Genomic DNA, 56791 nt, shown 5'->3' with positions numbered 1-56791 from the left:
CCCAGCGTGGTGCCGGGCACGGCCACCGGGTAGTAGCCGGCCACGACGCCGAGGTCGGTGCCGCAGATCCCGGTGTAGGCGATGTCGACCACGACGTCGTCGGGCCCGGTGGCGTGCAGGTCCGGCACGTCCTCGATCGCGACGTCCCACGGCCCGCGGTACTTGAGAGCCTTCATGTCATTCGCCTTCCTCGAACTGCGGCCGGGTCGACTCGAACTCGGCCAGGGCCGACGCGAGTCCGTCGATGATGTCGAGCACCTCGTCTTCCGAAACGATGAGCGGGGGGCGGACCTTGACCGCCGTGCCGAAGCCGTAGCGGCTGCCGCGCAGCAGCAGCCCGTGCTGCCGGGCCAGGGGAATGAAACGGGCCACGTCCGCGCTGGTGGGCAGATCGAAGGCCAGCATCAGGCCCACGCCCCGGTCGTTGGTCACGGAGGGGAACCGTTCCGCCAGTTCGCGCAGGCCGTGCCGCAGGATCCGGGACGTGACGGCGACCCGTTCCAGGACGCGGTGGTCCCGGATGTACTTCACCGTCTCCTCCATGGCCACCAGCGCCAGGGGGTTGGCGCCGGAGGTGGAGGAGTGCTCCCAGGGCTCCAGGACGTCGAGTTCCTTGCGCATCACCACACCCGCGGCGGGGATGCCGACGCCGCCCGCGCCCTTGGCGAAGGTGATGATGTCCGGCCGCAGATCGCGGGCGATCCCGGTGGAGGCGAAGAACGAACCGGTGCGGCCGAATCCGGTCTGCACCTCGTCGGCGATGATCAGAATGCCGTGTCTGTCGCAGACTTCTCGGATGACCCCGTAATACTCCGGAGGCGGCACTATGTTCCCGCCGTTGCCGAGCACGGGCTCGATGAGCAGGGCGGCCACCTGCCCGCTGGAGGCGAATTCCACGAAATCGTCCAGCCGGCGGGCGCAGAGCATGTCACATGAATCGGGGGACTGCAGGTAGAAGCAGTTTTTGCAGTCCGGTGCCGGAATCTTCACCGAACCCGCGAAGGGGAGCGAGAAATTCCGCTGGCGGAACGCGTTTCCGGACACCCCGGTGGCCACCGCGCTCTGCCCGTGATGCGACAGGAACAGCGATACCACATCGGATTTCCCGGTCGCCTTCTGCGCGATACGGATGGCGCATTCGTTGGCGGTCGATCCCGTGATGTCGCGGAACCAGAAGGCGTCGATGTGTTCGGGCAGGAACTCCCGCATCAGCGCGAAGACTTCGGCCGACTTGGCGCGGGTCAGATCGGAGGAGAGATGGGCGGACTTCTCCAACTGCACGTGCAATGCGTCGATGACCTGGCGATTTGAGTAACCGAGGGACAGATTGAACGTACCCGACGCGCAGTCGATGTAGCGCTCGCCCTGAATATAGAGATGAACTCCCTCTCCCACGGGCTCCATTAAGTCCATGGGAACGGATTGATCAATGGTTCGCAAGCCGACTTCCCCCCAAGGGAATGTGTGCCGCAGGTGCCGCGAGCCACAGTAAGTCATACCCAGAGGTAAACCGGTATACCCTCCAGGTTTGTGTGGATCGTCACAGGGGCTTGTGAGCCGCCGGGTCTTGTGCTGGCCGCCCCTGGGCGTTACCCCCGCATTGGGGGCCACCGACGCGGTCGTAAAGGACGGGCGATTCGGCCCTAGAGTGCAGGCGTGACGAAAGAACGCATCGGCGTGATGTTCGACAGGGACCAGCGGCCCGAGGACCTCCCCGCCTTCGCCGCGGCGGTGGAGCGGGCCGGCGCGGACGACCTGTGGCTCGTGGAGGATCTCGCGTGGGCGGGCGCCATATCCTCGGCCGCCCTCGCCCTCACCGCGACCGAACGGCTGCGCGTCGGCATCGGCATCATGCCCGCCCCGCTGCGCAATCCGGCGCTTCTCGCCATGGAACTGGCCACCCTCGCCCGCGTCTTCCCCGGCCGGGTGATCGCCGGCATCGGCCACGGCGTGGCCGAGTGGATGGCCTCGGTCGGCGCCGCGGCCCCCGCGAAGCTGCCGCTGCTCGGCGAGACCATCACCGCCGTGCGGCAACTGCTGTCCGGCGAGACGGCCCAACTCGACGGCCGCGCCGTCCACATCGACGGCGTCCGCCTGGTCCACCCGCCCGCCGCCCCGCCGCCGGTGGTCGCCGGCGTGATCCGCCCCCGTTCGCTCGCGCTGTCCGGCCGCGTCGCCGACGGCACGGTCCTCTCCGAGGGCCACGGCCCCGCCGCGGTGACCGCCGCGCTGGCGCGCATAGCCCCCGGCCGCCCGCATGAACTCGTCGTCTTCACCTACCTGTCGCTGACCGACCCGCTGACGCGGATCGCCGCCGAGACCGCCGACTGGCTCGGCGTCGCGCCCGCCGACGTCTTCCTGGCCACCGGCGACGCGGCGACCGCCGCCGACCGGGTCCGCGACCTGTGGGCGGCCGGCACCACCACGGTGGTCCTGCGCGCCGTCGGCGACGACCCGCTGCCCCAGATCGGGGCCACCCTCGCGGCGCTCGGCCGGGAGCCCGAGGAGTAGGCCGCGGCCGGACCCGCGCCCATGCTTCCCAAGCTCCGTGCTCTGCCCCAGTATTGAGGCCCTGAGGACGCCGGGGGGCGCCTGCCGGGGAGGGGTCCCGGCGAGCGCGCGTTAGCCTCCCCCGGCGATGCCGACGTCGTTCCAACGACACGTCAGCGGGGGGACAATGATGTCCAGAGAGCTTGAATGGGGCGAGTTCTTCGAGGCGTTGCGGCACGCGGTCGCGCCGCGCCGCGGGCCGGGGGGCGGGGAGGGCGCACCGGACCGGAAGGCGAAGGCGCGCACCGTACTGCCGCCGTTCCAGCTCCGCACCGACGACCGGGAGCCGATGATCGGCAAGCTGGCCGCCTTCCTCCACGCCGAAAGCGACCGGCGCGTGCCGCATGTCCGGATCGCGGTGGCGGCGAACGCGCCCGGGCCGGACGTCCGGATCCGCCCGCTGTGCGCCGACCTCGCCCCCGACGACCCGCGGCGCGGCGTCCCCCGGCTCACGGGACGGCTGCGCCTGCCCAACTACGCGCTGCTGCATACCACCGTCGAGTGGGCGTCGGACCCCGCGGCCACGGCCACGCTGCGCGACTTCTGCTACGAGCGCCACCGCGGTCCCGTGCGGAGCGCGCTGTGGACCCTGGGCGGCGGCGACGCGCCCACCGATGGCGCCGGCCTCGCGACCGCCTGGTACTGGCTGAGCCGCCCGGTGTGCCAGTACCTGCCCCGCTGGCTGTGGGCCCGCCGACACACCCGCCGCCTGCTGCGGTCGAAGAAGCACGGCTGGTACGCGAGGCTGGTCGCGGGCCGATCGCCGCTCTTCGGCGAGGAGTTCTTCCACCACGTGGGCGACCGGGTGGCCGCGCTTCTGGACCCCGACAGCCCCCGGCCGGGCGCCGAGCGGGAGCCGGAACTTGAACGCCTGCTCCTGCACGCGCTCATGGCGGACTTGAACCGCTGGGCGCGCCCCGGGCGGCTGTCGCCGTGGCGGCGTCGGCGCGTCACCCGTTTCGTGGTGCTGCTGCCCGTGCCGGACGCGGACGAGGCGCGGGCCCGTTGTCAGCGGTTCCTGTGCGAATTCGGCGCCGCCGCACGGGCGACGGGGTGCGGCGCGGCCCTGCTGCTGGCCGTCGGCCCGTCGGGGCCCGACCCCGCTGCGGGCGTCGAGACCGGCCCGGTCGAGGCGGCGCGGACGCTGCGGCGCGGGCCGGAGGCCAACGACGACGTCGCGCCCCGGCTGCTGGCGCTGCCGCCCGGTCTGGCGGGCCTGCCCGAACCGCACCCGGTCGAGGTCCCGGTCCGGTCGGGGCACGACCCGGCCGTCGAGGCCGTCTTCTACGGGCTGACCGTCGCGATGGCGGCGGCGACCGTGCCGTTCCTGCCCCTGTGGGACGACGAGCCGACCACGTGCCTGGGGAACGCGCCGACCGGGGAGATCACTTCGTCGCCACCGGCGGCCCGGGCGGACGATCTGCCGGCCCTGGCCGATCAGGCGAGCGAGCTGATCGAGCGGGAGAACGAGCGGGTGGAGCGGGCCCGCGCGGACGGCGCGACGGTCCGGACGGTCGCCTATGTGGCCCGGCCGGTGAGCGAAGGCCCGGCCGAGGAGCTGCAGCCGTCGGACGGGGCCGTGCCGGAGCTGCGCGGACTGGCCCTGGCGCAGGCGGATTTGAACGCGGAGGCGCGGGGCGACGACGTGAAGATCCTGCTGCGGGTGGAGATGTTCGACGCGGGCCCCCGTTACGCGGAGGCGGTCGATGTCGCGAACAGGATCGTCCGCCTGGCGGAGGAGGACCCCGACGAGCTGATCGGCGTGGTGGGCATCGCCCAGAGCTGGGACGTGACGCAGGAGGCCGTGCGGATCCTGAACGCGGCCGAGATCCCCACGATCTCCACCAACGCCACCGCGGACGAAATGCAACCCGGCACGTTCTACCACCAGATGGGCCCGCCCAGCAGCCGGGAGGCGGACATCGCCGCCGAGTTCACGCGCGAGGCCAGCATCGTGCAGGACGAGAACGGCCAGTGCGCCCCCGCCGAGGCCGCGATCGTCATTCAGGACCCGGCGGACCTCTACAGCACCTCGCTGGGCAACAGCTTCATGACGGAATTCGAGGCGCGCGGCGGGAGTTGGCACACGCTCTGGTACACCCCGCCGGATCTGGCGACCGGCACCCCGACCCAGCCGGCGGACCCGCGCATCAGGCGGGAGAACAATATGCACGCTGTGGCCGAGTCGGTGTGCGCCCGGATCCTCCAGGAGCCCGACACGGAAACGGTCGTGTACTGGGCGGCGCGTTCCCGCGAGTTCGGGGCGTTTCTCAACGACTTCGAGGACTCCACCGACTGTGCGGGCGACCGGCTGACCGCGGTCGGCGGAAACGGGCTCACCAACGCCGCCCTGTCCGGGCTGTTCGGCGACCGTTCCTGGCTCCGGCTCTACCACGCGGCCCACGTGCTTCCGGTGGGCCGGTCGGCGAGTCATATCGCGGAGGGGTTCAACGCGCACTACGCGGCGACGTTCGGCGCGGACGACCCCTGGCGCAACGACGGGCACGCCGCCCTGGTCTACGACGCGATGCAGGTACTGGCCGAGGCGGCCAACGAGACATACGCCGCCTCGGGCGGCCGGAGCGTCGGCCGCGAGGGTGTGCAGGCCACGCTGTACGGCGGCATCGTCAAGGCGGGGGCCAGCGGCGCCATCGACTTCCCGCCGGGCGAGCCGGTGTCCCGGAACAAGCCGGTGGTCATCCTGCACCACACCGCCGCCGGCTCCGAACCGGTGCTGGCCTGCGGCGCCTTCGCGCACAACGCCGAGCCGGTCGACACCTGGGGCCCGGACGGCGCGTTCGACTGCCCGCAGGACGACTGAGCGGGCCGGGCGGTGATCGGCAGGTGCTCGCCCGGTGGTCAGCCGGTAACGAATCGGCGACTACCCGTTGCCTCGCCGAGCCCCGCACGTGAGTCTGGACGCCGTGTCAACTCTCGCTTCCACAAACCCCCTTGGTCACCCCTGGCCCGCCACGCGGACGCCCTGGCCGACGCGCAGCGCGCCACTGTACGGGCCGGACTTCGCGCGGGACCCGTTCTCCTACTACGACAGCCTCCGGCGCACCTTCGGTCCGGTTGCCCCGGTGACACTGGAGGAGACCGGCGCCTTCCGCGGCTACCTGGTGCTGGACCACGGCCACCAACTGGACGTCCTCCAGAACCGCCGGCAGGTGTGGACGCGTGACTCCCGCTGGTACCGCGACCTGGCCGAGGGCGCGCTCCCGCCGGACCACCCGATCATTCCGCAGTTCGCCTACCGGCGCAGCCGCCTCTACGCCGAGGGCACCGAGCACGAGCGGCTGTCCACACCGGGCATCCGGGCGCTGGCCGAGCTCGACCTGCTGCGCACCCGGGACCTGATCGAGGACCTCGCCGAGCAGCTCATCTCCGCGCTCTTCACCGACGAGGAGCCGGGCGAGGTGAACGAGGCGGACATCCTGCACCAGTACGCCCTGCAACTGCCGCTGCTGGTCCTGATGCGGCTCATGGGCATGGACGAGAGCAGCGCGCTGGCCACCGGCAACGCGATCCACGAGATGCTCAGCGGCGGCCCCGGCGCGGCGCAGGCCGCCGCCGACCTGGACGCGACGATGCGCGCGCTGGTGACGGAGAGGCAGACCAACCCCGGCCCGGACCTGGTCTCCTGGATGCACCACCACAACCAGGAGTCGGGGCTCGACCTGGCCGAGCTGAGCGAGGACGTCTGGCTCCAGATCGTCGCCGGGCGCGGCGCCAGCACCACCTGGATCTGCAACACGGTGCTGGAACTGCTGACCAACCCGGACTTGAACGCGGACGTTGTGGCCGCCCGCTGCTCGATGAGCGAGGCCATGAACCACGTGATGTGGATCAACGCTCCGATTCAGAACCTCATCGGCCGCTGGGCCACCCAGCCCACCACGCTCGGCGGCTACGACGTGAACGTCGGCGATCTGGCCATCCTCAGCCTGGGTGCCATCAGCGCGGACCCGGCGATGCGGGGCGTCGACCAGTACATCTCCCGGACCAACAAGGCGCATCTGGCCTGGGGCGCGGGCACCCACGGCTGCCCGGCGCGGGACCTGGGCGGCCTGATCGTGCGCACCGGACTCGAAGTCCTGTGGGAGCGGCTCCCCGGCATGCGGCTGGCCGTCCCGAAGGAGGCGCTGACCTGGGACCTGCCGTATGTCGCGCGGTCCCCCAGCTCGCTCCCGGTGATATTCCCCCGCCCGCCGGCCGCCCCGAAGGACGGACAGCCATGGACCACCCAGCCCAAGTTCATCTCGAGCCCGCCCCGGCCGATTTCCACCGAGCCGAAGGAGCGGCCCTCCGAGCGGCAGGGCCGGTTGCCACGGTGGCGCTCCCTGGTGGCGTGGTGGCCAAGGCGGTAACCACCCGGGAGGCCGGGTACCAGGTGCTGAGCGATCCGCGGTTCGCCAAGGACATCCGGCACTGGGAGGACTACCGGCAGGGCCGGATACCCCCGGACTGGCCGCTGCTGTTCATCGTGGCGGGCAAGGGCCTGCTCACCACCGACGGGGACACCCACCGGCGGCTGCGCCAGCCGATCCAGCGGGCCATATCCCCGCGCCGGGTCAAGGAGTTGCTGCCGGACGTCGAGGCGGTGGCGCGCCGCCTGCTGGCCGGACTGGCCACCGTTCCGGCCGGGGAGGAGACCGACCTCCAGGCCCGTTTCGCCCTCCCGCTGCCGCTGGAGGTCATCTGCTCCCTGCTCGGCGTGCCCGAGGAGGGCGGGCTGCGCGAGGAGTTGCACGAGCTGTCGGCGGCGGCCATGAACTCGGAGCTCGGCGCCGACGCGATCCTGCACACCGTGGGGCAGCGCTTCCCGGCGACCCTGCTGTCCCTGATCGAGCGGAAACGTTCCCGCGGCGACCGGGACGACCTCACGATGGAGCTGGTCGACGCCCTGGACGCGGGCCGGCTCACCGAGGAGGAGGTCATCGGGAACCTGGTGGTCACGGTCATCGGCGGCCACGAGACCACGGTCAACCTGATCTGCCACGCCGTCCGCGGCCTGCTCACCCACCCCGAGACGCTCGCCGAGGTCCGGGCCCGGCAGGCGGCGGGCGACGACCCCTGGCCGGAGGTGGTGGAGGAGGCGCTGCGCTGGGAGTCCCCCTCCCGCAACGTGATGTTCCGCTACGCCACGGAGGACATCACGGTGGAGGGCGGCGCCGTCATCCACAAGGGCGAGGCGGTGCTCGTCCCGCTCCCGGCCATCCAGCGCTGCCCGCACGCGTTCCCCGACCCCGACCGCTTCGACCCGGGCCGCGCGGAGAACGCCCAACACCTCGCGTTCGGCGCGGGCGCCCACCGCTGCCCCGGCGCGTCACTGGCCCGGGCCGAGGCGGCGATCGCACTGCGGCTGCTGTTCGAGACGTTCCCCGAGCTGGCCCTGGCGCCCCGCCCGGCGGAACGGGTGCCCTCCCTGGGCATCAACGGCTACCGCGCACTGCCGGTCTTCCTGCGCCCGGCGCCCTGAGGCCCCCGCACCGGGAAGCCGACGAACACCCGCCCCCGACCGGCGCCGCACGAGACCACCGCGAGCGCCGGCCGGGCCGCGGCCCCTTGTGAACCCCCCACCGGGAACAGTTCCTCAGTCGGCCGCCAGCAGCGTCCGCGCCACCTCCCGTGCCTGGTGGGCCGGTTCGGGGGTGCCCAGGATGCCCGCCGTCGCCATCGCCCCGTTGGCCAGGACCGCCAACTGGTCGGCGCGTTCCGGTGGCAGGCCGGCGGCGGACGCCAGGGTGGCCAGGTAGTCGCGGAACGCCCGCTTGTGCACCCGTGCGAGGTCGGTCACCTGCGGTGACACCGTGCCCAGCCGCGCCACTCGCGCGGGGGCCGGTCCGGGGTGAAGCGGAGGAACGGGAGTTACTGGTAGGAGATGTCCGACTCGTCGTACCGGCAGTGCGTGCCGTCCGGACCGGAGCCCGACTCCTCCGGCTCGTCACCGTCGTCGTTGCCGATGTAGCGCTGGCACACGGTCATCTCGGAGTCGCCGACGACGGTGATGTTGCTGAACGTCGCCGTGTCGCCGTAGTTCTCGTTGATGCCGGCGATGATGTTGCCCGGGGCGACCGCCGTGACGCCGTCCAGGACGATCGTCCGCTGGGACATGGACGAGCAGTTGCCGCAGGAACGGACCAGGGTGCCGAAGTCCTCGGCCTCGAAGTTCCGGATGTTCAGCGTGCCGCCGCCGTTGAACTGCAGCACCTTGTCATCGGCCCCGACGGCGCCGCCGCCGACGACGTTGTACGTCGAGCCGTTCCGGAAGGTGGCGGCGTCCTCGCCGACGTTCTCCCAGTAGACGTTCTCCAGCGTGCAGTCGCCCTCGCAGTGGATGCCGTCCGCACCCGGAGAGCCGATGATGACGTTGCTGAGCGTGGCGCCGTCGCTGACCTCGAAGACCGGGAGCTGGTCCTCGTCCTGGTCGCCGCCGCCGAGCCCGTCACCGGGTATGTAGCGGGTGCCGCCGCCGTCGAAGTCCTCGGTGATCGGAATGGTCTCCTCGACCACCTCGTCCGCGGTGGCCATGGGGATCTCGACGACGGAGCCGGGGGATCCCTGGGCCGGCTCGGCCGCCGGCGCGGGGTTGCCGGCGCTGGCCGACTGGGCCAGGGCGGTCAGCCCGGTGGTGGCCAGGGCGCCGGCGAGGAGGACGGCAGCCAGCCGTCGGCCTCGCCTGGGGGTTCGGTTGCGATGCACAGTTCGCACTGTGTACTCCTCGAACGTGTGGGGGGACTGTTCATGATGATGGTTGCCGCCGAGCCGCCGGGAGGTTGCCGGACGCCATGATCCGGTTCATTCGCGGTGGGGAACGTCACGAACGCCGGGCGGCGGCGCGTCGGGAGTATTCCGTGGCGGCGAGCACCAGGGCCAGGGTCTCGGGGCCCAGGAGGAGGCCCGCGCAGAGCAGGCTGTACCAGAAGGCGGCGGTCAGCGGGCCCTCCGCGAGGCCCTCGGACGCCCAGCCCAGTACCTCCACGACGACCGGGAGCAGCAGCAGGCAGCACCACGCGGCCACGCCGAGGAACCCGGCCAGCCAGACCCAGCGGAACCAGCGTCCGGCGCGCAGGTCGGCCTCGGCCGCGGCCGCCAGTTCCTCGGCCTCCGCCGCCGTCAGCCTGCCGAAAGCCCGCCGCAGCAGCAGCGACTTCACCCGCCACAGGTCCCGGCAGCCCAGCGCGTTGACCAGCACCGCGTAGAGGTCGGTCCGCAGGAAGACCATGCACTGCCACAGCATCTGGACCACCTTGACGAACACCCACGCGGCCAGCAGCGAGTCCACCCCGGGCGGAGGTGACAGCAGCCGGGCGCACAGGAGCAGGGCGAGCATGACGGAGTCGATCGCCAGGCCCGCCAGGAGCGGTCCGTACCGGGCCCGGCGGGGCACGGTCCACAACTGGGTGAGGTCGGTCTCGAACACGAGCATGACCATGCGGCGATCGACGCCGAAGCGCGTCTGAATGCCGAGGGCGCGCGCGGCGAGCCAGTGCCCGCACTCGTGGCTGGCCACCGAGAACCACATGAAGGGCACCAGGGCCAGCGCACTCAGCCCGGTGTCGTCGAACGCAAGGGCGTCGTCGGCCGGGTGGGGAAGGAGGCCGGGCCGCAGCGCGAAGACGCCGACCGTGAAGAGCAGGCATGCCGCGTAACAGGCCCAGGCCACCGGGCCGAAGAACGGGCGGACCGTCTCCTGGCGCACGCCGGACATCCACCGCCGGGCCTGGATGGGCGCGGTGCGGACCGGCTCGGGCGCGGCGGGGTTCTCGGTTTCGTCCGCCAGGAAGCCCAGTTCCCCGAGGGTGGCCACGAACGCCGGCACGTTCACCGGCTGGCCGGCGAACTCCTCGGCCTCGGCCGCGGCTTCCTCCAGCGTGGCGCCCCGCTGGAGCGCGGCGATCACCACCCCGCCGACCGCCGGGATCGAGACGAACGTCCCGGCGGCGGGATCGCCCACCAGCACTTCGTCGCCCTCCGGCACGACGCTGAGCGGCCGGAGCCGGACGGGCGGGCTCACCGCTCGCGTCGCCGTGGCGGCGCCAGGGGGCACACCAGGCACTCCGGGTCGCGGGTGATGGGCCGCCACTCGGGCACCAGGCCGTTGCGCAGGTCCAGGATGACCCGTGCCCCGGCCGCCCGGGGCGGTTCGAAACCCGTCAGGTAACGCTGCGCCTCGACAGCGACCAGCGAACCGATCTGCATGGCCATCGGGCCCGTGAGCGGGTTGAGCCGCGGCCCGCTCTCCGCGAGCCGCACCGCGGCCTCCGCCGACGTGCCCGGGGCGGGCCGGTCCGCGTGGTCGCAGGCGAGGCAGGGCGTCCGGCCCGGGTCCACGGACACGTACATCAACTGGGTGCGGATCCCGCCGCCGTTGACGTACGGGATCCCGGCCCGGACCGCCGTCTCGTTCACCCACAGGTTGGCGTGCGGGTGGCCGTCGAGGCCGCCCGCGATCAGGTCGACGCCCTGGACCAAATCCGCGAGATCCTCCGGGGCGGAGATCCACCGGTCCACGGCGCGCACCTTGATGTCCGGGTCGAAGTCGCGCACCCACTCGGCCGCGCGGTCGGTCTTCGGCCGCCCGATGTCCCGGTGCCGGTAGAGGAACTGCCGTGCGAAGTTGCGGGATTCGACCCGGTCGTGATCGACCAGCGTCAGCTCGCCGACCCCGAGGCCGGCCAGGCACTGCACCAGCGAGGAACCTCCGCCGCCGACGCCGGCCACCAGCACGTGCGCGTCGCGCAGCTTCTTCAGGTACGCGGCGCGGGGGCGCTCCAGCCCGGCGTAGGTGCCGTAGAAGGTGAGGTTCGAGAAGTGCCGGTCGTCGTCCTCGGGGTCACCGGCGTCCTCGACCAGGCCCAGGGCGTCCAGCCCGCGCAGGCCCGCGCCGATGTCCGCCGCCGAGAGGTCGAATCCCCGCCCCCGCATCGACACGCTCAGCTCGGCGGCGGTCTGCGGGGTCCGGCGCAGCTCACTCAGGAGCGCCGCCACCTGGCCGTCCGGATCGCTCAGCGTCGTGGCCTCGCGAGCGTCGAAGACCACCAGGAGATCCTCTCCGGACGCCTCCCACGCGCATTCCTTCAACGTGACCTTCACCGTGACACGCACCGTTTCTCGTCGGCGGGTTGACCCGCGAGGAGGGGCAGCCGAGGGGCCGGCCCCTCCCCGCGGAGCTGGCCGTCGGGCGACGTCAGCAGATGTAGTCGGTCGCCTTGACGGACTCGACCTTCTTGACCTTGATCTCCATGGGCCTGCCTCCTTCTTGCTCGGTTCTTGCCTGGTTCTCGGTGAGAACCTGCGGCCAGGGGGCGCCGCTGCGGCCCAGACTGCTCAACTCACCTGATTACTCGCTGATTTTGCGCTAACTCGGCAGCTAATCTTTCGCCTCATCGACGGCTCGGGAGAGATGAGTGATCGTGAACGGCGTGAAGTTCCGTCTCCTGGGAACGGTGGGCGTCTGGGACGACGGGCGATGGCTGGGACCGGCCACCGCGCAGCAACGGACCGTGCTGGCGACACTGCTGCTCGAAGCGGGCCGACCGGTGCCCGTGGCGCGGCTGGAGACCGCGCTGTGGGGCACCGAACCGCCGGAGTCGTCGCGCAACGCCGTGCAGGGGCACATCTACAAACTCCGGCGGCTCCTCGCGCCGTACCCGGACGTCGAGCTGACGACCTCGGCACGCGGCTACTGCCTCGCGACGGAGCGCCGGCGCATCGACCTGCACCGCTTCCGGGAGCTGATCCGCGAGGCGGGCCACAGCGAGGAAGGGCCGGAGCATGTCAGCGTCCTGCTGCGGACGGGGCTGGCGTTGTGGCAGGGCCCGCCGCTGGCGGACGTCGCGGGCCGGTGGCTGCCCGACACCGTGGCACCCGGCCTGGAGGAGGAACGGCTGTCGGCGCTGGAGCAGCGCGTCGCGCTCGATCTGCGGCTGGGGCGGCACCGGGAGGCGGCGGCGGAGCTGTCGGCCCTGGTCGCCGAGGACCCGCTGCGGGAACGGCTGGTGGCGCTGCTGATGACGGCCCTGCTGCGATGTCGCCGGCGAACCGACGCGCTGGCCGTGTTCCGCCGCGTCAGGGCCCGGTTCGCCGAGGAGCTGGGGATCGAGCCCGGGGAGGAGTTGCAGCAGTTGCATCAGGCGATCCTCGCCGGCCGGGCGGGGACGGCCGCCGAGGTGGCCGGGACGCCGCCGGTGCCCGCGGTGGCGCCGCGGCATCTCCCCCCGGACACCGAGCCGTTCACCGCCCGGGAGGAGGAGCTGACCGCCCTGGACGCGCTGGCGGCCCTGGCCGCCGACCCCGCGTCGTCCGCGCCGGCGTACGCCACGGCGCCGTGCGTGATCACCGGCACCGGCGGGGTGGGCAAGACCGCCCTGGCCGTGCACTGGGCACACCGGGCGCACGAACGCTTCCCCGACGGTCAGCTCTATGTGAACCTCCAGGGCTTCGGCCCCACCCACATCGCCCGGCCGCCGGCCGAGGCGGTGCGGCTGTTCCTGGACGCGCTGGAGGTGCCGTTCGAGCGGATCCCCGCCACGCTGGAGGCGCGGGTCGGGCTGTACCGCAGCCTGCTGGCCGACCGGCGCATGCTGATCCTGCTGGACAACGCCTTCGACTCCGACCAGGTCCGGCCGCTGCTGCCCAACTCGCCCGGCTGCCTGGTCCTGGTCACCAGCCGCGCCGAACTGACCGGTCTGGTCGCCGTCGAGGGCGCCCGGACGCTGTCGCTGGGGCCGCTCTCCCCCGCGCACTCCAGGGAGCTCCTGGCCCGCCGGCTCGGCGCGGACCAGGTGGCCGCCGAGCCCGACGCGGTCGCCGACATCGTCGCCCGCTGCGCGGGGCTGCCGCTGGCCCTGGCCATCGTGGCCGCCCGGGCGCGGGCCCGCCCGGCGTTCCCGCTCGCCGCGCTCACCTCGGGTCTCGACGGCCTGGACGTCTTCGACGGCGGTGACGCCGACACGAACGTGCGCACGGTGTTCTCCTGGTCCTACCGCGCGCTGAGCCAGGCCGCGGCCCGGCTGTTCCGGCTGCTCGGACTGCTGCCGGGATCCGAGATCTCCACGGCCGCCGCGGCCAGCCTGGCCGGCGTACCGGTGCGGCACGCCCAGCGGCTGCTGACCGAGCTGACGCGGGCCCACCTGGCCGGTGAGCGCTCCCCCGGCCGTTACGGCTGGCACGACCTGCTGTGGGCCTACGCCGAGGAGCTGACCCGCCTCCACGACCCGGCGGACGAGCGCCGCGAGGCGCTGCACCGGCTGCTCGACCACTACCTGCACAGCGCCGGCCTCGGCGACCGGCATCTCGACCTGTATCACCGGGTCCCGCTCGCCCTGGAACCGCCGCGGCCCGGCGTCACCGTGGCGCGCCTCACCGACCGCGCGCAGACCCTGGCCTGGTTCGGCCGCGAGCACCGGATGCTGCTCGCGGCGATCCGGCACGCGGCGCGCAGCGGGTTCGACCGGCACGCCTGGCAACTGGCGGGCGCCGCCTGGGGTTTCCTCTCCCAGGAGGGGCGTTCCGACGATCAGGCGGCCATGCACCGCATCGCGCTGGCGGCGGCGGAGCGGCTGTCCGACCCCGCGGCGGCGGCCCATGCCCACGTCGGGCTCGCCCAGGCGCTGATCAGGCTGGGCCAGGACAAGGAGAGCGAGTCCCATCTGCGGGACGCGCTGGAGCTGTTCGGCGGACTCGGCGACCACATCGGGGAGGGCGTCTGCCGCATCTACCTCAGCGTGCTGATGGACCGCCGGGGCGACTACCCGGAGGGGCTGCACCACAACGAGCAGGCGCTGCGGCTCTACCGGGCCGCCGGCGACCGGGCCGGCGAGGGCCGCACCCTGAACAACGTCGGCTGGTTCCACGCACAGCTCGGCGCGTACGGGGAGGCACTGCGCCGGTGCGGGGAGGCGCTCGCCATCCACCGCGAGCTGGGCGACATGCCCGGCGAGTCGGCCACGCTGGACAGCATGGGCTACATCCATCACCGGCTGGGCCAGTACGAAGAGGCCATCGCCTACTACCGCAGATCCCTGGCCTGGCGCCGGGGCTGGAAGCGAGTGCTCGGCGCCCGGACGCTCAGCCGGCTCGGCGAGGCCCAGCTCGCCGCCGACCACCCCGAGGAGGGCCGCCGGACCCTGCGGCAGGCCCTGGACCTGTTCGACGAACTGGCCCCCGGCGAGGCGGACACCCTCCGCGCAAGGATCAACGCCCTGGCCGAGCGCGATCCGGCCGACGAGCAGTAGTGCTTCGTAGGCCGTGTGGGACTCGAACCCACAACCAAAGGATTAAAAGTCCTCTGCTCTGCCAATTGAGCTAACGGCCCGCACCGAGCAGCATAGCCCGGGCGTGGGCCCGGCCTCGAAGGCATTCGGAGCGTCTTCGAGGCCGGGCTCCGGCGTCAGCTCTCGCGCTTCCAGCGGGGCTTGTCCGCGCGGCGGTCGAACGAGGGACGGTCGTCCCGGCGGTCGAACGACGGGCGGTCGTCCCGGCGGAAGCCACCGCCGCGGTTGCGGCTGTCGTCGCCGCCCCGGCGGTAACCACCCTCACCCCGGTCGTCCCGGCGCCCATACGGACGACGGTCGTCCCGGCGGAAGCCGCCGCCACCACCGGCCCGGCGGTTGCCGCCGTCCTCGTGCTGCCGGGCGGCCTCGGCGCGCGCCGCCTTCTCGGCGCGGCGGGCCTCCCGGAGGGCTTCCCGCTCCGCCTCGCGCTCGGCCTCGGCCAGGGCGCGCTGCCGCGCCTCGGCCGCCCGGGCGATCGCCTCGGCCGGGTCCTCGCCGCGCTCGCGGGCGGCGCGGCCGGTCAGCCGCTCGGCCTCCTCGCGCAGCTCGGTGGCGCGCTCCTGGGCGCGCTCCAGCTCACGGCTGAGCCGGGCCACCTCGCGCTCGGCGTGGGTCACCGCGCCCATCGCCGACTCGGCCTGGACCTCGGTCAGCGAACGGGCGCCGATGATGTCGGCCACATCCGGGTCGAACAGGTCGCCGCGGCCGATGACGTGCCGCGAGGCGTCCACGCCCGCGTCCTCCATCAGCCGGAAGATGGTCCGCCGCTGGTGCGGCAGGGCCAGCGAGACGACCGTGCCGGAGCGCCCGGCGCGCGCGGTGCGGCCGGAGCGGTGCAGGTAGTCCTTGTGGTCGGCGGCCGGGTCCACGTTCAGCACGACGTCGATGTCGTCGACGTGGATGCCGCGGGCCGCGACGTCGGTGGCCACCAGGACGCCGACCCGGCCGTCCTTGAAGTCCGCCAGCGTCCGGGTGCGGGCGCCCTGCGTCATGCCGCCGTGCAGCGCGTCTGCGCGCACCCCGGCCTCGCGCAACTGGCCCGCGACGCGGTCGGCGCCGAGCTGGGTGCGGACGAAGACGATGGTGCGGCTGCCGTCGCGGGCAGCGATGGCGGCGGTCAGCGGCGCCTTGTCGCGCGGCTTAACGATCAGCACGTGGTGCGCCATGGTGGTCACCGCGCCCTGGGCCGCGTCGACCTCGTGACTGACCGGCTCCACCAGGTAGCGCTTGACCAGCGTGTCGATCTCGTTCTCCAGGGTGGCGGAGAACAGCATGCGCTGGCCGCCCGGCGGGATCTGGTCGAGCAGCTCGGTGACCTCGGGCAGGAAGCCCAGGTCGGCCATCTGGTCGGCCTCGTCCAGCACGGCGACCTCGACGTCGTCCAGCGAGCAGGCGCCGCGGCCGATGACGTCGCGCAGCCGGCCCGGGGTGGCGACCAGGATGTCGACACCGCGCTCCAGGGCGTAGATCTGGTTGCCCATGGAGGTGCCACCGCAGACGACCTTCAGCCGCAGGCCGAGCACGTCGCCGTACGGCTCCAGCGCGTCGGAGACCTGCATGGCCAGCTCGCGGGTCGGGGTCAGGATCACGGCACGCGGGCGCTTGGGCGCGGTCCGGCCGCCCGCGAGGCGGGCGAGGGTCGGCAGGCCGAAGCTCAGCGTCTTGCCGGAGCCGGTGCGGCCCCGGCCGAGGATGTCACGGCCGGCCAGCGCGTCCGGAATGGTCGCGGCCTGGATGGGGAACGGGGTGGTGACGCCGTTCTCGGCGAGCTTGCGCACGATGTTCTGCGGCAGGCCGAGGTCGGCGAAAGTGATGGTGGGCTCGTCCTCGAGGGGGAGCAGAGCCTCTGGTGTGGTCACGGACATGCGAAGTGAGTACCTTCCGGAGTCTGAGGTGGTCGGCACGCGCCTGAGCTCCGTAGGTGCTCTGGACCGCCTGGATGCGGTCAGCCACGGCTAGACGAGGAACGCGCCACACGGCGCGCTGATTCGGGGCGCCGGGCAAGTGGGATCAAACGATCTACAAGCATACGCACCGTGCGGCCGCCCGCGCAAACGGCTTAGCCGCCACCCTCCGGAACAGGCTCGGAGGCGGTCGGCTCGGCAGAGGGAACGGGCTCGTCGCTGGGCGACGGCTCGGCCGGCGCACCGCTCGGTACCGGCTCCGGATCGGGTCCGGGGGCCGGTGGCGGAGTGGGGTCCGGCTCGGAGGCCACGGCCTCCGGGCTGGGTGCGACGCGCTCCCGCCCGTCCGGGGACGGGCGCGGCTCGTCCTCCGCCTCTGCCAGGCTACCCGACGGCGCGGGCGTTCCCCCGGGCCTCTCCTCGCCCCCGCCCGCCACCGGGACCCGCTCCGGCTCGCCGCCGCCCTCGGGCGCCGAGTCCCGGGCGCTCGGCTCGGTGCCGCTGGGGGCGCTCCCTGCGGGCCGGTGGTCCGGCTCGACGGTGATGCAGCCGGCGAGCACGGCGGTCAGCGCGGCCAGGGCGGTCGCGGACGCCAGGGGGCGGGAGCGGCGCACGGACGGGCACCTCCGTAGGACGGGGACAGGGTCGGGCGGGGGCTTCCGCCGGACTCAACTCCCGCCCCCGCACGGAGGACACGTAACAAAACGGAACGGAACGAAACCGATCAGCTATAGCCGAGCGTGTGCAGCCGTTCGTCATCGATGCCGAAATGGTGGGCGATCTCGTGCACGACGGTGATTTCCACCTCCTCCACGACCAGCTCCCGGTCCCCGCCCTCGCGCCGGCACAGCCGGAGGGTGGGGCCCATGTAGATGGAGATCCGGTCCGGCAGCACCCCCGCGTACCACTCCCCGCGCTCCGTGAGCGGCGTTCCCTCGTAGAGCCCGAGCAACTCCGGGTCCTCGGGCGGCGGCTCGTCCTCCACGAACACGGCGACGTTGTCCATCAGCCGCGTCAGCTCGGGCGGGATCCGGTCCAGCGCCTCACTGACCAGTTCCTCGAACTCCTCGCGCGTCATCTCCAGCACGCCGCCATTGTCCGACGCGAAAACGGTTTTGGTGATCCCCCGCGCTATCGCCTATGCTTTCCGCGTCCCCCACCGGCCCCCATCGTCTAGTGGCCCAGGACGCCGCCCTTTCAAGGCGGTAGCGCGGGTTCGAATCCCGTTGGGGGTACCCAGAACAAGGGAACACTCGTCCCGTTGTGGACGATCTACGGGCCCCAGTCCCTCGATGAGGGTGACGGGGCCCGACTTATCTGTCACCGTCTGCAATGCCTGTGCCGTAGCGGCCAGCTCACTCATCATGTCCGGCGTGACCTGTGCCCGGATCGTTACCTGCTCTCTGGGGCGGTCATAGCGGACTTCCAGGGCGAACGCGTCGTAGAGCCTGCGCTGGAGATCTTCCGGGCAGCGATCCACCCGCACGTCGAGCCGGGGCAGGGCGTCCAGCAGCGCGGGATCGCCCGGCCCCGCGTCGGGGACCGGGGCATCCGGCTTGGCGATCTGCTCCACCAGGGCGTGCCGCTGGCCTCCGAGCGCGTCGTACTCGGCCCGGACCGCCTTCCGGAACCGTTGACAATCCGCACCTGCGCAACGCCCTGGAGAAGCGGCAGCTCGGCTACGTGCTCGCTGTCTCCAGCACCCACCGCATTCCCACCCCGGCCGGACCCCAGCGAGCCGACCACCTGGCCAAGCGCATCCCGCGCCGCGCCTGGCAGAAGCTGTCCGCCGGAACCGGCGCGAAGGGGCACCGCTTCTACGACTGGGCTCAGGTCGCCATCACCACAGGTGACCTGCCGGGCCACCAGCACTTGCTCATCCGCCGCAACCGCCGCACCGGCGAACTCGCCTACTACCGCCGCTGTCCACCCTGGTCAGGATCGGCGGAAGCCGCTGGACCGTGGAGGAGACGTTCCAGAGCTCGAAGACCTCGGCCGGACTGAACGAGCATCAGGTCCGCCGTTGGGACTCCTGGCACCGCTGGATCACCCTGGCCCTGCTCGCCCACGCCTTCCTCGCCGTCACCGCCGCCCGCGAACTCCGCGACCCCCCACCGGCCGTTGACGGAACCAGCCACTGGCGGCGGCAAGCAGCCACGTCAGCGTGACGGTGGCCCGCGGTCGGATCACGAGCCGGCGGCGAACAGCGACGACCGGCCAGACAGTGATGAACAGGCAGGGTGCCGGGCCGGCAAACTCACTCGCCCGGGGCCCCGTCGTCGAGCTTGGATTCAGCCCATGGATCTCGATCTGCGTCTCGCTGATGGCCTTCACACCCGAGTCCTGGCCGCGGACGATGCCGCGCTGCTGGTCGAAGCCACCCACAGGGAGACCGCACGATCTCTCTGGGCAGCCCGCCCCGCGGGGCCCTACGCGCTGCACGACGCGCACGCGGCCTTGTCGCTGTGGGACCCCGCCGCACAAGGACAGTTCTCCATCGGAATCCTGCGCGAACGACGCCTGCTCGGCGCGCTCGGCCTGATGCCGGACCGCCCCGGAAGCATCGAGCTGGCGTACTGGATCCGACCGGAAGAACGCGGCCGCGGCATCGCCTCACGAGCGGTGCACGCCGTCACCCTATGGGCACACCACGCCCTACACGCCACCCGGATCTGGTTGGAGATCAACCCCCTGAACGAGCCCTCACTCCGCCTCGCCCAGCACGTCGGCTACCACTTCGAACAACGCCTTCTCCAACACTGCCGCGACTGGTCATCCGACGACGCCGAACACGACTCCTGGCACGACTGCCTCATCTGGACCCATCTCAGCGAGCAAACACCCACCACCACCGACCACACCCCAACCGCACCAGACGGAGATCACGATCTACGGCTGGAGTACTAACCCAGCTCAAGGAAAGCCACCGCATCGCCCGGTCCGTTCTGGACAAACGGCCTGACCGAGTAACGGTCTCGGGCGCGATCGGAGCTGCGCGGTTAGTTCAGTGGTTGGGGACGGGTTCGCTCAGCGCGGTGTAGGCGGCTTCCGCGAGCCGTCCGGAGGGGGTTCCGTCCGGTGCGTGGGCGAGGAAGCCGTCGGTCGTTCCGCTGTAGAGGACGCGTCCGTCGTCGATGACGGTGACGTTGTCGGAGTCCTCGGCGAGGTCGGCCACGTCGTGGGTGGACAGCAGCACCGGCACGTCATCGGTCAGCGAGCGGAGGACGTCGCGGAAGACGCGGCGTTGGCGCGGGTCCATTCCGGCGGTCGGTTCGTCCAGGAGCATGACGCGTGCCCCGTGGACCAGGGCGGAGGCGACGCCGACGCGGCGGAGTTGGCCGCCGGACAGCCTGCGGGTCTTGGTGTCCGCCTGCGCCGAGAGGTCGACGCGCGCGAGTGCGTCGGCCGCCTTGTCCCAGGCATCGCTGCGGTTCATGCCTTTCAACCAGCCCGTGTAGGCGACCTGTTCCCTGGCGGTGAGGCTGGTCATCGCGGTGATGTTCTGCGGCATCCACGCGACGGACCGGCGGTAGGCGCGGCTGCGGGAGGGCAGGCCGTCCAGGGTGACGCTCCCGTTGCGGGGGAAGTGGACGGAGGCGGCGAGCTTGAGCAGGGTGGACTTGCCGGCTCCGTTGGGACCGAGCAGGATCGTGAGCCCGCCGGGCAGCGTGTAGTCCAGGTTGTCCAGGACGGGTGCGGCCCAGGGCCGGTATGCATAGGTGCAGGCGTGTAGTTCGAGGGTCATTTTTCTCTTCTCACCGGTGGGCGGGTCGGCTGTTGCTCAGGAGGGCGCCCAGTCCCGCCGTGATGGCGCAGACGGTGGCGAGCGCGGCGAGCGGGTCGCCGGCGGTCTCGGGCAGGATCGTCCAGAAGGCGGGGTGGTTGGCGTTGTTCATGCCGAAGAAGATCACTGCGAAGATCCAGGCCACGGGCGCCATGACGGCAGGCTGGCCGACGAACGTGCGGAGGACGAGCAGCAGCCCGGTCAGGAAGACGGTGTTTCTGCCGGCCGGCAGGCCGCTGGTCGCCCCGGACGCGGTGTCCAGGGCCCACCCGGCTCCCACGGAGAGGGCCAGGATCACGGCGACCAGGACCGCGTCATAGAGGTGTGGCCGCCGGACACCGGTCTGTTCCGCCTCCTCCAGCCGGGAGTCGAGACACAGGGCCAGGGCGGAACACACGAATACCGGCGCCATGAGCACGAACAGCACGGGGTTCGCAGAGCCGGCCAGCAGCGACGGCAGGGAGACGACCGAGTCCTGCAGGACGGCCAGCATCGCGCAGAATGCGGCGAGCGCCGGAGGCAGGACGACGTGACCTCGCCGGGCCTTGAACCACCACCACATCAGCGGCCGTCCGCGGTGACCGGCGCGCAGGCCCGTTGCAACTCGTCGTGGAACCAGTCGGTCTGCTCGGGCCCGGGCAGCAAACGTGCCTCGGCGACACGGTCTTCCGCCGCTTGGAGCCAGTCCTGGCCTTCGGTGTACTGCTGCATCTCCTCCCGCTGCCATCCCAGGTAGAGGTCCTCGGCGCCGGCCATCGTGGCGGCCCACAGCATCGCGCTCCTGGAGAGGACCGGATCGGGCTCCTCGCACGGGATCTCGACTGCGTGTGTGACGACCGCCAGCGGCGTCGTTCCCGAGCGATGGCTGCCGACGAGCGAGAACCACCACGCCCGCTCGGTGGAGGCCGGCCCGTGGCGCCCGCTCGCGCTGCTGTCGTTGACGCTCTCCAGGTCCGGGACCTCGATACCCGCGGTGCGCAGCCGGGAGAGGCTGGAGCTCACCTGACCGTGAATCGCGGACAAGTCCCCGGACAACTCCTCCGGCGCGCAGACGGCCGGAGCAGTACCGGTACAGCGCACGGGGATGTGACCGGCGGAGAGGGGGGGTTGTAATCCCAGTCGGCTGTCATCCGCTGCGCCGTCAGCGTGCCGGCGACGGCAACGGCGCAGCCTACCGCCGCCCACACCACGCGCTACCGCGATCCGTGCGGCGCTGTGCACAGGAGAACGAGCCCGGCGGCGATGCTGCCAGTGAACAGGAGGTGGGGGAGGATGGCTTCCAGTGTGGGCAGTTCGCCATACATGAGGTCCGTCGGAAACCGGCCGGAGATGTGCCGGAGCCAGAACGGCTCGTACGACCAACTGGCGGCAATCGCGTAGAACACTCCCACGGCCAGCAGAGGCGCCGCGATGAGCCTCGGCACGACAAGTCCGACGACGAAGCCGATCACCGCGTGCGCCAGGGCGACCGATATCGCCAGCGCGGGCAGCGACAGGCTCGGCAGCGAGGGGGCGACCCCTTCCCTCACCAGCGCCATGGCCACGACGGCCGCGATCACGAGCCACGCCAGGAGAACCACGGGCAGCACCGCGTCCATGGCCACACGGAACCGGCGGCGGGCCGGAGCCAGCCCCCACACCCCGTCCCTCCTGAGACGGCCGCTCTCCCACGCGGCCAGAGAGGAAGTGGCCGCATAGACCATGGGACTCAAGCTCGCCAGCACCGCGGAGGTAACCGTGGGCGCGTAGTCCGGCTGGTCCTCATGTACGCGGAAATCCGGCACAAAGCTTTCGAAAAAGCAGAAGCCGGCCATGCCTGCGACAAGCGGAAATGCCCATAGCGCGCTGCCGACTCGTAGCCGCGTCGGAATTTTCATGAAAGGGAGTCACCTTACAAGAAAGGAGGGAGCGCGACATACGCCCCCCTCCGCGAGAGGCCTCAGCCTGTTTCCGTGGTGTCGACCGCCACGTAGTCGACACTCAGCCGGTAGCCGCTCTCAGAGTCGTTGATCTTGGTGATCTGGGAGAAATACTCGCCACTTTCCAGACCTGTCCACTCGCCCCGACTCTCATGGCCGACGCCGCCGAAGCAGTTGTACGTCTTCTTGCGGCCGTACGAAATGTTGGGCAGGGCACGAATAGTCATATCCCCCACCCCTTAAATTCGTTCACATCATATGTTCACACTGCGCTTCTGGTCAACACACAATTCAGCAACTCAACTTGAGGCGATGTGAGGGGAGTGTCATGAATCAGGTGGACACCTCCGCGGTCACCTGGAACTCGCCGGCCAGCGACAGCACATCCCCCGCCCCCGCTCCCGGGCCTGCCGCAGGATCTTCTGCCGAGGCTCGGCGGCGAGGACCTCGACGACGGAAGGGACGAGCCCTTCGGTCAGGAAGAGCACATGTGACAGCCATACGCGGCCAGTGCGGCGACAGCGACGGTGAGCACGGTGACGGCATGCTCGGGGTTGCCGCGGTGCCGCGCCGAGAGGTACTCGCGCACGAACCGCTCCAGCCCGCCGTCCCCGGCCGCCAGCTCGCCGAGGCCCGCGCTCTTGTCGCAGCCGGTCGGCGACCGCGATGGCTTGCACACGGAAACCGATCGGTTTACAGTTGCTGAAACTGATCGGTTTCAAGAAGTTCGGGGGTCCATGATGACGACAAATCGGCCGGTGGCACTCGTGACGGGTGCGTCATCCGGCATCGGTAAGGAAACCGCGTCCGCGCTGGTCGCAGCGGGCTTCGACGTGGTCGGCACAAGCCGCGACACCTCGCGCGTCACTCCGCTCGACGGTGTGACGTTCCTCGATCTCGACGTGGCCAGTGACGCCTCGGCCACCACCGCGGTCCAGCAGGTGATCGAGCGATTCGGACGGATTGACGTCCTGGTCAACAACGCGGGCATGGGCGCCATCGGCGCCGCCGAGGAAAGCTCCGTCGCGCAGGCCCAGGACGTTTTCAACGTCAACGTCTTCGGCGTGATGCGCATGACCAAGGCCGTCCTGCCGCACATGCGCGCTCAAGGACGCGGACGCATCATCAACGTTTCCTCCGTGGTCGGCTTCCTCCCCTCGCCCTACATGGCCGTCTACGCCGCGTCCAAGCATGCGATCGAGGGGTACTCCGAGTCCCTGGACCACGAGGTCCGCCAGCACGGCGTCCGGGCGCTTCTCGTAGAACCCGCCTACACCAGCACCGGATTCGAGGCCAACAGCCCGCGGCCCGACACGCCCCTGCAGGTCTACGTGGACCAGCGGCGCGCCTTCGACCGCATGATGGTGACCGCGATCAAGGACGGCGATCACCCCGCCGTCGTCGCCAAGGTGATCGTCGCGGCAGCGACCGACCCGAAGCCGAAGCTGCGCTATACCGCCGGTCCCATGGCCGGACGCGCCAGCACACTGCGCCGCCTCGCTCCTGCCCGGGTCTTCGACAAGCAGATCCGCAAGCTCAACCGGCTGGCTGCCTGACGCCTGCCCGCCCCCAGGCACACCCGCAAGAAGAAGACGTACACGGAGCGGTATATGGCCAAGATCCAGATGACGAGCGGCCCCGAGGGGAAGCCGGTCTTCTGCTCCACCGCTTCCCGCTGGAGGAGACGGCGAGCGCGCACTGCGCGGTGCAGAGCAACGCCTGGGCGCTCGTGCAAGCGGCTGTGGCCGGCTGATCACGTGCTGGTGCCACGACGGGAACACCGTGGTGCACGGACTGTAATGAACTGCGGTCATGAGCGAGGAGACGAGCGGTGAGCCTGCCGGGATCCGCGGCGGAACAACCTTCACACTTGCGGTTGGAGCGCGTCGACCTGGGAGAAGTACCCTACGCGGCGGCGCACGCAGAAATGGTCCGCTGGGTCGAGGAGCGCAAACAGGGCCTCGCGGCCAACCGGCTCTTCCTGCTCACGCACCCAGCGGTGATCACCCACACCGCTCGGACGCCCAACGGCCAACTGCCCGACGCAGGCTCACCCATCGCCCTGGTGCAGACCGACCGCGGCGGACATGCCACCTATCACGGTCCCGGCCAGCTCATCGGCTACCTCGTGCTCAACGTGCGCGAGCTCGGTCCTCGTGGTCTGATCCGCCGTGTCGAGCAGGCGCTGATCGACGCACTGGACACCCTCGGCTTCCCAGCGATCCGCCGCCAGACGCCGCCGGGGTCGGAGAGCCTGGTGGGCGTGTGGACCCCCGATCACCGCAAACTCGCCTCGATCGGCATGCGCATCAGTGGCAGCGTCTCCAGCCACGGCTTCGCCCTCAACATCGACCCCGACCTGAGCATCTACACCACCTTCACCGCCTGTGCCCTGCCCGGCGTCCGGATGACCTCCCTGGCCGAACTCGCCGCCGAACGCGGCCTGCCGACCCCTACCCATACCGAGGTGCGCGACGCGGTCGCACGAGCGGTCACTGCGCGCCTGACCCCACGGCAGGAAGCAGGAACGAGCGAACAGGTCGCCTCCCACCGGACTCGCGTCGGCCCAGGTCTCCGTCGAGGCCGAACCGGCCAAGACTGAACACCTCCGGGGTGGTCCGGGGGCGCGTCGGCCTTCACGCGCCCGGACCGCTGAACCCGCCCGGAACCGCTGGGGCGATGGGGCCGATGGACGCGGCAGGAGCAGCAGCCGGACCTACAGGTCGATGCCATCCTGGGCCTCGGCCGACAGCCGATCCGCACGGTGGCCCCCACACCGGCCCGTGACCGAACCCCGTCACCGCTCGTACCGGGCGAGGCCGGCCTTTGCGACGAGCCGTGCGACGCCGCACCGCACTTCGTCGACATCGCGGGGACGTCCCCGATCCACAACATGCCTGAGTCGAGCTTGCATATCGGAAACCGATCGGTTTACGGTGGTGCCATCCGATGAAACTGATCGGTTTCCCCATCATGGAGGCAGTCGTGACAGCACTCAAGGACGCCACCGTCTTCGTCACCGGAGGCGGTCGGGGTATCGGCAGGATGCTGGTCGAGGAGCTCTACGGGCGCGGTGCCCGCAAGGTCTACGCCACGGCACGTGACCCGCGCTCGGTGACGCACCCCGATGCCGTTCCGGTGGCGCTGGAGGTCACCGACCCGTCATCCGTCACAGCGGCCGCAGAGCAGGCCCAGGACGTCACCATCCTGATCAACAACGCCGGCGCCTCGGTCCGCGCCCCGTATCTCGACTCCTCGATGGAGGACGTGCGCCGGGACATGGAGACCAACTTCTACGGGCCGCTGCTGGTCACCCGGGCCTTCGTGCCGATCATCGAGCACAACGGCGGGGGCCACATCCTCAATGTCCACTCCGCCCGGTCCTGGATGGCCGACACCACGGCTTACGGCGCCTCCAAGGCCGCCCTGTGGTCGCAGACCAATTCGCTGCGCCTGGATCTGCTGTCGCGCGGCATCGCGGTGACCGGGCTCCACGTGGCCTACGTGGACACCGCCATGGCGGCGGGTGTCGACGCGCCCAAGGCCGACCCCCGCGATGTCGCGGTGGCCGCGCTCGACGGCATCGAGGCGGGGGCACACGAGGTGCTGGCCGACGACATCACGCGCTGGGTCAAGTCACAGCTTTCTGCCGATCTGGAAGCCATGTACGCGCAGTTGAAGAAGTAGCGCTCAACGAAGTCCTGCACGGTGACCGGCCCTCAGCCTGTCACCGGACCAAACGACGGCATGGACGCCATGTCCGAAAGACGGCTTTGAGCGGACTGCCGTACCCCGTGCAGGACGCTTCCTGCACCCCAAGCAGCCCAAGAAGGCCGCCGACCACATCCTGGGCGTTCCGAATAACCGAACCCCTCAACCAGAAAGAGGACGCATTGATGTCAGAACGTCATCCCATCCTGATCACCGGTGCCGCCGGCGAAATCGGTGGTGTGAGCCGGACGATTGTCGACATGCTGCTCGAACAAGGGCATCCAGTGCGCGCGTTCGTGCGACGGGACGACGAACGCGCCCACTCGCTTCGCCAGGCCGGGGCGGAGGTCTTCGTCGGTGACCTGCTCACCATCGCCGACGTGACCGCCGCGCTGAAGGGCGTCCGGCGCATCTACTTCAGCATGAGCCTGTCGCCGTACTACACCGACGCCGTCAGCCTGATGGCCGCGGCGGCGCGGGCTCAGGGCGACATCGAGGTGTTCGTCAACATCTCCGAGTACGAGCAGTCGTTCATGACCTTCGACAAGATGACCGCGCCGGAGGAAGAACGGCGCGCGCGGCTCGGCGGACTCGTCGCCAACTGGTCGCCGCAGCAACGGGCGCACTGGGTCGCCGAGCAGGTGCTGGAGTGGTCCGGCGTCCCGACTGTCAACGTGCAGGCGGCCTTCTTCGTCGAGAACCCCATCATGACCTGGCTGGCCCTGGGCTCACTGGCCGACGGTGAACTGCGCCTGCCCTTCGGCGACCACCGGCTCGCACCCATCGCCGGATATGACGTGGCGGAGGTGTGCGCGAAGATCCTGGCCGACCCGGCGCCGCACATCTCCAAGTCCTACGCGCTCACCGGCCCGGAGCTGAAGGACATGCACGGGATTGCGGAGGACTTCGCGGCCGTGCTGGGACGCCCGGTCACGTATGTTCCCGAAGACATCGAAACCTGGAACAAGACCTACGTGGACACCAATATGTCCGCCTACCCGCACATCGCGGAGCACCTGAAGACCCTGACCCGGCTGATTGGCGGCGGAGGATACGGCGGCATCACCGACGAGCTGGAAACCCTGCTCGGACGCCCGCCGAAGACCGTGCGGTGGGCCCTGGAGAACCATCCGCGCCTCCGGGAACTGGCGGCTGCCTGAGCAACTGAGCGGCCCAGAGCAGCCCCACCGGAGTCCTCGGCCTGAGGATGCCGGTGGGGCGCGGACCCCGGTCGAGCGTGGCGTGGCCCGGCTGGAGTCCTGGCGGTCTTCCGAAGGTCCCAGCACAGCCGAAACGAATGTCGTCAACGCCGCGGTGGCCGGCGAGCGACTGTGCGGCGGCGCTTCCTTGAGCGCCGCATGCTCCGCATTCGGCAGCTCGTAGCCGGGTGCCCATTCCCGCCAGAGCCGGTCGATGAAGGCGAAGTCGTTGACAACCCAGCTAGCGGATGGTCGGGAAAGCGTGCCTTCAGGGTGTTCGTGGCGGCGCCGGACTGCAATCCAGGACTGAGCATGAGTAGCTGGCCAGGCGGGTTCTGCGTCGTTTCATCGGGGCGCCGAGCCGTCGATGCGGGCGAGGAGATCGAGGAGTGCGGCGTTGACCTCGGCGGGACGCTCCTGCTGCGTCCAGTGCCCGCAACCTGGGAGCACCACCGGGCCGTGCAGTCGAGGCGCGACCGCGCTCAGCGAGCTGCCCGGCCCGCCCTCACCACGCAAGACAGCGCCCAGCGAGATGTCCTCCCTGCCCGGGCCGCGCAACGCGGTGATCATGTCACGGTCTCCCACCACATAGAGCGCAGGGACGTCGATTCCGCGCCCCCGGAAGGGCGAGAGCAGTTCGTTGTTGTATTCGATATTCCGGTACCAGTTGAAGGCTCCGGTGAAGGCATTCTCGCCGTGCAGGGCGAAGTCCTCGGCGTAGGCCTGGATGTCCTCTTCCGTCAGCCAGGCCGGGAGAGCGGGCGACTCCGGCATCATGTCCAGGAGGCCCAGGCCGTCGGGTATGACCAACGGGCGGGGCTCCTTGCTGAGTGGATTGTCGCCTGAGGCACCGACCAGGAGGCGGCGAAAGGAGGTCGGGATGTCCCGGGCGAACTCCGCCTCAGCGACTCCCGGCCGTTGGAAGTAGATCTGGTAGAAGCCCTCGCCGTACTGGATGCGGGTGATTGAGGGCGGGACCATCCCGCCGGGCAGAATCGGCGGAATGCTGAGCCCGGCCACGGCACGGACCTTGTCCGGGCGCAGCATCGCCGTGGTCCAGGCAACGGGTGCGCCCCAGTCGTGCCCCACGAGGACCGCCTGCTCCTCCCCCAACTCCTCAATCAGGGCGATCACGTCGCCGACGAGGTGGAGCAGGGTGTACGACGCGATGCCCGGCGGCTGCTCGCTGCGAGCGTAGCCGCGCTGGTCAGGGGCAACGACCCGGTAGCCGGCCGCCACCAGCGGCCCGAACTGGTGACGCCAGGAGTACCAGCTCTCCGGCCAGCCGTGCAGCAGCAGGACCAGCGGGCCCTGCCCCTGCTCGGCGATGTGCAGCCTGACCCCGTTCACGTCGACGAAGCGGTGGGTGAGCGAACTGTCCACAAGGATCTCCCTGGGATCTGTGAGTGTGTGTTCCTTCTGCGGCTGCGCCTACCTGGCTTCCAAGGTCTGCGGACACGTGCGACGTGACCCGGCGATGTCGGTGTTCACGGAGGCCACGCGGGGCCCGGTCACCGCGATACCTACGCGCCGACCTGCCCGGGTGCGCGGAGACCCGACGCGCGGCATCGCGGCCGTCTGGCACGCCAGCCCGGCGCAGGGACACGATCCACAGTTCCTCTGCCCGCTGGATCCGGGTGAGCTCGTCGTCCGTCAGGCCATGGTGGTCGTCATGGGTCCTTCTCTCCTTCGTCGGAGCAGCCGACCAGGCCGTTTCATCGTGACCCGCCCGGCGACGACCGGCATCCGGTAGCCGGCCCGCCGGCTGCCGGGGGAGGGCGGATCAGCCGAACGAGTCGAGCCGGACGCCGCGCGGGCCGGGGACCTCCGCGCACCCCGGTGTCGAGGGCGTGGATCGCCGCGACCTCCTCCGCCATCAGGGTGAAGTCGAAGAGACGAAGTCGTCGACGTTCTCCGCGATACGGTGAGGCGTGACGGCCTTTGGGACAGCGCACAGGCGTGCCCGATGTTCCGGCGCGGGATCACCAGCCACAGTTGGTGACGACAAAAATGCTCCGTGGTCACGCAGGAGCGGCGGGTACCCTCGCCGACCTCCTTTCGTTCGTAGGCGACGGCAGTGTTGATCAGGCGGCAGCCGCCCTTACGCCACCGCGTTCAACAGGTTGGCCAGCACGTCGGGCCTTTCCAGAGCAATGAAGTGGCCCGCTCCCGGCACCTGCGTGAAATCGGCGGCAGGCAGTAGCTCCTTGTTGGCTTCTCGGTCCGACCGTCGGGACCAGTCCTTCTCCCCGTAGACAAGGTGGATGGGGGCCCGGACCTCGGGGTAGCGCGAGCGGGCTGCGATGAGGCTGGGTAGGTTCTGGTACACCGCCCGGGCAACGGTTGGGTAGCCGGGGCGGCCGCCTGCCTGGAGGAGCTCGTCCACGTAGTCCACCCGCAAAGCGCTCTTGTCGACCAGGCCGCCCTGCAGGACCCTGCGAAGGATCGGCTTGGGCTCCACCCCGGCAACCACCGGACCCACCCCCGGAGCGAGCACACCGCCGACCACCAGACGCGCGAGGAGACTGGACCGGGCAATTCCGCCGCGGAAGTCGTACGTATTGACCGCGACGACACGCCGTACCCGCTCCGGCAGATCGGCCGCGGCGGTCAGGGCGAGCACCGCCCCCATGGACTCCCCCACCAACGTCACGTCATGGAGGTCGAGTTCGGTGAGGAGCCGCTCGACACCCGCACGCATCGCCGGCTCGTCGTACGGCGCACCGGGCACGATCTCGGAGTAGCCCATCCCCGGCAGATCGAGGGCGTGCACGGTGTACCGGTCCGAGATCAACGGGATGAGGAAGCGGAAGTGCTCGGCCTGCGTGCGCACGGTGTGCAGCAGGACCAGCGGAGCACCGGTGCCCGCTTTGAGGTAGCGCAGCGTCCCCTCGCGGCCGTGGCGTCCTCCACGCGGGGCGATGGTGTGGCTGGTGGTCCCCGGAATGTGAATCGTGGGACGCGACTCTTGGCTGGGCATATCGCCGACTCCTTGTGTGTGAACTGCGGATACGTGACTCGGATGCGGTCCTGCAGAGAGCGACGTGACGCCGATGGCGTTCGGCCAGGCCCTCCTCGACCTGCCGCGAGATGTCGTCGGCGAGCACCTCGTACGCTCCCGGCCTCGACGCCGTCGGTGGCCAATGCGGCGACGTCACGAGGGTCTGAGGTGGGTGCGTCGACACCCGGCGCCACGTCCGTGTCCCGACCTTGCCGACGCGGCGCACAGAGAAAGCTCCTCCACCCGGGCCTTGCCTATACCACGGCTGCCTCCGGTGGCGAAGACACTTGCGCCTTTTAATGCTGTCATGGTCGCCCACACATTGGAAAACCGATCGGTTTCCCAATAACAATAAACCAATCGGTTTCCATGCGCAAGCTCAAGCAGGGAACTGATCCCGGGGCCACGTCACCGACTCGCTCGCCATCACAGGGTCAGCGTTCGGTCGTCGTCACAGACGACGGCCGCCCATACGCTGTGCGCCGTACCGCGCGGGAACTTCGCGGCGCCCATGGAATCGCGGCGCAGGCTGGGCCGACATCCCGCGGCGTCGGGACAACAACCCTGCGGGCCCGCACCCCTTCGGACGGCTTGCCGCCTGGAATAAATCTGATGAGCGCCCGCTAGAATGGCGCCATGGGCAGGATCAGCGCACAGGAGAGACGCGAGAGCGTCATCCGCGCGGCGATTGCCGAGTTCGCGCACAAGGGCTACTACGGCACCTCTACCGAGGCGATTGCCAAGCGTGTCGGTGTCACGCAGCCATACCTCTTCCGGCTTTTTCCGGGCAAGAAGGCGATCTTCGTCGCCGCCTTGATGCGGAGCATGGAAGACACCCGCCTGGCTTTCGAGAGGGCAGCCAAAGGGGCAGAGAGCGCCGAGCAGGCCCGCCATGCAATGGCGAACGCGCACGCACAGCTAATCTCGGCGCACCCCGAAACGCTCCAGATGCAGATGCAGGGATTCGCCATCGTGGCAGCCGCCGAGGCGCAGGGCGATGACCAGATCGGCGAGCTCGTCCGGGCCGGCTGGCTGAGACTCTGGGAAACCGTGCACCTGCCACTGGGTGCCGATGCCAACGCGACCAGAGACTTTCTCGCTTGCGGCATGCTCACCAACACTCTTACGGCCATCGGGCTTCCCCGGAGCGCTGGAAAGTAAGGGCATGCGGCGGCCATGCGAGTTGCTCCGGCTGCCGGAGACCGGCATCAACTCGGGGAACACCTCAGTCACCGAGCCTGCGCGAGAGGCGAGGTGTCAGCGTATGTCTGCCGCATCGAGCAGGGTGGCCACAGTGGGCGCGATGAGCCCTGTCAAGTTGTCGGCTCCGATCCCCGCGCGGGCGCTGGCGCCGTCGAAGACCAGGATGAGCTGCCGGGCCAGCAGATCCGGGTCGCTCGCCCCGCCCTGTTCGGCCTCGGCACGGAAGAAGGCCTTCAGGTTCGCCTTGACCCGGTGCGCCACCCGGCTCCCGGGGTGACTCCGATCCTTGAGCTCGATCTGCACGGCCAGGTACCGGCAGCCCCGGAACTCGGGCGCACCCGCCTGCAGCTCCACCTGCTCGAAGACGTGCATGATCCGCTCACGGGGTGAACGGCCATCACCCGCCGCGGGCAGGAGCCTCGCCGCGTAGGCAGAGGCGCTCTGCTCCAGACTGGCCGCCAGCAGTTCGTCCTTGCTCCCGAAGAGCTGGTACATCGAGCGCTTCGACACACCCGCCGCCTTGCACAGCGCCTCGACGCCGATGCCGACACCGTCCCGGTAGGTGAGCGTGGCCGCCGCCTCCAGCAGGCGCTCCCGGGAACTTGACTTCGCCTCGGTGGTCATACTGCGAGGTTAACTCCAATCCAACGAGAAGGAAACCGATCGGTTTACAAGGCCACTCCGCACCCGCCCGGGTGAGTACGTCCCGCTACCGGGACGGCGGCTTCCTCGGACTTCGGCTCGGCCGGGATGCGGTCCAGCGGGTGCGGGTGCCGGGCAACGCGGCCAGCGCGTGCTCGCGCTCGCCAGCCAGGTCGGGGCGGTCCAGACTGACCGCGGGCCGCGTCGATCAACACTGGCGGGCTCGCGACGCCGCCGTTCCCGCGCCGAGCGAGTACGACCCGAACCGACGGGTGCGCAGCCGGCTTCGCCGGAAGCCCGAGATCCGCCGACCGCTCCTCGTCGCGCGCGGTAGTCATCCGATGCCCCCAGTGAATCCAGTTGCCGAACTCGCCCCCTACGGCGAGAAACCGATCAGTTTCCAGCAGTGTAAACCGATCGGCTCCACACGCAAGCCCAAGTGGCGGGCCGTCCGGCCGACCCCACCGTCCGGTCCGGGCTCACGTCACATCCACGAACGCCGGAACCCTTCCCTCCTCGCGCCACCCCGCCACCAACGCCCGCAGCGTCCGTTCGTAGCAGTCGGCGACCGCGAGCTCCGACGGCTCGTTCCCTGACAGCACCAGGGACACCAGGCCATGGGCCGTTCCCCAGACCGACAGCGCGATGACCTCGGGGGCGGACGCGGAACTGAACTGCCCGGCCCGCTGTCCGCGCCTCACGGCGTCGACGAGGGGCCGGTAGGCCTCGACGACCTCACGCGGCCTGTCCGACTCGGACCGACAGCGGACGGTGCGGTCGGAGAAAAGGACCGCGTAGAGATACGGATTCGCGACGGCGTAGTCGCGATAGGCGAGCCCGAGCCGGATCACGTCGTTGGCCGGGTTGTCCGTCGGATGGATGGCGGCCAGGCGTGCGACGAAGAGCCGCACGGCCTCCTCGTACAGGCTGCTGAGCAGGCCGGCCTTGTTGCCGAACAACGAGTTCGGCTCGGTGCTGCTGCCGCTGAAGGCGATCGCGATGAACTTGCTGTCGCTGTCCGCAACCTTCGGCGTCCTGGTCTGGATCTTCCAGGACGGCCATCTGCACAACCTGCTCGGCTTCGATCCGACGGGCAACATCGAGCCCAACATGCCGATCATGCTGTTCGCGCTGATCTTCGGAATCTCCATGGACTACGAGGTGTTCCTGGTGTCCCGGATGCGGGAGCAGTACGACCTGCTGGACGACAGCACGGCCGCCGTGGCCACCGGGCTGCAGTCCATCGGACGCCTGGTCGTGAGTGCCGCGCTGCTGATGTGCGTGCCCCTCGCGGCGATCGGGACGAGCGGAGTGCTGACCATGAAGCTCTTCGGCGTCGGCATGGTGTTCGCGATCCTGGTGGACGTGCTGGTGGTGCGCATCCTGCTGGGAACGGCCGTGATGAAGCTGATGGGCAGAGCGGCTTGGTGGGCACCGGGCCCACTGGCCCGCATCTACACGCGGTACGGCATCAAGGAGACCGAAGTCCCGGCGGAAACCGACAAGCCGGTCCCCGTCGCGGGCTGAACCCGGCGAGGGGTCGAAGTGCCTGCTCCCGAGGCACTTCGTCCCCATCACCGTCTTCCCGCCGCGCCCTCAGTGGCCCGCTGCCATGCCAAGCCGCGGGAGGCGAGGAAGGGGCCACGGCGTGTGAGGCGCAGGTTGCGGGCGACGTCGTCCGGCGGCGAAGGCATCAGCGGGGTCACGCGGTGGATCATGATCGCGGGAACGGTGTCGGGACGGCCGGTGAGGCGGTGACGGGGAGGGGTGTTCTGCCGTGCGGCGTTGAGGAGGTGAGACGGCCGGGGCCGCTTTCCTCGCCACCGAGGCCCTGCCCTCAACGAGGGCACGGGGCCCGGATTCTTCTGTCCCCGTCTGCGACGCCTGCGCCTCGTCCGCCGTGATCCGTACCCGGATCGTTACTCGTCGTCGCGAGGGCAGGCCGGTGTGCCGTCGTGGGCGGCCCGGACGAACGCGCGGACGAGGGCGGTCTCTTCGGCGGTCCGCCAGACGAGGGCCCAGTCGCACGTCGGAGCGTCCCGGATGGGCAGGTAGACGACGCGCGGCCAGGGGTAGTAGACAGCGGCCTTGGCCTGGATGGGCTGGACCGCGTGCCCGGCGGCGACCTCGGCCAGCACTTCCCCGGGCTGCCAGGTGACGACCCTGGGCCCGCGCCGGATGGGCCGCCCGCCAGGGGTGTGCGTGGGGACCAGCGCTGTCGCCCAGTAGGCGGGCACGGATTCCGGCGGCTCCACGACGACGCAGTCGCCGAGGTCCTCCATGGAGACGGACTCGCGCCCGGCCAGCGGATGGTCCGCGCCGACCGCGAGGGCGAGAGGATCGGCGCGCAACACCGGTCCGGCGGTCAGGTCGGGCTGCGGATGGGCAACCAGAGGAATTGGACATCCACCTGGCCGGTGCGGAGCGGGCCGAAGGGATCGCTGGGGCGGGTCTCGTGGAAACGCAGTTCGCAGGATGGGTGGCGCGCCCGGAACAGCCCGGTGGCGTTGGCGAAGTCATAGATGAGGGCGCCGAACGCGCCCACGGTGAGCGTGCCGCCCAGGCCCTGCGCGGCGGCGGTGGCGGCCTGGGTGGCGTCAAGAATGCGCTGATGCGCGACTTTGAGCTCGTCGTACAGCTTGGCGCCGATGGAGGTCAGCGCGACCCGGCGGCTGCTGCGCTCGAACAGGGCGGCGCCGATGCGGCGTTCCTGTTTGGCGATCGACTGGCTGACCCGCGCCTGGGATATGTGCAGCCGTTCCGCGGTGCGCCCGAAATGCAACTCCTCGGCCAGGGCCAGGAAGATCTCGATGTCCCGCAGCTCCACCCCGGCGCCTTCCGTGTCCGTGCCATGGACAACCGGAGCTTATCGATCCACGAGCGATCCATCATCGTTCCGGGCTCCGGCCCAGGGCACCGTTGACCAGGAGGCGGTCGGCCGGCCGACGATAAGCGCGGCTTATCCCTCCATGCGACAACGTGCATTGATCCGCCGCTGATTGCCTCGGAATTCTGGGAGGCACGATCGTCGCGATCCGGCCGCCTCGCCACCGCCTGAGAGGCCGCAGTATCCCCGCCCTGTCCCCACCGCCCCCTCTCGGGAGTTCATCGTGTCCGCCTCACAGACAGCCGCCACCACACTGACACCCGCCCGCCGCCGCGGGGTGCTCGCCGTCGTCCTCGTATCGCTCGCCGTCGTGGTGTCGGCCGTTCCCTCGCTGAACGTCGCCCTGCCCGACCTCGCCAAGGACACCGGCGCCAACCAGACCCAACTGCAGTGGATCGTCGACGCCTACGCCCTGGTGTTCGCCGGACTCCTGCTCCCCGCGGGCGCGATCGGCGACCGGTTCGGCCGCAGACCCGTCCTGGTCGCCGGCCTGGCCCTGTTCGCCGCGGGCGCGTTCGCGGCCGCCGCCGCCGACGAGCCGGGGACGATCATCGTCCTGCGCGGGCTCTCCGGTGTCGGCGCGGCCCTGGTCATGCCGACCACCTTGTCGATCATCACCAGTTCCTTCCCCGCCGCCGAGCGCGGCAAGGCGGTCGGCGCGTGGATCGGCGTCGCCGGCGCCGGCGCCGTCTTCGGCCTGCTGACCTCCGGCCTGCTGCTGGAGTGGTTCTCCTGGCCGTCGATCTTCGTCTTCGGCGGTGTCCTCGCCGCACTCACGCTCTTGGCCGCGGTCGCCGTCATCCCCAACTCGCGCGACATCACCGCGCCACGCATCGACGCCGTCAGCGGCCTGCTCTCCGCGCTCGGCCTCGCCGGGATCGTCTACGGCACCATCGAAGGCCCGCACCGCGGCTGGACCGACGCCGTCACACTGACCGCGTTCGCCATCGGCCTGCTCGGCGGCGCGCTGTGGCTGGGCTGGAGCCTGCGCACGACCGACCCCATGCTCGATCCGAGGCTGTTCCGGGTGCGCGGCTTCGCCACCGGCGTACTGTCCATCACCGTCCAGTTCTTCGTGTTCTTCGGCATGGTCTTCATCGTCCTGCAGTACCTCCAGCTCGTCCTGGACTACACAGCGCTGCAGGCCGGCCTGGCGATGACACCCATGGGCCTGGTCCTCGGCGGCCTCTCACGCCGCGCGCCGCACATCGTCGGCAGGATCGGCCAACGCCGGGCGGCGGGGATCGGACTGGTCCTGATGACCGCGGGCGTGCTCATCCTCAGCCGCCTCGACGCCGGCACCTCCTACTGGCCGGTCCTCGCCGGACTGCTGCCGATCGGCGCCGGCATGGCGCTGGCCACCGCCCCGGCCACCACCTCCATCGTCGACTCCCTGCCCGCGCACAAGCAGGGCGTCGCCTCCGCGGTCAACGACGCCGCACGCGAAGTCGGCGGCACCCTCGGCATCGCCGTCCTCGGCAGCGTCCTCAACAACGGCTACCGCCAAGGCATCTCCGACAACGCCCCCGCCGGCCTGCCGCCCGAGGCCGTCCACGCCGCCCAGGAATCCCTCGCCGTCTCACAAGCGGTCGCCGAGCGCCTCGGAGCCCACGGCGAACAGCTCGGCCGCGTCGCCATCGACGCCTTCATCGACGGCTACGCCATCGCCTACCTCGCCTCGGCGGTGCTGCTGACCCTGACCGCCGCCGCGATCCTCGCCCTGGGATCGCACCGGGCCGCGGGCCACACGAAGACCGCCGTGGACACCCCGCGCTCGAAGAACACCCCCGACGCGGACACCCTCACCACGGGATCGAACGGATGAGCCGCTGACACGCCGCGGACCGGCGGACGACCGCTCGGCCGGCCGCTCGCCGCCGGCTCAGCGGACAGCGAGGACTGTCTTGGCCGGGGCGGTCCGGTCCTCCAGGGCCCGGTGAACCTCGGCCACCCGGTCCAGCGGCAGGATCGCGGGAGCCGGCTCGCGCAGAACGCCGCGGTGGACCAGGTCGACGAGGGCCGTAAGGGCCGCGCCGACTCGTCGGGGGATGAGGTGCGCGACGCCGCCCAGGCTGAGGCCGAGCACCTGGCGGGTGCCGAGCCAGAGGGAGTCTCCCGGAATCGCCGTGTCCCGGCCACTGGCATTGCCGAGCATCACGAGACGACCGAACGGGGCGAGCTGGTCGTAGGCGCGCGTGCGCAACTCGCCACCGACCGGGTCGATGACGACGTCGACGCCACGTCCGTCGGTGAGTTCCCGGACGGCGCTCCCGAGGTCGGCGCCGTGGACCACGTCTGTCCAGGTGGCGTCGGACAGCCGTTTGCCGGGGCTTGCGGCCACGGCGATGACGCGCCGGGCGGGGTGGATCGCGGCGAGGCGGCCGGTGATGCCGCCCAGGCCGCCGCTGGCGCCCAGCACGAGGACGTCGTCGCGCACGTCGAGCCGGGCCAGGTCGCGCAGGGCCAGCCACGCGGTGACGCCGTTGACGAGAACGGCGGCCACGCGTGCCAGATCGGCGCCGTCCGGGAGGCGGGTCGTCATCGCGGCATGGGCCACGGCGACCTCGGCGTAGCCGCCCGCGCGCATGCCGCGCCCGAAGTCGTTGAGCAGAGCCGCCACCGGCTGGCCCGGCCGGAACCCGGCGACCCCCGGCCCCACCTCGCGCACGTGGCCGGTGACCTCGATCCCGGGCGTGAACGGGGTGGGCAGGCCGAAGGCACCCGAGCGGAACAGGGTGTCCACGAAGCCGACTCCGGCGTACGCGACCTCGACCGTCAGCTCGTCCGGCCCCGGGGACGGGTCCGGCAGCTCGACCGCCTCCAGCGAGTCCGCCGGCCCGGGACTCCTGACCACAACGGCACGCATCGAGCACCCCTCTCGCCGCACACTGGCTCCCAAGGCACCGCAACCCCGAACGCCGGATGGTCATTCCCCGGTGCGGAGAAAGGGAGCGCGGCGATGAGTTTGCCCGGCCCGGCAAGTCTCACCACCGTTGACACCCAACTCAGGAGGAACGGTGGCTCAGCTACTGAGAGTGCAGAACTTCAACGTCTCGAGCGACGGCATCGGCGCCGGTGAGGACCAGAGCCTCGAGCGGCCGTTCGGCCACGGGGTCGACCCGGCGAGGCTGTTCGCCTGGGCCGGTGCCACGGCGAGCTGGCCCATGCGCACCGATCCCGGGGGCAGCCGGGGCCTGGATGACTACTTCACGCGGGACTACGCGCGCAACATCGGCGCCGAGATCATGGGCCGCAACAAGTTCGGGCCCCAGCGCGGGCCCTGGCGCGACGAAGAGTGGCGTGGCTGGTGGGGGGACGAACCCCCCTTCCACACCCCGGTTTTCGTCATGACCCACCACACGCGGCCCTCGTTCACGCTCTCCGACACCACGTTCCACTTCGTCAGCGGCGACCCGGCCACGGTCCTGGAGCAGGCGCGGGAGGCCGCGCGGGGCAAGGACGTCCGGCTCGGCGGCGGGGTCTCCACCATCCGGCAGTTCCTCGACGCCGACCTCGTCGACACGATGCATGTGGCGGTCTCGCCGGTGGAACTCGGGTCCGGGCTGCGGCTCTGGGAGTCACCCGACGAGCTGCTCGACCGGTTCCACCTGGATGTCGTGCCGAGCCCGAGCGGCGTGACGCACCACCTTTTCTGGCGCAAGTGACATGCGCGAGGCCGGGCCGCCGGGTCGCGGCCTCGCGCTCTTGGTCATCCCGGAGGGACCGGTCAGCTCACGGCCTTCTTGACGAGGGCGGTGATCGCCGTTTCCGCCTTGTCGCTCAGGTCGGTCACGGCGTAGGACGTGGGCCACAGGCCGCTGTCGTCGTCAAGGTTCGCCTCGGTGGTGAAGCCGAGGCTTGAGTAACGTTCCTTGTCGACGTGCCCGCTGCGGAAGAAGCACACGACCTTCCCCTTCCTGGCGTAGGCCGGCTGCCCGTACCACAGCTTCGGCGACAACTCCGGGGCGTTGGCGGTGACGATGGCGTGGACGCGTTCGGCCACGGCGCGGTCCGACGGCTCCATCTCCGCGATCTTCGACAGCACGTCGAGCTCCTGGGCGGCCGCCTTGTTGCCGCGACCGCGGTTCGCCTCCTTCTTCAGTTCCGCGGCGCGCTCCCTCATGGCGGCACGTTCTTCCTCGGAGAAGCCGGTGTTCGCGCTCATCGCTCTCACTCCCTGGGCGTGATCGGTGTGAACTGCTTGTGACGCTAGCCGTGCCGAGAGACCTGGCGCTTCTCCGTTCTTGACCGATGCTCGCCCCGTGCCGCGCGGCAGGTGCGACGGTGGCACGATGGCGGGCATGGGCCTTGGGGCTGCGGAGGCGCAGCGTTTGCGCGACATCGCCGTGATGCGTCGTGTCCGCGACCGGATCGATCGTGAGTACGCCGAGCCGCTGAACCTCCAGGCGCTGGCCCGTGGGGCGCACATGTCGGTCGGGCACCTGAGCCGGGAGTTCCGCCGCGTCTACGGCGAGTCTCCGTACGCGTATCTGATGACCCGACGGATCGAACGGGCGATGACGCTGCTGCGCCGCGGAGACCTCAGCGTCACCGAGGTGTGCCTCGCTGTGGGCTCCTCGTCGCTGGGCACGTTCAGCACGAGGTTCACCGAACTGGTCGGCGTGCCGCCGAGCGTCTACCGCCGCGACCACTCCCAGGCCGGGGCGGGGATCCCGCCGTGTCTGGCCAAGCAGGTGACCAGACCGGTCAGGAATCAAGAAGCCCGCGCCCGGTGGCTCTGCATAGCGTGACGGGCATGAACCTCACCATTCACTACGCCTTCCTTCCGCACACCGACCCCGAGGCCGCCCTGGGCTTCTACCGCGACATCCTGGGCTTCGAGGTCCGCAAGGACGTCGGCTACGAGGACATGCGCTGGATCACCGTCGGACCGGTCGGCCAACCCGGCACCTCCATCGTGCTGCACCCGCCGGCCGTCGATCCGGGCATCACCGATGAGGAGCGCCGCACCATCCTGGAACTCATCACCAAGGGCGTCTACACCGGCATCACGCTGGGCACCGACGACCTCGACGGGCTTTTCGACCGCCTCCAGGCCGCGGGCGCCGATGTCGTCCAGGAACCCATCGACCAGGACTACGGGGTCCGCGACTGCGCCTTCCGCGATCCCGCCGGCAACCTCATCCGCGTCAACCAGCTCACCTGAGTGAGCCGCCCCGGCCCGACTCCCGCCCCCGGATGGCGTTCTCCTTCAGCCCGCCGCCCGGCCCAGGGCCTGGCGGATGGGGCGGACCACCGGGCTGGGGGCGGCGGCGTCGAGGTCGAGCGGGGCGGTGGGTTCGAGCGGGGGCTGCGCGATGAACCGGGGGACCGTGCCGCGGTGCGGCTGGGCCGCGTGGACGAGGAACGGGTGGCACAGGTACACGTCCCCGGCCCGGCCCGTCGCGGTGACCTCCGGGCGCCCCTCGCTGAGGGGCACCGCGTCGCCGCACAGGTCGAACCACTCGCGTCCCTCGTCCCCCGCGTCCGCCAGCAGCGGGGGCACGTCGCGGTGGGAGCCGGCCCGGATGCGCGTCGGCGCGTCGTCCGGCCCGACGTCGGAGAAGAGGAACAGCATCAGCAGCGCGCGCCCGCGCGAGCGCACGTTGACCCGGCCCTCGCCGGACTCGCCCGCGAAGCTCGCCTCCAGATGCCAGCCGTCGTCGCCCGGCTCCCGGTCGCTGGGGAAGCGCACCGGAAACGTCCCCAGACCGCCCGGCGCCCGCCACCTGCCCGGGCCGACCAGTTGATCGAACGCCTCGTGCAGCACCGGGGTGTTGGCGGCGGCGGTGAACGGCGGGGTGGCGAATCCGCCCAGCCGGATCACCGGCTCGGTCCAGGTGGTGGGATCGTCCGGGTCGCAGCCGGTCGCCTCCCACAGCTCGGCCCGGCACCGGTCGGCAATGTCGGCCGGCACGGCGCCGGGCACCCGGACGAAGCCGTTCTCGACGAAGTCCTCGATCTCCGCACGCGTCAGCACGATCGCCCAGTCTCACGCCGGCGCGCGGGGACGGCAATCGGGTTTCGGTGTCGGCGACCGGTGGCGGGCCCGGCCCGTCCCCGGGCACCGGCGGGGTCAGACCGTGAACTCCCTGATCACGGTGTTCCGGAAGACGGCCGGGCCGTCGACCGCGAACAGGGCGAGACCGGTGTCGGTCAGATAGGGGAACGCCTCCAGTGAGTGCGTGTAGCGGCCGTCGTCGAAGAAGACCTCGACCGTCGTGCGGTCCACCAGCACCCGCATGGTGACCCGCCGCGCGGCCGGGTCGAACGGGCTCCTGCTCTCCCACATGGTGCCGCTCTGGTCCGGGTTGGCCACGCCGCCGCGGTTGACGAACGCGTAGTCGGCCCAGATCCCCGCGTCGATGTGCCGGGCGCCGTCCGCCGAACGCCGCAATTGCATCCCGGCACCGGTGAGCTGGTCCCAGGTGATCTCGGTGCTCAACTCGTAGGCCGTTCCCCGGTAGTCCAGCGGGAGGTTGCCCTCGACGCGCAGGTCACCGAGGGCCACGGTCCGGGAGACGTGCTCGTCCAGCCCGGCGACGGGCCGGGAGGCCAGGTAGAGGGTGCCGGCCGCGTCGCGTCGCAGGGTGATCTCGCGGACGATCGAGTCGGTGCCGTTGAAGCCGTCGGAGTCGATGGTCGGGGTGATGCCGGCGTAGGCCCAGTTGTTCATCCAGCCGATCGCGTAACGGGTCGCCGGATCCACGCTGCCGTCCGCCCGGTGCCGGTCGAACGTGACGGCGGCGTACCAGTCGAAGCCGTGGTCGAGCCACTGCGGGTCCGGGGCGTCGGGGGTGAACGTGGTCCCGTCGAACGCGCCGGTCCAGTAGGCGTACGTGTTGGGCAGCCCGGCGGCCCGGCCGTTGGCGCTCGCCCCGAGCACCCAGCGGGCGGTGCCGTCGGCGGCGGTGATGCGGAACAGGTCGGGGCACTCGAAGACCCCGACGCCGTCCTTGATGAAGCCGCCGACATAGGTCCAGCTCTTCAGGTCGGGCGAGTGGTAGAAGCCGAGCTTGTTGTTCTCGGCCAGGACCATCACCCAGCGGCCGCGCTCCTCGTCCCGGATGATCTTGGGGTCGCGGAAGTCGACGACGCCGGGGTTGGGCAGCACGGGCCCGGTCCCGTACGGGGTGAAGCTCCGGCCGTCGTCGGTGGAGGAGAACAGGTACTGGGCCTGGGAGTTGCCGGGGTCCGCGGTGGCGACGACCACGACGGCGCCGGGCCCGAGGCCCGCGGTGTTCCCCGTGTCCACCACCGCGCACCCCGACCAGACGTCGCCGATCGGGGTCGTCTTCGGCACCGCGATGCCCCGGTCGCGGAAGGACACCAGGTCGGTGCTGGTGGCCAGGCGCCACGCGGTCCCGGGCGGGCCGCCGGTGAAGTAGTCGGGGTTGTACAGGTAGTAGTAGTGATACTCGCCGTCGATCCAGATCGGCCGCTGCGGGTCGTTCATCCACTGGTCGGGGACGGTGAAGTGGTACTCCGCCCGGTAACTGCCGTCCGCCCGCCGCGACGTGCGGCGAACGCCCCCGGGAGCGGCCCGGCCCGCCGCGGCGGCCGGGGCCGCGGGCACCACCGCCGCGGCGACGCCCAGGCCCGAGGCGGCGAGCACGGCCCTCCTCGTCGGTTTCGCTGACCCACCGTCTGATCCTCGTATTCCACGCATAGTTCCGCAAACCTCTCGTCGGGATGGCAACCGATGAGGCGGGACTCTAGACCTAACTCGATAAAGGTCAAGTGTTCGCGGCCCTTGACAGCCCTGTAACGCACTTCACATGATGTGGGCCATCGATCTCACCTAATTCGAGTTAGGCCGCCCGATGACCGACCCGCACCTCACTCGCCGCACGCTGCTGCGGTACGGCGCCTACGGCGGGGGCGCAGCCGCGCTCGCCGGCACGGCCGCCAGTTGGGACCGTCTCACCGGAGCCGACATCCCCGGCCGCGACGACGACGCCCTCGTCGTGGCCACCCTCGGCTCCGCCTTCGACCCCGCCGCGCAGCGCTTCCTCCGCGACGGATTCCGCGCGCTCCACCCGGACATCGACCTCCGGCTCTTCGCCGTGCAGGCGAAGGACTGGTCGGACTTCTTCGCCAAGATCCTCACCCTGATCGCCGCGGGCACCGCCCCCGACGTCGTCTACGTGGCCACCGAGGGCGTGCAGCTCTTCGCCCGGCGGCTCGGCGTGCCGCTGGACGCGTGGGTGCGGCGCGACGCGGCCGAGTTGCGCGAGTACTTCGCCGATGTCCACCCCTCGCTGGTGGAGTCGATGATGTACGAGGGCAGCCTGTACCAGCTGCCGGTCGAGTTCAACGCGGCCGACATGTACCTCAACACCGAGGTGCTGGCGCGCGCCGGGGCCGAACTGCCGCCGCCCGACTGGACCCGCGAGGACTTCACCACGCTGCTGCGCGACATGAAGCGCACCGGCGGCTCCGACTTCACCCCTTACTACTGGACCAACCGGCTGTGGGGCGGCGTCGTCCCCTGGCTGTTCGCCAACGACACCAACGTCCTCGCCGAGTCCCGGGCACCGGGCGGCGAGTGGCTGTGGAACGAGTTCTACCCCGGCGGCCAGGGGGAGGGCCGGGGCGGCGGCTACCGCTGGACCACCCCGCAGGCCACCTCGGCGCGGGTCGAGGAGGTCTACGACTATCTGGCGTCGCTGATCCAGGACGGCCTCTGCTCGCGTCCCGAGGGCGGCAGCGGCACCAATCTCGTCGGCGTGTTCTCCACCGGCCGGGTCGGCGTCACCCCCGCCGGCGGCTTCTGGGCCGGCGGCCTGCACACCGCCGGGATGCCCAACGACGCGTACGACGTGCAGTACTTCCCCCGCTGGCGCGGCCAGCGCCATCAGTACGGCGCGGCGGGCTACGCGCTGCTGCGCACCTCCAAGAAGCAGGACGAGGCGTGGGAGTTCATCAAGTACACCGCCCGCAAGGACGTGCTGACCGAGCTGTTCAAGGAGAACCAGACCACGCCGGCCCGCCGCTCGATGGTCGACGCCGCCCGCTACCGGGAAACGGGCCCTGGGCACTGGCAGGTCTTCTACGACACCCTCGACCGGTTCCCCACCACCGGCCCGATCCCGGCGCCGCCGCAGGTCGCCGAGGTGGAGGAGCTGCTGATCAAGCACACCGGCACCGCACTGGCCGGCCCGGGCTCCGTCCGCCCCGCCCTGCGCCGGCTGCAACACGACCTGGAGCACGCCATGGAGCGTGAGATATGACGAACGTCCGTCTCTCCGCCGGTACTTCGGCCACCGACCCGCGGCCGGTCGCCACCGAACGGCCGGGCCGGCCCCGCACCGCCGTGCGCCGGCGAGGGTCCCGGCTGATGGCCGCCCTGTTCCTGGCGCCCACCATCATCGGAATCGCCGTCTTCACGGTGGTGCCGATCGCCGGGTCGGTGGTACTGAGCTTCTTCCACTGGGACGTGATCGACTCCCCGCGCTACGCCGGGGCCGCCAACTACCGCGAGGTGTTCGCGGACGAGACGGTGCTGGTGTCGTTCCGCAACACCCTGGTCTTCATGGTGTGCGCGGTCGCCCTGCAACTGCTGCTCGCCCTGGGCCTGGCGCTGGCCGTCAACGGCCGGATGCCCGGTTGGCTGCGGTCGGTGTTCCGTTCCGCCTTCTTCTTCCCGCTGATCCTGTCCGCCGCCTCCGTGTCGGTGGTCATGAAGTACCTCTTCAACCAGGACTTCGGGGTGGTCAACTGGCTCCTGGGCCAGGTCGGCATCGCCCCGGTGCCCTGGCTGACCTCGGGAAACGAGGCGATGACCGCCGTCGTGCTGGCGTATGTGTGGCAGCAGTTCGGCTTCTCCTTCCTGCTCTTCGTGGGCGGCTTGAACAACATCCCGAAAGAGGTCCACGAGGCCGCGTCCCTGGACGGCGCCACCGGGCTGCGCAAGCACCTGAGCGTCACCCTGCCGCTGCTGTCGCCGACGCTGCTGGTGGCGTCGGTGGTCGGCATCATCAACGCCCTTCAGGTCTTCGAGCAGCCCTACGTCCTCACCGACGGCGGTCCGGGCGACTCGACGCGCACCGTCGTGGTGGTCATCTACCAGCGGGCGTTCGAGCAGTTGCGCTTCGGTGAGGCGTCGGCCGTCGGCGTGCTGCTGTTCGTCCTGATCATGGCGGTCACCGCCCTCCAGTTCCGGCTCAGCCGGCGTTTCGTCCACTACCAGTGAGCCGGAGGACTCCCTTGAGCCAGACACTCTCCCTCGGCCGGGTGCGCCACGGCCTCGGCCCCTGGGCCAGGATCGCCGGTCTGACGGTGTGCGCCCTGCTGACCCTGGGCCCGGTCATCTGGACCGTCGCCACCTCGCTGCGGCCCCCGGCCGAGTCGTTCGACCTGCCGCCGCAGATCATCCCCACCGACCCCACCGCCGAGTCGTACCGCGAGGTGTTCGACACGATCGACGTGTGGCTGCTGGCCCTGAACTCCACGCTGGTCACCGGGCTGATCGCGGCCGGCCAGATGATCACGGCGGGGCTCGCCGGCTACGCCTTCGCGCGCCTCGAATTCCGCTTCAAGAGGCCGCTGTTCGGCCTGGTACTGGCCACCATGATGGTCCCGCTCCAGGTGACGATCGTGCCGGTCTTCCTGGTGCTGAAGGAGATGAGCCTCACCGACACCCTGCTCGGCCTCATCATTCCGGCGTTCCCCACCGCGTTCGGGACGTTCCTGATGCGCCAGTACTTCCTCGGCATGCCCGCCGACCTGGGCGAGGCGGCGATGCTCGACGGCGCCGGCCCCTGGCGGATCTTCCGCTCGGTGTACGCGCCGCTGGCCGCGCCCGGCCTGGCGATCGTCGGAGTGCTCGCGTTCAACTACCACTGGAACGAGTTCTTCCGGCCGCTGATCCTGGAGGTCTCCTCGGAGAACTTCACCCTCCCCCTCGGACTGGTCTCCCTCCAGGGGAACCTCGGCACCGGCTCCATCTCGGTGGTCCTCGCCGGCGTCGTGATGTCCATGATCCCCGCCGTTCTCGTCTTCGCCGTCGGCCAGCGCCCGCTGCGCGAGGGCATCTCCTCCGCAGGAGTCAACCGTTGAGCCGGAAAGCCCCGTTCCCCGATCCGCACGCGCCCCGCCTGAGGGTCCGCCCGCCCGCCAACTGGATCAACGACCCCAACGGGCCGTTCCGCTGGCGCGGCCGCTACCACCTCTTCTACCAGCACAACCCCGCCGCCCCCGTGCACGCCAACGTCCACTGGGGCCATGTCTCCAGCCCCGACCTCGTCCGCTGGGACCACCACCCGATCGCCCTCACCCCGACCCCGGGCGGACCGGACGAGGCCGGGTGCTGGTCCGGCTGCGTGGTCGACGACGACGGCGTGCCCACCGCCGTGTACACCGGAATCGACCGCCAGCACACCGGGGTCGGCACCATCTGCCTGGCCCGCGCCGTGCCGGACGACGACGCGCTCACGGTGTGGCGGCCGGTGCCGGAGCCGGTCGTGACGGCACCGCCGGCCGGGCTCCACGTCGCCATGTTCCGCGACCCGTTCGTCTTCCGGCACGGCGGACGCCGCTGGGCCCTGGTGGGCGCGGGCCACGCGGACGGCACGCCCTCCGTGCTGCTCTACGACTGCGACGACCTGCTGTCCTGGCGCTTCGCCGGGGTCCTGCTGGACGGCCGCGACCCGCGCGCCGCCGAGGCGCTGGGCAAGGACGCCACCGGCTGGGAGTGCCCGCAGCTCTTCGAGACGAGCGACGGCCACTGGGTCCTCGTGCTGTCCCTGTGGGACGGCGAACCGCTGTCCACCGGCCACCTCACCGGAACGCTCACCGCCGCCGGGCCGGACGACCCCACGCCCCGGTTCACCCCCCGGTCCGGCGGTCCGCTCGACCACGGCCGGGACTTCTACGCGCCGGCCGTGCTCCAGGACCGCGCGGGCGGCCGGGTCCTGCTGTGGGGCTGGTCCTGGGAGGCGCGGAGCCAGGACGAGGTGGAACGGGCCGGCTGGGCGGGGGTGCTCACCGCGCCCCGGGTGGTGGACATCCGCGCCGACGGCGCGCTGTCCACGGTCCCGGCGCCCGAGCTGGAACGCCTGCGCGCGCGCCCGCTCCCGTCCCAACTGCCCGACGCCTACGAGCTGTTCATCACCGCGACGGCGCCGGCGACGGTCGGGCTGCTGCGCTCGGCCGCCGGGGAACGGGTCACGCTGGCGCTGGACCCGGCCGCGGGCACCGTCACCCTGGACCGGTCCGGCTGGCCCCGGCAACGGGCCGGCGGCTCCGGTCCGTTGACCCTGGCCGCCGGGCCGGGGGCGGCGCCGGGCGGGCTGACCGTCCGGGTGCTGGCCGACGGGTCGCTGCTCGAACTCTTCGCCGGGGACGCCGCCGTCGCCACCGAACGCGTCTACCGGCGCGCCGGGGACGTTCCCGAACTGACCACGCGGGGCACGGGCGTTCAGGTCACGGGCTGGGAGCTCAGCGGCTGGGAGCCGGACCCACCGAGGCACGGCTGACGGGATGGCACGTCAGACGGCGGACGGACGCCGGCGGATCCTCGCCGGCGTCGATCGCGTCCAGCAGCAGCCGCGTCGCGGTCTCCCCCATCGCCCGGTGCGGCAGCGCGACCGTTGTCAGCGGCGGGGTGAGGAAGGCCGCCATGTGCTCCTGGTCGTCGTACCCGACGACCGAGACGTCCTCGGGCACCCGCAGCCCGCAGCGGGCGACGGCGTGCAGGACCCCGGCCGCCACGCGGTCGTTGTAGCAGATCACGCCCGTGGGGCGGCGGCCGGCGGGCGCCCCGTCGAACAGCCGCAGGCCGCACTCGTACCCGGTCGTGATCTCCCCGCCGCCGCGCATGATCCACTCCTCGACGGCGGGGACCCCGGCGGCGCGCAGCGCGTCGCGGAACCCGCGCAGCCGTTCCACGGACGCGATGTCGTCGAGGCCGCCCACCTTGGCGATGTGGCGGTGTCCCGCGGCCAGCAGCACCTCGGCCGCGGTCCGTCCGCCCGCGCGCTCCGCCGGGATCACGGCGGGCAACGAGCCGTCCTCGGCAAGACAGTTGGCCAGCACGGTGCGGGTGCGGCGCAGCGCGGCGGAGACGGCGACGCGGCGCAGCGACATCGCCGCGTAGACGATGCCGTCCACGCGGCGGTCCAGCAGCTCGTCGACCGCAGCCTCCTCCTTCTCCGGGTCGCCGCCGGAGTCGACCGTGACCACCAGGTGGTCCCGGGCCCACGCGGTCTCCGTGGCGCCGCGCAGCAACTGCCCGGCGAACGGCGAGGACGCGATCTCGTCCGTCACCAGCCCGAGCACGGCCGTCCGGCTGCGGCGCAGCCCGCGCGCGACCGGGTTCGGCCGGTAGCCGAGCTGCTCGGCCGCGGCCCGGATCCGCTCCTGGGTCTCGGCGGACAGATTGCCCTTGGCCCGGCCGTTGAAGACGAACGAGACCGCCGTGTGCGAGACACCCGCGAGCCGCGCCACGTCCCGGGACGTGGGACGACCGCCCGTCACGCCGAACCTCGCCCACCGGCCGGGCTGTTGTGCCTGTCCATGTCGTCGGGATCCTCATCCGTCGGGCCGTGTCAACGCCCCACCCTAACCGGACCTAACCCGTGCCAGGAAGCCACGAGAAAGCCGAGGAACACCCCATGATCGTCGTCGCCGGTGAGGCCCTTGTCGACCTGGTCCCGCAGGGCTCCGGCGGCCCGGCCGCCGCGCTGCTGCCCAGCCGTGGCGGCGGCCCCTGCAACACCGCCGTCGCCCTGGCCCGCCTCGGCTCCCCCGCGCACTTCTGCTCGCGCGTCTCCACCGACGCGTTCGGCGACTTCCTCCTCGACCGCCTCCGCGCGGAGAACGTCGGGCTGGACCTGGTGCGGCGCGGCCCCGAGCCCACCACCCTCGCCGTGGCGGCGCTCGACGGCGCGCACTCGGCCGCGTACCGCTTCTTCACCGAGGGCACCGCCGACCGCCTCTTCACCGCCCCGCCCGAACTGCCCGGCGCGGCCCGCGCCCTGCTGCTCGGCTCCTGCTCGCTGGTCCTGGAGCCCGGCGCCACCGCCTACGAGACGCTGATGCGCCACGCCGCCGCGCGCGGGGTGTTCATCGCGCTGGACCCCAACATCCGCCCCGGGCTGATCCCCGACCCCGGCGCGTACCGGGCCCGGTTCACCGGCTGGCTGCCGCATCTGGACGTGGTCAAGCTGAGCGAGGAGGACGCGCGGTGGCTGGGCGGCGAGGTGGACGACTGGCTGGCGGCCGGGCCCGCCGCCGTGGTGGTCACCCGAGGGCGGGCCGGGCTGACCGTCGTCACGCGCGACCACGGAACGGTCGACGTTCCCGCGTGGCCGGTGGACGTCGTCGACACCATCGGCGCCGGCGACACGGTCTACGCGGCCCTGCTGCACGGCCTGTCGGAACGGAACGCGCTCACCCGGGCCGCGCTGTCCGCCCTCACCGCGGACGACTGGCGCGCCCTCCTCACCTTCGCCGCCCACGCCGCGGCCCTCACCTGCTCCCGGGCCGGCGCCGAACCCCCGTACGCCACGGAGATCGGCGACCCCGCCGCGCCGCGGCGTCGGCGCCCCGCGCCGAATTCCCGTGGTGGCGCCGGGGGGCGCCCCGGTAGCGTGCCGCCTGTGAGGTGACCCTTCCGCGGCGCGTGATGCGCCGCGCGCCGAGGCCGATGCCGTCGCCGTGGCCGGTGGCGGTTCCTTTGTCGATCCCGGAGACCTCACCACCATGTCCCTTGCCATCCCCGGCTGTTCGCATATCTCCGCCGCGCTGGAAACGCACTGGCGTCTGCCCGGCGCCGATGTCACCCCGCTGATGGGCGGCATGAACTCCGCCACCTGGAACGTTCATGTCGGCGGCGCCCACTGGGTGGCCAAGGCCGTGCCCTTGGGCGGGCCCGAGGAGCAGTTCCACTACGGGCTGCGGCTGGCCGCCCGGGTGGCCGGTGCCGGGGTCGCCTCCGGCGCGCCCCTGCCGACCGCCGGCGGCGACTTGACCGCCCCGGTTCATGGCCATGCGCTGGCACTTCTGCGCCGGGTCGAGGGCCGGGAACTGGACGGCCACAGCGCCGGGGACAGCGCGCTCATGGGCGCGACGCTCGGGCGTGTTCACGGGATTCTCGGCGCCGAACCGGTCACCGCCGCCGAGGCGTGGCCGCCCTTCGACCTGCTGGCCGACGCCGACGACGCCGCGCTGGACCTGCGGCCGTGGCTCCGGCCGGCCATCGTGGCGGCCGCGGCGCGGCTGCGGCGGCTCCGGCCGGAGACGCTGTCGTGGGGGCCGGTGCACGGTGACCCCGCGCCGGAGCACTTCCGGCTCGACCCGGCCACGGGCGGCTGCGGCCTCATCGACTGGGGCGCGGCGAGCCGCAAGCCCCGGATGTACGACGTGGCCACGGCCGTGCTGGACGCCGGCGGCCCCGACCGCGCCCGGCCGCTGCTGCGCGCCTACCTGGACCAGGGCGTTTTGTCCGCCGAGGAGGTCGAGCGGGCGCTGCGGCCGATGCTGGACTTCCGGTACTCCATCAACGCCCTGTACTACGCCGGCCGGATCCTGCGCGGCGACCTGACGGGCGTCGCGGATCCCGCCGGGAACGAGGAGCGGCTGGCGGAGGCCCGCCGGTGGCTGGACCGGCCCGCTACCCCCGGCCGTCCATGACGGCGGCCAGCGGGCGGCGCGGCGAACGCTGCGGGGCGGCGCCGGCCGGGTGGCCGACACGGAAGAGGAGCTGGGGGTGGCCCTCGGGGTCGGGCAGCAGCTCGCGCAACTGGGTGCGCAGCGGGTCGCCGACCTGGCAGGGCTGGTTGGCGAAGGAGACCTGGATGCCCTCGGCCGCGAGCGTGAGCAGGCCGCGTTGCAGGGCCTGGCCGGCGTGCAGCCAGTCGAGCGGCTCGTCGGCACGCGTGGTCAGCACGGCGACGGCGGGCGCGGCCAGCAGCAGGGCGGCGTCGCGGCGGCCGACGCGCGGCCCGGCGTTGACCTTGCGGACCAGCGCGCGCAGCAGCGGGGCGGCCGGGCCGGGCACGGTCAGGCCGTCGCCCGCCCGGCGCGGGCGCAGCCAGTGCGCCAGCTCCCGGCGCCAGGCCCGGTCGGCGAACTGCCGGCGGTCCCCCTCGCCGACCAGCGCGGCCACCTCCTTCCGCCGTGTCTCGGGAATGATCTGGAGCCGGGCGCCCTCCCGCGCCACCGCCTGCTGAACGCGGTCCCGCGCGCCGTCGCGCACCGCGCGGCCGGCGAACGCCCGGTGGGCGGTGCGCCGCCGGGTGATGGCGTCGTACAGCGTGGCGTCGTCGGCGGAGACGGGCGTCCCCTCCTCCGTCAGCTCCACCCGCGCCAGCAGCGTGTCGTCGGTGGGGTCCGGCAGCAGCCGGACCTCCGCGCGCAGGCCGTGGCAGGGCGCGGCGACGCGCAGGTTCAGCAGGGCGGCGCCGCAACTGATGTGGGCCTCGCGGTCGCGCGGGTCGTTGACGGGGAGGGAACGCCCCGGGTCCCGGTGGAGGTGGATGGCGTCCTTGTCCGAACGGAAGATCCACGGCTGGGTGTTGTGCGAGGACGGCGCACGCACCGCCGCGCGCACCAGGTTCTCTTCCGGGGTTCGCATGGAGCCAGCCTCCCGGGGCCGCGCCGGAGCGGCCCGGCGGCGCGCAGGGCGGCCACCCGTCCGTGCGTCACCCGGGCAGCGGCGACCGGTGCCCCCGCGCCGGATCCACCTCCTCGTGGCGCAGCGGCCCGAGACCGCAGGCGTCGCAGAGGACGACGAGCAGCAGCCCGGGCCCCCGGTCCCGGCCGCGGAACCGGAGCCTGCCGGGCTCGCCGCACGAGGCGCAGGTGCGGCGCGAGGCGGCCTCGGCGGCGGCTATGGCCTCGGCCGCCGCGTCGGCCCAGTACCCGTCGAACTCGCCGTCGGCGTCGAACCGGTCGGCGACGAAGACCCGCAGGCCCCCGAACTGGGTGTCGAAACCGTCGAGCTGATAGGTGGGGGCGATGGCGTGGAGCCGCCGGTGGAGCTCGTCGAGCAGGGCGCCCCAGCCCGGACCGACGGAGTCGGCCCGGGCCGGGATCTGCCCGTCCCGGATGGTGTCGGCGATGCTGTCGCTCGTCATGTCCCCATGGTCGCGCGCGGGTCTGACAGTGGCGCGCGACCGCCCCGGGCCACGGACTACCGCGCGAGGATCGACTCGATCTCGGCCAGCTCCTCGTCGGCGAAGTCCAGGTTCGCCGCCGAACCCACGCTGTCCTCAAGCTGCTTGACGCTGCTGGCACCGACCAGCGCCGAGGTGACCCGCCCGCCGCGCAGCACCCAGGCGATGGCGAGCTGGGCCAGGGTCTGCCCACGCCGCCGGGCGATCTCGTTGAGCGCCCGGACCGTGCCAACGGTCCGCTCGACGTCGTCCGCGTTCAGGAACGGGCTGTCCCCGGCGGCGCGCGAGCCCGCCGGGATGCCGTTCAGATAGCGGTCGGTGAGCAGGCCCTGGGCGAGCGGGGAGAACGCGATCGAGCCCGCGCCCACCTCGTCCAGGGCGTCCAGCAGGCCGTCCTCGACCCAGCGGTTGACCATCGAGTACGACGGCTGGTGGATCAGCAGCGGGGTGCCCAGCTCGCGCAGGATGCGAGCGGCCTCGCGGGTCTGCCCGGGCGAGTAGTTGGAGATGCCGGCGTACAGCGCCTTGCCCTGCCGGACGGCCGCGTCCAGCGCGCCCATCGTCTCCTCCAGCGGAGTGTCCGGGTCGGGGCGGTGGTGGTAGAAGATGTCGACGTGGTCCAGGCCCAGTCGGCCCAGGCTCTGATCGAGGCTGGACAGTAGGTACTTGCGCGAACCCCACTCGCCGTAGGGCCCGTTCCACATGCGGTAGCCGGCCTTGGTCGAGACGATGATCTCGTCCCGGTAGGGGCGGAAGTCCTGGGCGAATATCCGCCCGAAGTTCCGCTCGGCGGCGCCGGGCGGCGGCCCGTAGTTGTTGGCCAGGTCGAAGTGCGTCACGCCGAGGTCGAACGCGCGGCGCAGGATCGCGCGCTGCCCCTCCAGCGGGTTGGCATCGCCGAAGTTGTGCCACAGGCCCAGCGAAACGGCCGGCAGCCGCAGCCCGGACCGCCCGCTGCGGCGGTAGGGCATCACGTCGTCGTAGCGGCTCTCGGAGGCGGCGTAGGTCACGGTTCTCCCTCGGGGGATACGGGTCCGCGTCTGCGAACCGCCGCATCCTGGCACAGGCGTTATGACGTCACAACCGGAAATTGTCCGGGCGGCCGCGCCGGCCGCCCGGACCGTTCTTTCGCAGGTCAGACCAGCGGCGCCTCGATCGTGACGAACGAGTGCGGCGGCAGCGACACCCGCAAGCCGTTCGCGACCGGCTCGACGCCCGTGAAGGGGCGCGGCGCGACCGTGTCGGGGGCGTCGCCCGTGTTGTGGGCGTTCGTCCGGTCGGCCGTCAGGACGCGGGCGGTCGGCTCGCCGATGGACCGGCCCCGCAGGTCCAGCGTCAGCGTGGCCGGGTCCTCGGCATCCAGGTTGGTCAGCGAGATCAGCACGGTGTCGTCCCGGACGCTGGCCGACGCGGACAGCGTGCGCAGCTCCGTGTCGCCCACGGTGCGGCGCGCGCCCTCGGCGCGCAGGTGGACGGCGAGCGACGCCGCGTCCTGGTGCCGCTTGTTCATCTCGAAGACGTGATAGGTCGGGGTCAGGATCAGTCGTTCCTGCTCATCCGTGAGCACCATCGCCTGGAGAACGTTCACGGTCTGGGCGATGTTCGCCATGAACAGCCGGTCGGCGTGCTTGTGGAAGATATCGAAGTGCAGGCTGGCCACCAGCGCGTCGCGCAGCGCGTTCTGCTGGTGCAGGAAGCCGGGGTTGGTGCCGGGCTCGACATTCCACCAGGTGCCCCACTCGTCCAGGACGAGGCCGACCTTCTTCTCCGGGTCGTAGCAGTCCATCACGGCGGAGTGGCCGCTGATCAGCCGGTCCACGCGCTGGGCGCTGACCAGGGTGCGGTAGTAGTCCTCGGTGCTGAACTCGGTCGCGCTGCCCTTGTCCTCCCAGGTGCCGGCGATCGTGTAGTAGTGGAAGGACACGCCCTGGAAGAAGTTCTTCGGGGTGGCCTCGCAGCCGAAGCAACTGATCTGCTTCATCAGCGTCTCGGTCCACGCGTAGTCCCCGTCGGCGGCGCCCGCCGCGATGCGGTACAGCTTGTTGTCCCCGTGATCGCGGCAGTAAGTGGCGTACTGCCGGGCCAGATCGGCATAGTGCTCGGCGCGCATGTTGCCGCCGCAGCCCCAGGTCTCGTTGCCCAGCCCCCAGAACGGCACTCGCCACGGCTCCTCGCGGCCGTTCTCCTTGCGCTGCCGCACCATCGGGCTGTCCCCGGACCGGGTCAGGTACTCGACCCACTCGCTCATTTCCTGAACGGTTCCGCTGCCGACGTTTCCGCTGATGTACGGGTCGGCGCCCAGCAGTTCGCACAGGGCCATGAACTCGTGCGTGCCGAAGTGGTTGTTCTCCTCGACATTGCCCCAGTGGGTGTTGACCATGCGCGGGCGCCGCTCGCGCGGGCCGATCCCGTCCTTCCAGTGGTACTCGTCGGCGAAACAGCCGCCGGGCCAGCGCAGGTTGGGAATGTCCAGCGCGCGCAGCGCCTCGACGATGTCCAGGCGTATCCCGCCCTCGTTGGGCACCGGCGAGTCCTCGCCGACCCAGAAGCCGCCATAGATGCAGCGCCCCAGGTGCTCGGCGAAATGACCGTAGAGATGGCGGCTGATGGTCGGCCCCTCGATATCGAGGTTGATGACCGCGGTGCCGAGCTGTTCCGGCATGGTGATGATCTCTCCTTGTGTATGGAAGGGGTTACCGGCTGCCGCCGGAAATCCGGTGGAACGGAATGCGTCGGCACCACCGGTGGATAATCGGCCCATGGTGACGATGAGCGAGGTCGCGAAGGCCGCCGGGGTTTCGGTGATGACCGTGTCCAACGTCATCAACGGCCACCGCTATGTGAGCGACGCCACCCGGGACCGCGTGCTGGCGGCCGTCGACCGCCTCGGCTACCGGGTCAACGTCGCCGCCCGCAGCCTGCGGTCCGGCAGCACCGGCATCATCGGCCTGGCCGTGCCCGACATCGACACGCCCTACTTCGGGCAGCTCGCGTCGCTCCTGATCGAGCGCGCCGCCCGGCTCGGCTACCAGGTCGTCGTCGAACAGACCGGCGCCACCCGGGAGAACGAGCTCGGCGCCCTGGCGCACTCGCGGGTGCGCCGCTACGACGGGCTGATCCTGAGCACCGTCGAGCTCGGCGACGAGGACGCCGACCAGCTCCGCTCCGACCTCCCCGTGGTGGCCCTCGGGGAACGCCTCAGCGGCGGGCACGCCGTCGACCACGTGGCGATGGCCAACGTCGAGGGCGCCCGGGACGCCACCCGCCACCTCATCGAGCGCGGCTGCCGCCGCATCGCCGCCTTCGGCGCCCAGCCGGGCCCCGAGGTGAACGCCAACAGCCTGCGCACGGCCGGCTACCACGAGGCACTGACAGACGCCGGGCTGGACCCGAGCCCCGAGCTGGCGGTGCCCTGCGCGTTCTCCATGGCCGGCGGCGCCGCGGCGGCCCGTTCGCTGCTGGCGGGGGGCATCCCGTTCGACGGCGCGGTCTGCTTCACGGACACCGTGGCGATCGGCGCGCTGCGCGCGCTCGCCGACCACGGGGTCGCGGTCCCGGACGAGGTCAAGGTCATCGGATTCGACGACGTGGAGCAGGGCCGGTACACGGTGCCGTCGCTCTCCACGATCGCCCCCGGCCACTCCGAGATGGTGGACGCGGCGCTGCGCATGCTCGGCGACCGCATCGCCGGACGCCGGGGCGAGGACGAGCACGAGATGTTCACCGGCCCGCACCAACTGGTGATCCGGCAGTCCACGGGCGGCCCCTGACCAGCCAGGACACCACCGCCCCCCGCGTTCGCCCACCGGTCCTCACCGCTCCCTCACCGGCTACTCTTGTATCGATAAAAGAACGTCGCACCAGCCCCCCGGCGCTGTCAATATCCCTGCGGACCCGACCGCCGACCCCCCTCGAACAATGCGATTCGGCGGGCCCCCGCACCGTGATACGCTGCTTCAGCGACAACGGCCCGGGTCAAGGCGCCGAAGGTTCGCACAAGCCAGGTCCTGTGGAGCAGTTTGGAGTGCTCGCCACCCTGTCAAGGTGGAGGCCGCGGGTTCAAATCCCGTCAGGACCGCTCTGGCTGGGTAGCTCAGTTGGTACGAGCGTCCGCCTGAAAAGCGGAAGGTCGCCGGTTCGACCCCGGCCCCAGCCACCTTCTTTCGAAGCAGTGACGGCAAGCCCCGGCGGAATCGTTCCCGTGCGGGGCTCTTCTGCGTCTCCGCGCCGTCTCTCACCGGCCGCCGGGGTGGCGGTGGCGCCAGATCGCGAAGACCGTGCAGGACAGGGCGGCCCAGCCGATCAGCACCACATAGGGCTGGGCGTGCGGATGGCCGGGGAAGTAGATGGCCGTGTGCTGGGCGTTCACCGAGGCGCCCGGCGGCAGCCAGCGGCCGATCGCGCCCAGCAGCGACGGGAGCAGCGGCCAGGACACCGCGCCGCCCGAGGACGGGTTGCCGAGCATCACCATCAGGCCCCAGGTCGGCAGGATCGCCCAACGTCCGACCAGGGTGTTGAACATGGTGAAGATCATCCCCGAGGCGAACATCGTCAGCGACAGAATCGTCCACGACGCCAGGAACGGCAGCC

General features: G+C 71.3%; 53 protein-coding genes, 4 tRNA genes and 3 pseudogenes (2 of these 60 cut by a window edge). 27 read left to right on the top strand and 33 right to left on the bottom strand.

The window, feature by feature from the left end; genetic code table 11:
- Positions 1-176, bottom strand: partial view of a zinc-dependent alcohol dehydrogenase gene (locus RM590_RS21230; protein WP_311706230.1) — the start only. 892 nt of this gene lie to the left of the window's left edge; only the first 176 of its 1068 coding nucleotides appear in the window; its start codon is at positions 174-176; its stop codon lies beyond the left edge, outside the window.
- Position 177: 1 nt separating this feature from the next.
- Positions 178-1440: an aspartate aminotransferase family protein gene (locus RM590_RS21225; RefSeq protein ID WP_311706229.1), complete on the bottom strand. Its 1263-nt coding sequence runs from the start codon at positions 1438-1440 to the stop codon at positions 178-180.
- A 216-nt stretch (positions 1441-1656) separates the two neighbouring features.
- Between RM590_RS21225 and RM590_RS21220 the strand changes: the two genes are divergently transcribed.
- The 4 genes from RM590_RS21220 (at position 1657) to RM590_RS21205 (ending at position 8032) form a co-directional block, all read left to right on the top strand.
- The gene (locus tag RM590_RS21220) at positions 1657-2511 is read left to right on the top strand and encodes an LLM class flavin-dependent oxidoreductase (protein WP_311706228.1); all 855 of its coding nucleotides are present in this window, start codon (positions 1657-1659) and stop codon (positions 2509-2511) included.
- 169 nt (positions 2512-2680) lie between these two features.
- Positions 2681-5371, top strand: coding sequence for a hypothetical protein (locus tag RM590_RS21215; protein ID WP_311706227.1), 2691 nt, complete (start codon positions 2681-2683; stop codon positions 5369-5371).
- A 103-nt stretch (positions 5372-5474) separates the two neighbouring features.
- Complete coding sequence (locus RM590_RS21210; RefSeq protein ID WP_311706226.1) at positions 5475-6920, top strand: cytochrome P450 family protein; 1446 nt, start codon at positions 5475-5477, stop codon at positions 6918-6920.
- The gene (locus RM590_RS21205; RefSeq protein ID WP_311706225.1) at positions 6905-8032 is read left to right on the top strand and encodes a cytochrome P450; all 1128 of its coding nucleotides are present in this window, start codon (positions 6905-6907) and stop codon (positions 8030-8032) included. Before RM590_RS21210 ends, RM590_RS21205 begins: the two co-directional genes overlap by 16 nt.
- Before the next feature lie 114 nt (positions 8033-8146).
- Here RM590_RS21205 and RM590_RS21200 read toward each other — a convergent pair whose 3' ends face one another.
- The 5 genes from RM590_RS21200 to RM590_RS21180 form a co-directional block, all read right to left on the bottom strand.
- On the bottom strand, positions 8147-8350 hold the full coding sequence (locus RM590_RS21200) for a hypothetical protein (protein ID WP_311706224.1): 204 nt from the start codon (positions 8348-8350) through the stop codon (positions 8147-8149).
- A 71-nt stretch (positions 8351-8421) separates the two neighbouring features.
- Positions 8422-9255 (bottom strand): pectate lyase, encoded by an 834-nt coding sequence (locus tag RM590_RS21195; RefSeq protein WP_311706223.1) that lies wholly within the window; start codon positions 9253-9255, stop codon positions 8422-8424.
- A 115-nt stretch (positions 9256-9370) separates the two neighbouring features.
- Positions 9371-10570 carry a hypothetical protein gene (locus tag RM590_RS21190; protein ID WP_311706222.1) on the bottom strand — a complete coding sequence of 400 codons (1200 nt, stop codon included), beginning with the start codon at positions 10568-10570 and terminating at the stop codon, positions 9371-9373.
- Complete coding sequence (locus RM590_RS21185; protein WP_311706221.1) at positions 10567-11649, bottom strand: HesA/MoeB/ThiF family protein; 1083 nt, start codon at positions 11647-11649, stop codon at positions 10567-10569. The genes RM590_RS21190 and RM590_RS21185 overlap by 4 nt, the downstream gene beginning before the upstream one ends.
- Before the next feature lie 94 nt (positions 11650-11743).
- Positions 11744-11887, bottom strand: coding sequence for a hypothetical protein (locus RM590_RS21180; RefSeq protein ID WP_311706220.1), 144 nt, complete (start codon positions 11885-11887; stop codon positions 11744-11746).
- A 91-nt stretch (positions 11888-11978) separates the two neighbouring features.
- Between RM590_RS21180 and RM590_RS21175 the strand changes: the two genes are divergently transcribed.
- Positions 11979-14792, top strand: coding sequence for an AfsR/SARP family transcriptional regulator (locus RM590_RS21175; protein ID WP_311706219.1), 2814 nt, complete (start codon positions 11979-11981; stop codon positions 14790-14792).
- Positions 14793-14799: 7 nt separating this feature from the next.
- Here the strand turns inward: RM590_RS21175 and RM590_RS21170 are convergent.
- From RM590_RS21170 to RM590_RS21155, 4 genes are all read right to left on the bottom strand, one after another.
- Positions 14800-14872 (bottom strand) — tRNA-Lys (locus RM590_RS21170).
- 75 nt (positions 14873-14947) lie between these two features.
- A complete protein-coding gene (locus RM590_RS21165) occupies positions 14948-16696 on the bottom strand; it encodes a DEAD/DEAH box helicase (RefSeq protein ID WP_311706218.1) in 1749 nt (582 codons plus the stop codon).
- A gap of 194 nt (positions 16697-16890) precedes the next feature.
- Positions 16891-17349, bottom strand: a complete 459-nt coding sequence (locus RM590_RS21160) for a hypothetical protein (RefSeq protein WP_311706217.1) — start codon at positions 17347-17349, stop codon at positions 16891-16893.
- A gap of 110 nt (positions 17350-17459) precedes the next feature.
- The gene (locus tag RM590_RS21155; RefSeq protein WP_311706216.1) at positions 17460-17822 is read right to left on the bottom strand and encodes a metallopeptidase family protein; all 363 of its coding nucleotides are present in this window, start codon (positions 17820-17822) and stop codon (positions 17460-17462) included.
- Between the two features lie 75 nt (positions 17823-17897).
- Here RM590_RS21155 and RM590_RS21150 point away from each other — a divergent pair.
- The 3 genes and pseudogenes from RM590_RS21150 (at position 17898) to RM590_RS21140 (ending at position 19642) form a co-directional block, all read left to right on the top strand.
- Positions 17898-17970 (top strand) — tRNA-Glu (locus RM590_RS21150).
- A gap of 403 nt (positions 17971-18373) precedes the next feature.
- A pseudogene (locus RM590_RS21145) lies at positions 18374-18849 on the top strand (transposase); the annotation flags it as partial.
- 184 nt (positions 18850-19033) lie between these two features.
- Positions 19034-19642, top strand: a complete 609-nt coding sequence (locus tag RM590_RS21140; protein WP_311706215.1) for a GNAT family N-acetyltransferase — start codon at positions 19034-19036, stop codon at positions 19640-19642.
- 97 nt (positions 19643-19739) lie between these two features.
- Here RM590_RS21140 and RM590_RS21135 read toward each other — a convergent pair whose 3' ends face one another.
- The 6 genes from RM590_RS21135 to RM590_RS21110 all read right to left on the bottom strand — a co-directional run bounded on the left by RM590_RS21135 (position 19740) and on the right by RM590_RS21110 (position 23117).
- Entirely contained in the window at positions 19740-20480 is a 741-nt protein-coding gene (locus RM590_RS21135) for an ABC transporter ATP-binding protein (RefSeq protein WP_311706214.1), read from the bottom strand.
- A 10-nt stretch (positions 20481-20490) separates the two neighbouring features.
- Positions 20491-21012, bottom strand: a complete 522-nt coding sequence (locus tag RM590_RS21130; protein WP_311706213.1) for a hypothetical protein — start codon at positions 21010-21012, stop codon at positions 20491-20493.
- 68 nt (positions 21013-21080) lie between these two features.
- Positions 21081-21542 carry a hypothetical protein gene (locus RM590_RS21125; protein ID WP_311706212.1) on the bottom strand — a complete coding sequence of 154 codons (462 nt, stop codon included), beginning with the start codon at positions 21540-21542 and terminating at the stop codon, positions 21081-21083.
- Positions 21543-21712: 170 nt separating this feature from the next.
- A complete protein-coding gene (locus RM590_RS21120) occupies positions 21713-22396 on the bottom strand; it encodes a hypothetical protein (RefSeq protein ID WP_311706211.1) in 684 nt (227 codons plus the stop codon).
- 62 nt (positions 22397-22458) lie between these two features.
- Positions 22459-22665 carry a hypothetical protein gene (locus RM590_RS21115; protein WP_311706210.1) on the bottom strand — a complete coding sequence of 69 codons (207 nt, stop codon included), beginning with the start codon at positions 22663-22665 and terminating at the stop codon, positions 22459-22461.
- Positions 22666-22913: 248 nt separating this feature from the next.
- Positions 22914-23117 (bottom strand): hypothetical protein, encoded by a 204-nt coding sequence (locus RM590_RS21110; protein ID WP_311706209.1) that lies wholly within the window; start codon positions 23115-23117, stop codon positions 22914-22916.
- 61 nt (positions 23118-23178) lie between these two features.
- On the opposite strand from RM590_RS21110, the gene RM590_RS21105 reads away from it, so the two are divergent.
- The 4 genes from RM590_RS21105 to RM590_RS21090 all read left to right on the top strand — a co-directional run bounded on the left by RM590_RS21105 (position 23179) and on the right by RM590_RS21090 (position 27309).
- Positions 23179-23994 carry an oxidoreductase gene (locus RM590_RS21105; RefSeq protein WP_311706255.1) on the top strand — a complete coding sequence of 272 codons (816 nt, stop codon included), beginning with the start codon at positions 23179-23181 and terminating at the stop codon, positions 23992-23994.
- A 275-nt stretch (positions 23995-24269) separates the two neighbouring features.
- Positions 24270-25040: a lipoyl(octanoyl) transferase LipB gene (gene lipB / locus RM590_RS21100; protein ID WP_311706208.1), complete on the top strand. Its 771-nt coding sequence runs from the start codon at positions 24270-24272 to the stop codon at positions 25038-25040.
- Positions 25041-25423: 383 nt separating this feature from the next.
- The gene (locus RM590_RS21095) at positions 25424-26125 is read left to right on the top strand and encodes an SDR family oxidoreductase (protein WP_311706207.1); all 702 of its coding nucleotides are present in this window, start codon (positions 25424-25426) and stop codon (positions 26123-26125) included.
- A gap of 107 nt (positions 26126-26232) precedes the next feature.
- Complete coding sequence (locus RM590_RS21090) at positions 26233-27309, top strand: NmrA family NAD(P)-binding protein (RefSeq protein ID WP_311706206.1); 1077 nt, start codon at positions 26233-26235, stop codon at positions 27307-27309.
- Positions 27310-27693: 384 nt separating this feature from the next.
- Here RM590_RS21090 and RM590_RS21085 read toward each other — a convergent pair whose 3' ends face one another.
- The 3 genes and pseudogenes from RM590_RS21085 to RM590_RS21075 form a co-directional block, all read right to left on the bottom strand.
- On the bottom strand, positions 27694-28731 hold the full coding sequence (locus RM590_RS21085) for an alpha/beta fold hydrolase (protein ID WP_311706205.1): 1038 nt from the start codon (positions 28729-28731) through the stop codon (positions 27694-27696).
- A 718-nt stretch (positions 28732-29449) separates the two neighbouring features.
- On the bottom strand, positions 29450-30328 hold the full coding sequence (locus RM590_RS21080) for an alpha/beta fold hydrolase (RefSeq protein WP_311706204.1): 879 nt from the start codon (positions 30326-30328) through the stop codon (positions 29450-29452).
- 82 nt (positions 30329-30410) lie between these two features.
- A pseudogene (locus RM590_RS21075) lies at positions 30411-30552 on the bottom strand (short-chain dehydrogenase); the annotation flags it as partial.
- 433 nt (positions 30553-30985) lie between these two features.
- On the opposite strand from RM590_RS21075, the gene RM590_RS21070 reads away from it, so the two are divergent.
- The gene (locus tag RM590_RS21070; protein WP_311706203.1) at positions 30986-31510 is read left to right on the top strand and encodes a TetR/AcrR family transcriptional regulator; all 525 of its coding nucleotides are present in this window, start codon (positions 30986-30988) and stop codon (positions 31508-31510) included.
- Positions 31511-31606: 96 nt separating this feature from the next.
- Here the strand turns inward: RM590_RS21070 and RM590_RS21065 are convergent, their stop codons facing one another.
- Complete coding sequence (locus tag RM590_RS21065; protein WP_311706202.1) at positions 31607-32176, bottom strand: TetR/AcrR family transcriptional regulator; 570 nt, start codon at positions 32174-32176, stop codon at positions 31607-31609.
- 497 nt (positions 32177-32673) lie between these two features.
- A complete protein-coding gene (locus tag RM590_RS21060; RefSeq protein ID WP_311706201.1) occupies positions 32674-33153 on the bottom strand; it encodes a TetR-like C-terminal domain-containing protein in 480 nt (159 codons plus the stop codon).
- Here RM590_RS21060 and RM590_RS21055 point away from each other — a divergent pair.
- A complete protein-coding gene (locus tag RM590_RS21055; RefSeq protein ID WP_311706200.1) occupies positions 33143-33721 on the top strand; it encodes an MMPL family transporter in 579 nt (192 codons plus the stop codon). The two genes, RM590_RS21060 and RM590_RS21055, sit on opposite strands and share 11 nt — an antisense overlap.
- Before the next feature lie 392 nt (positions 33722-34113).
- On the opposite strand, the pseudogene RM590_RS21050 reads toward RM590_RS21055, so the two are convergent.
- Positions 34114-35021: pseudogene (locus tag RM590_RS21050) on the bottom strand (LysR substrate-binding domain-containing protein).
- A gap of 283 nt (positions 35022-35304) precedes the next feature.
- Between RM590_RS21050 and RM590_RS21045 the strand changes: the two are divergent.
- On the top strand, positions 35305-36906 hold the full coding sequence (locus RM590_RS21045; protein ID WP_311706199.1) for an MFS transporter: 1602 nt from the start codon (positions 35305-35307) through the stop codon (positions 36904-36906).
- Positions 36907-36963: 57 nt separating this feature from the next.
- Here the strand turns inward: RM590_RS21045 and RM590_RS21040 are convergent, their stop codons facing one another.
- Positions 36964-37947: a quinone oxidoreductase family protein gene (locus RM590_RS21040; protein WP_311706198.1), complete on the bottom strand. Its 984-nt coding sequence runs from the start codon at positions 37945-37947 to the stop codon at positions 36964-36966.
- Between the two features lie 151 nt (positions 37948-38098).
- On the opposite strand from RM590_RS21040, the gene RM590_RS21035 reads away from it, so the two are divergent.
- On the top strand, positions 38099-38746 hold the full coding sequence (locus tag RM590_RS21035; RefSeq protein ID WP_311706197.1) for a dihydrofolate reductase family protein: 648 nt from the start codon (positions 38099-38101) through the stop codon (positions 38744-38746).
- Positions 38747-38808: 62 nt separating this feature from the next.
- Here the strand turns inward: RM590_RS21035 and RM590_RS21030 are convergent, their stop codons facing one another.
- Positions 38809-39246, bottom strand: coding sequence for a DUF1801 domain-containing protein (locus RM590_RS21030; protein WP_311706196.1), 438 nt, complete (start codon positions 39244-39246; stop codon positions 38809-38811).
- 136 nt (positions 39247-39382) lie between these two features.
- Here RM590_RS21030 and RM590_RS21025 point away from each other — a divergent pair, with 136 nt between their 5' ends.
- Positions 39383-39832 carry a helix-turn-helix transcriptional regulator gene (locus RM590_RS21025; RefSeq protein WP_311706195.1) on the top strand — a complete coding sequence of 150 codons (450 nt, stop codon included), beginning with the start codon at positions 39383-39385 and terminating at the stop codon, positions 39830-39832.
- 5 nt (positions 39833-39837) lie between these two features.
- Positions 39838-40248, top strand: coding sequence for a VOC family protein (locus RM590_RS21020; protein ID WP_311706194.1), 411 nt, complete (start codon positions 39838-39840; stop codon positions 40246-40248).
- Positions 40249-40293: 45 nt separating this feature from the next.
- On the opposite strand, the gene RM590_RS21015 is transcribed toward RM590_RS21020, so the two are convergent.
- Together RM590_RS21015 and RM590_RS21010 are read right to left on the bottom strand one after the other, a co-directional pair.
- Positions 40294-41058 (bottom strand): phytanoyl-CoA dioxygenase family protein, encoded by a 765-nt coding sequence (locus RM590_RS21015; RefSeq protein ID WP_394813924.1) that lies wholly within the window; start codon positions 41056-41058, stop codon positions 40294-40296.
- Positions 41059-41157: 99 nt separating this feature from the next.
- Positions 41158-42750, bottom strand: coding sequence for a glycoside hydrolase family 32 protein (locus RM590_RS21010; RefSeq protein WP_394813920.1), 1593 nt, complete (start codon positions 42748-42750; stop codon positions 41158-41160).
- 154 nt (positions 42751-42904) lie between these two features.
- Here RM590_RS21010 and RM590_RS21005 point away from each other — a divergent pair, with 154 nt between their 5' ends.
- The 4 genes from RM590_RS21005 to RM590_RS20990 are packed head-to-tail and all read left to right on the top strand — an operon-like array spanning position 42905 to position 47560.
- Complete coding sequence (locus RM590_RS21005; protein WP_311706192.1) at positions 42905-44314, top strand: extracellular solute-binding protein; 1410 nt, start codon at positions 42905-42907, stop codon at positions 44312-44314.
- The gene (locus RM590_RS21000) at positions 44311-45276 is read left to right on the top strand and encodes a carbohydrate ABC transporter permease (protein WP_311706191.1); all 966 of its coding nucleotides are present in this window, start codon (positions 44311-44313) and stop codon (positions 45274-45276) included. The genes RM590_RS21005 and RM590_RS21000 overlap by 4 nt, the downstream gene beginning before the upstream one ends.
- Before the next feature lie 14 nt (positions 45277-45290).
- Positions 45291-46142 (top strand): carbohydrate ABC transporter permease, encoded by an 852-nt coding sequence (locus tag RM590_RS20995; protein ID WP_311706190.1) that lies wholly within the window; start codon positions 45291-45293, stop codon positions 46140-46142.
- Positions 46139-47560, top strand: a complete 1422-nt coding sequence (locus RM590_RS20990) for a glycoside hydrolase family 32 protein (protein ID WP_311706189.1) — start codon at positions 46139-46141, stop codon at positions 47558-47560. Before RM590_RS20995 ends, RM590_RS20990 begins: the two co-directional genes overlap by 4 nt.
- Here RM590_RS20990 and RM590_RS20985 read toward each other — a convergent pair.
- Entirely contained in the window at positions 47523-48560 is a 1038-nt protein-coding gene (locus tag RM590_RS20985; protein ID WP_311706188.1) for a LacI family DNA-binding transcriptional regulator, read from the bottom strand. The genes RM590_RS20990 and RM590_RS20985 overlap by 38 nt on opposite strands.
- Before the next feature lie 137 nt (positions 48561-48697).
- On the opposite strand from RM590_RS20985, the gene RM590_RS20980 reads away from it, so the two are divergent.
- A complete protein-coding gene (locus tag RM590_RS20980) occupies positions 48698-49693 on the top strand; it encodes a carbohydrate kinase family protein (RefSeq protein ID WP_311706187.1) in 996 nt (331 codons plus the stop codon).
- A gap of 94 nt (positions 49694-49787) precedes the next feature.
- Complete coding sequence (locus RM590_RS20975; RefSeq protein ID WP_311706186.1) at positions 49788-50717, top strand: phosphotransferase enzyme family protein; 930 nt, start codon at positions 49788-49790, stop codon at positions 50715-50717.
- Here RM590_RS20975 and RM590_RS20970 read toward each other — a convergent pair.
- From RM590_RS20970 to RM590_RS20955, 4 genes are all read right to left on the bottom strand, one after another.
- Positions 50698-51660: an Acg family FMN-binding oxidoreductase gene (locus RM590_RS20970; protein WP_311706185.1), complete on the bottom strand. Its 963-nt coding sequence runs from the start codon at positions 51658-51660 to the stop codon at positions 50698-50700. The two genes, RM590_RS20975 and RM590_RS20970, sit on opposite strands and share 20 nt — an antisense overlap.
- Before the next feature lie 67 nt (positions 51661-51727).
- Entirely contained in the window at positions 51728-52162 is a 435-nt protein-coding gene (locus RM590_RS20965; RefSeq protein ID WP_311706184.1) for a hypothetical protein, read from the bottom strand.
- Positions 52163-52218: 56 nt separating this feature from the next.
- A complete protein-coding gene (gene mgrA / locus RM590_RS20960; protein WP_311706183.1) occupies positions 52219-53211 on the bottom strand; it encodes an L-glyceraldehyde 3-phosphate reductase in 993 nt (330 codons plus the stop codon).
- Between the two features lie 125 nt (positions 53212-53336).
- Positions 53337-54863 (bottom strand): alpha-N-arabinofuranosidase, encoded by a 1527-nt coding sequence (locus RM590_RS20955; protein WP_311706182.1) that lies wholly within the window; start codon positions 54861-54863, stop codon positions 53337-53339.
- 97 nt (positions 54864-54960) lie between these two features.
- Here RM590_RS20955 and RM590_RS20950 point away from each other — a divergent pair, with 97 nt between their 5' ends.
- The 3 genes from RM590_RS20950 (at position 54961) to RM590_RS20940 (ending at position 56357) form a co-directional block, all read left to right on the top strand.
- Positions 54961-55971, top strand: coding sequence for a LacI family DNA-binding transcriptional regulator (locus tag RM590_RS20950; RefSeq protein ID WP_311706181.1), 1011 nt, complete (start codon positions 54961-54963; stop codon positions 55969-55971).
- 233 nt (positions 55972-56204) lie between these two features.
- Positions 56205-56279, top strand: a tRNA-Asp gene (locus tag RM590_RS20945).
- Positions 56280-56283: 4 nt separating this feature from the next.
- A tRNA-Phe gene (locus RM590_RS20940) sits at positions 56284-56357 on the top strand.
- 78 nt (positions 56358-56435) lie between these two features.
- Here the strand turns inward: RM590_RS20940 and RM590_RS20935 are convergent.
- Positions 56436-56791 carry the end of an ABC-2 transporter permease gene (locus RM590_RS20935; RefSeq protein ID WP_394813919.1) on the bottom strand. It continues 640 nt past the right edge of the window, so the window shows 356 of its 996 coding nt (coding positions 641-996); its start codon lies off the right edge, out of view — the gene reads right to left on this strand; the stop codon is at positions 56436-56438.

This window comes from Streptomyces litchfieldiae (assembly GCF_031845365.1).
GTDB classification, from domain to species: domain Bacteria; phylum Actinomycetota; class Actinomycetes; order Streptomycetales; family Streptomycetaceae; genus Streptomyces; species Streptomyces litchfieldiae.
The sequence above is the reverse complement of the archived record's forward strand: the minus strand, read 5'-3'. Positions and strand labels throughout refer to the sequence as shown.

What these genes read in the sequence shown, in the direction of transcription:
- RM590_RS21215 (WP_311706227.1), top strand. Translation starts at nt 2,681, where the DNA reads ATGTCCAGAGAGCTTGAATGGGGCGAGTTCTTCGAGGCGTTGCGGCAC.
- RM590_RS21165 (WP_311706218.1), bottom strand. Translation starts at nt 16,696, where the DNA reads ATGTCCGTGACCACACCAGAGGCTCTGCTCCCCCTCGAGGACGAGCCC.
- RM590_RS21140 (WP_311706215.1), top strand. Translation starts at nt 19,034, where the DNA reads ATGGATCTCGATCTGCGTCTCGCTGATGGCCTTCACACCCGAGTCCTG.
- RM590_RS21135 (WP_311706214.1), bottom strand. Translation starts at nt 20,480, where the DNA reads ATGACCCTCGAACTACACGCCTGCACCTATGCATACCGGCCCTGGGCC.
- RM590_RS21130 (WP_311706213.1), bottom strand. Translation starts at nt 21,012, where the DNA reads ATGCTGGCCGTCCTGCAGGACTCGGTCGTCTCCCTGCCGTCGCTGCTG.
- RM590_RS21120 (WP_311706211.1), bottom strand. Translation starts at nt 22,396, where the DNA reads ATGAAAATTCCGACGCGGCTACGAGTCGGCAGCGCGCTATGGGCATTT.
- RM590_RS21115 (WP_311706210.1), bottom strand. Translation starts at nt 22,665, where the DNA reads ATGACTATTCGTGCCCTGCCCAACATTTCGTACGGCCGCAAGAAGACG.
- RM590_RS21105 (WP_311706255.1), top strand. Translation starts at nt 23,179, where the DNA reads ATGACGACAAATCGGCCGGTGGCACTCGTGACGGGTGCGTCATCCGGC.
- RM590_RS21080 (WP_311706204.1), bottom strand. Translation starts at nt 30,328, where the DNA reads ATGCCCAGCCAAGAGTCGCGTCCCACGATTCACATTCCGGGGACCACC.
- RM590_RS21070 (WP_311706203.1), top strand. Translation starts at nt 30,986, where the DNA reads ATGGGCAGGATCAGCGCACAGGAGAGACGCGAGAGCGTCATCCGCGCG.
- RM590_RS21065 (WP_311706202.1), bottom strand. Translation starts at nt 32,176, where the DNA reads ATGACCACCGAGGCGAAGTCAAGTTCCCGGGAGCGCCTGCTGGAGGCG.
- RM590_RS21040 (WP_311706198.1), bottom strand. Translation starts at nt 37,947, where the DNA reads ATGCGTGCCGTTGTGGTCAGGAGTCCCGGGCCGGCGGACTCGCTGGAG.
- RM590_RS21030 (WP_311706196.1), bottom strand. Translation starts at nt 39,246, where the DNA reads ATGAGCGCGAACACCGGCTTCTCCGAGGAAGAACGTGCCGCCATGAGG.
- RM590_RS21025 (WP_311706195.1), top strand. Translation starts at nt 39,383, where the DNA reads ATGGGCCTTGGGGCTGCGGAGGCGCAGCGTTTGCGCGACATCGCCGTG.
- RM590_RS21020 (WP_311706194.1), top strand. Translation starts at nt 39,838, where the DNA reads ATGAACCTCACCATTCACTACGCCTTCCTTCCGCACACCGACCCCGAG.
- RM590_RS21010 (WP_394813920.1), bottom strand. Translation starts at nt 42,750, where the DNA reads ATGCGTGGAATACGAGGATCAGACGGTGGGTCAGCGAAACCGACGAGG.
- RM590_RS21005 (WP_311706192.1), top strand. Translation starts at nt 42,905, where the DNA reads ATGACCGACCCGCACCTCACTCGCCGCACGCTGCTGCGGTACGGCGCC.
- RM590_RS21000 (WP_311706191.1), top strand. Translation starts at nt 44,311, where the DNA reads ATGACGAACGTCCGTCTCTCCGCCGGTACTTCGGCCACCGACCCGCGG.
- RM590_RS20980 (WP_311706187.1), top strand. Translation starts at nt 48,698, where the DNA reads ATGATCGTCGTCGCCGGTGAGGCCCTTGTCGACCTGGTCCCGCAGGGC.
- RM590_RS20975 (WP_311706186.1), top strand. Translation starts at nt 49,788, where the DNA reads ATGTCCCTTGCCATCCCCGGCTGTTCGCATATCTCCGCCGCGCTGGAA.
- RM590_RS20970 (WP_311706185.1), bottom strand. Translation starts at nt 51,660, where the DNA reads ATGCGAACCCCGGAAGAGAACCTGGTGCGCGCGGCGGTGCGTGCGCCG.
- RM590_RS20965 (WP_311706184.1), bottom strand. Translation starts at nt 52,162, where the DNA reads ATGACGAGCGACAGCATCGCCGACACCATCCGGGACGGGCAGATCCCG.
- RM590_RS20955 (WP_311706182.1), bottom strand. Translation starts at nt 54,863, where the DNA reads ATGCCGGAACAGCTCGGCACCGCGGTCATCAACCTCGATATCGAGGGG.
- RM590_RS20950 (WP_311706181.1), top strand. Translation starts at nt 54,961, where the DNA reads ATGGTGACGATGAGCGAGGTCGCGAAGGCCGCCGGGGTTTCGGTGATG.